The organism is Lacticaseibacillus salsurivasis (genome assembly GCF_036246225.1).
Lineage (GTDB): Bacteria > Bacillota > Bacilli > Lactobacillales > Lactobacillaceae > Lacticaseibacillus > Lacticaseibacillus salsurivasis.
The window spans coordinates 1-57,671 of record NZ_BTTP01000002.1 but is presented as its reverse complement, the minus strand read 5'-3'; the positions used below and the strand labels follow the sequence as shown (position 1 = coordinate 57,671).

Genomic DNA, 57,671 nt, shown 5'->3' with positions numbered 1-57,671 from the left:
TTGGCCCAGGTGTTGCGCCAAGTAATGCAGCAGCTCAAATTCACGGTGCGTCAGCTCGATTTTATCGCCGCGCTTAGTGACCGTGTAAGCATCAGGATGGATGGTCAAGTCGCCGACGGTCAGCTCCTTGTTGTCATCATCTTGCTCCTGCTGCTGCATGCTGGCGCCGCTGCGCCGCAAATTAGCCTTGACCCGGGCTACCAGCTCGCGGTTAGAAAATGGCTTGGTGACGTAATCATCAGCGCCCATTTCCAGCCCTAGGACTTTATCGATTTCGGAGTCCTTAGCCGTCAGCATGATAATCGGTGTGTCATGGTCTTTGCGCACTTGACGGGCGACTTCCAGCCCATCGATTTTCGGTAGCATTAAGTCCAGTAAGATTAGATCGGGATTTTCTTCGTTTACTTTGGCTAGCGCTTCTTCACCGTCGTACGCGGTGACCACATCGTAGCCTTCTTTACTCAAATTAAATTTGACGATATCAGAGATTGGTTTCTCATCGTCAACCACAAGGATTTTTTTTGCCATCATTGGCCTCCAATACTCTCCAGTTGCGTTGTTTCTATTATAACGGTTTCTCACGGGTTGGGCAAAAAGCAGTAAAAGGCTGCGGAGCGCGGCGCATTTAGGATGACGGCTAGCCTAGCTCACCGCATTGAAGCCGGTTTTTGCTTCGAGGCGGTGAGCGTAGCTAGACGCTCATCCGTTGCCCCGCGGAGCGCAACTGTATTGCTCAGCCTGTCCGGGCCCGGACAGGCCAGCCTCCGCAGCAAGGGGCTGGAACGTGGTGGCCAGCGCTTTGAGCCTCTGCGAGTCTCAAAGTCGCGGCTTGTTCTAAACCGGAAGCCACCGGCTAAGAACAATTTCACCACTGAGCCCCTTGCCGCTCCGGCCGGCCCGCCCTACAGTAGTGGTTCTTGTTTCACTATTGGCTTAACCCTAACATACGTGGTGTTCTGACGCATCCGTTGCCGTCGACAATGCTCGCGATGAGATTGGTAACCTGTCCTAGTGAATATTTTTTGCATATTCTTGAATTTTTCTTGCATATTTTCCCAAATGGGTATATATTCATATAAAATTCATCTTGAGGGGTTGGCAGGTTATGCATAAATTTTATCGGTGGGTCCTCAGTCTCATCGCCATCTTATTCATCGGTGGCGGCGTGGCCACGGCCTCGACCCAAACGGTCCAAGCGGCAACAAATGACAGTACGCCGGCGGCCATCAAAAAACGGGGTTACATCATTCTTGGGGTGTCAGCAGATTACGCCCCGATGGAATTTCATGCGACCGTCGATGGCAATGACAAAATCGTCGGCGCCGACATTTCCCTAGCGAAGAAAATCGCCAAGGATATGGGCGTGAAATTACAGATTAAGGAAATGGGCTTTGATGCGCTGATTGGCGCCTTGAAGACCGGCAAAGTCGACATGGTCATTTCTGGGATGTCCGACACCCCAGAACGACGCAAGCAGGTCGATTTTTCCAAGCCTTACACCTATGAAAAGCAAATCATGGTCATCCAGAAAAAGGATGCCAGCAAGTACAAAAACATTGCAGATTTCGAGGGCGTGAAGGTCGGTGCCCAAAAGCAGTCGACGCAGGAACAAATCGCCAAAGCTGAGCTGCCTGATGCCAAGATTGTCAGCCTGGAAAAAGCGAACGACGTGATTGCCCAGGTCCAATATGGCAAAATCAACGCCGGGGTCATGTCCAACGTGGTCGCCGGGGCCTATGTCCAAAAGAACCAAGCGCTGAAAATCATCGATCCTAAGTTCGCCACTGGGAAGGCGCCTACCGTGGTCGCCATCGCCAAAGGCAACAGCGGCTTGACCAGCGCCGTGAACAAGAGTATCAAGGACATGCAAAAGCAAGGCCTCTGGTCCAAGTACATGGACGAAGCCTACACCCTGCAAAACCAAAGCAATAGCTTCTGGCAGAAATACGGCAGCTTCTTTATCAAAGGGGCCGTTAACACCTTGGTCTTCGCGCTGTTAACGGTTATCGCCGGGACGGTGCTAGGCACGCTGCTTGCCTTGATGCGCCGCAGCAAGGTTTGGATTTTGAAAGCCATCGCGGTGATCTACGTGGAATTCATCCGCGGCACGCCTTTGATGGTGCAAGCCTTCATCGTGTTCTTCGGGACGCAGGTGTTGGGGCTGAACCTCTCCGCTTTCGTCGCCGGGGCCATCGCGATGGGCATCAACTCTGGTGCTTATGTTGCTGAAATCATTCGCTCCGGCTTGAACTCCGTGCCGATCGGCCAAACCGAAGCGGCGCGTTCCTTGGGCCTGTCTGGTAGCGAAACCACCCGCTTCGTGGTGCTACCGCAAGCCATCAAGAACATCTGGCCGGCGCTGGGGAATGAATTCGTCACCGACATCAAGGAAAGTTCGGTGCTGTCCGTGATTGGCGCGACGGAATTGATGTTTGAAGGGACCACGGTGCAAGGCGCATCGTTTGAACCGTTCTTCCCAATGATGATTGTGGCTTTGATCTACTTCGCCATGACCTTCATCCTGAGCCGGTTGCTCGGGGTCGTGGAACGGCGGATGAACTAGCATGGTGACAAAAGGCGGGCACGAGCCGGCCTTTTGGTGCGTTACACTGGAAATATAATTAAAATGTTAACTGAACCAATTTAGGAGGAATTATTGATGACAGACAAAATTGTATTGGCATATTCAGGCGGCTTGGATACTTCGGTGGCCATTCCATGGCTCCAAGACCGCGGCTACGACGTTATCGCCGTGTGCCTGAATGTCGGCCAGCCCAACGCGGACATGGCTTTCATTCAAAAAAAGGCCCTGCAGGTCGGTGCGATTGAAAGCTACGCCATCGATGCCCAGGACGAATTTGCCGATACCTACGTGGCGCCTGTGATCAAAGCCAATGCCTTGTATGAAGGCGACTACCCGCTGGTTTCCGCCTTGTCGCGGCCGCTGATCATCGACCACTTGGTGCAAATTGCCCATGAGCACGGCGCCGTGGCCATTGCCCATGGCTCCACCGGGAAAGGCAACGATCAGGTGCGCTTCGAGGCGGCCATTCACGCCTTGGATCCGCAGCTGAAAATCGAAGACCCGATTCGCGATTTTCACTGGTCCCGGGAAGAAGAAATCGACTACGCCAAGGAGCACAACGTTCCCGTGCCGATTGGCAAAAAGTCGCCTTACTCCATCGACGCCAACCTCTGGGGCCGCGCTAACGAAGCCGGCATTCTGGAAAACCCGTGGAACCAAGCGCCAGCTGACGCGTGGGCGATGAGCGTCGCCCCAGAAGAAGCGCCAGATCAGCCAGTCTTCATCGATTTGACCTTCAAGCAAGGCCTGCCGGTGGCGATTGACGGCGAAGCGATGAAACTCGCTGATTTGATCAAGCACCTGAACAAGCTGGCCGGCGAAAACGGCATCGGCCGCATCGATAAAATCGAAAACCGCATGGTCGGCATCAAGTCCCGCGAAGTTTACGAAGCGCCAGCCGCGGCAGTGATCATGGCGGCGCACCACGAGCTGGAAAACCTGACCTTGGAACGCGACGTGGCCCATTACAAACCACTGATTGAACAGCAGCTCGCCACCATGATCTACGAAGCCAAGTGGATCACCCCGCTGTTTGACGCGCTGATGGCCTTTGTTGACCACACGCAAACTGTCGTCAACGGTGTGGTGAAAATGAAGCTGTACAAAGGCAACGCCACCCCAGTCGCCCGCAAGTCCGACACGAACTCGCTTTACGATGAGAACCTGGCCACTTACACCTCGGCTGATACCTTCGATCAGGAAGCCGCCGCTGGCTTTATCAAGCTGTGGACGCTGCCGGGTACGGTGTTTGAAGAAGTTAATCACGTGCACTCACAGAAACCGGAGGAAAAATAATGACCGACAAACTCTGGGGCGGCCGGTTCACCGCCAAAGCCGCCAAATGGGTGGATACCTTTGGCGCCTCCATCAGCTTTGACCAGCAAATGGCCAAAGAGGACCTCACCGCTTCCATCGCCCACGTCAAAATGCTTGGCGCTCAAGCCATCATCCCAAAAGCTGACGCGGCCACGATTGAAGCGGGTTTGAAGACCCTCATGACCAAGCTGGAAAACGGTGAACTGCACTTCACCGTCGAAAACGAAGACATTCATTTGAACATGGAAAGCCTGCTGACGAATTTAATTGGGCCGGTGGCAGGTAAGCTGCACACGGCGCGCTCGCGCAACGACCAGGTCGCCACGGATTTTCACCTCTGGCTGAAAAACCGCCTGCCGGAAATCATGGCCGCCATCAGCGACCTGCAAATGGTGCTGGTGGAAAAAGCTGAGGAAAATGCCGGCACCATTATGCCGGGTTACACCCACATGCAGCACGCCCAGCCCATCACGTATGGTCACTATCTGCTGGCGTATTTTGAAATGCTGCAGCGCGATTATGAACGCTTTGAATTCAACCAAAAGCACACCGACATGTTGCCGCTAGGCGCCGCCGCCCTGGCCGGCACGACCTTTCCAATTGACCGCGAAGCGGTGGCGGCAAGTCTCGATTTTGACGCCGTTTATCACAACAGTTTAGATGCCGTGTCGGACCGTGATTTTGCGCTGGAATTTCTCAGCAACGCCGCAATTTTGATGCAGCATTTGAGCCGGCTGGCCGAAGAGCTCATTCTGTGGTGCACCTATGAATTCAACTACATCGAAATGGCCGATACTTTTGCCACTGGTAGCTCCATCATGCCGCAAAAGAAAAACGCCGACTTTGCCGAGCTCGTGCGCGGTAAAACCGGCCGGGTCTACGGTGCCTTGATGGGACTGTTGACCACCATGAAGAGCCTGCCCTTGGCCTACAACAAGGACATGCAGGAAGACAAAGAGCCGGTGTTTGATGCTTATACCACCATTCTCGGCTCGCTCCATATTTTCACTGGCATGCTGGAGTCGATCACCGTGCACAAAGAGCGGATGCATGACGCCACGACCAATGATTTCTCCAACGCCACCGAATTGGCCGATTACCTCGCCACTAAAGGCGTGCCGTTCCGGCAGGCGCACGGTATCGTCGGCCAGCTCGTGCTCCATGGCATCCAGACCCACCAGAGTTTGCAAGACATGCCGCTGAGCGAACTGCAAGCCGCCGCGCCGCAGATCGAAGCAGATGTTTATGCCGAACTCACCTCGGAAGCCGCTGTGAACCGCCGCACCAGCCTCGGTGGCACCGCGGTGGTCAACGTTGAAAAAGAAGTGGCGCGCGCTAAGGGCATTATCGCCAGCCACTAAAGCCAAAATGACCAACCTCGCGGATTCGCAAGGTTGGTCATTTTATTTTGCTGCGCATCCCTGTGCCGAGGCGTCAGCGTGACCCCAGCGTGATTGGCTCGTTATCGACTGAACTAAAGCCGCTGGTAGCCACTAATTTTGACGTCTGTATGCGCCGCTACGTATGCCTGCCAGGGGTCAACCAGCCATTCACGATCAAGCGCCCGGTCTTCATTCAACGAGCTACGCTGGGCCAGTAGCGAGCTCGGCGTGCCCGGATGGGTAATCAAAGCCAACGTACCAGCTTCCGGTAGCGCCTTGATGGCAGCGGCCACGGTGGTTAAATCATCAGCGTTGTGCCGCAACCCTAGCGTCTGTGTAGGCGCCGGGATTGACCGCGTCTTCAGCATTCCCCAGAGCTTGGGCTGCTCGCCAGCAACCAGGTTGTGCCGCAGCGGCAGACCTGTTTCCTGGGCCAGCTGCGATACCACGTCAAACACCGCCGGACTGAGCAACTCGAAGTTCTTGTGGGTGGTGATGTGATCAATCGTAATCCCGAAACGCTGCGCCAGCTTGATTTGCTGGCGCAGTTCGCTGGCTAGTTCACCGAGGTTGATTTCACCTATCGCCAGCCGAGCCGTGAATTGATCAAATGACAACAAGTAGCCGCGCTCATCCACCAGTGAGGCAATCTGCTCCGGCGAACTCGCCGGCAAATGGCGGTCGATAATCAGATGAATGCCCATCTGCTTGCGGCCAGCCGCCTCGGCTAGTTGCATCGAGTCCTGAAACCCTGGCATGGTGGGCATGCAATTCGTTGCTGTTACCACGCCCTGATCCAGCAAGGCCAAAATGGTTTTGGTAATCGCTGGCGTCAGGCCAAAATCATCCGCTTCGACAATCACTTGTTTCACGCTTACGCCCCCTTTTTGCTTACTGTACCACAAAACCGGCCGCACGAAGCGACCGGTTGCTGGCAAAACTATAGTAGATATTGTTGCCACAGCTGGGTAGCAGTGTTCAGAAAGCGGGCGCGATTTTGGCCTTGCACGTTGCCTAAAATCACCACGCCAGACTGCCCGTCGCGGCTGATCTGCACCGTCGACAAGAAGCCATAGCCGGAGCCGTTGGCATGCAGTGCTTGTGGCTCATTCAGATAGAACCCGCCGCCGTAATGTTGGCCAGCTGGGTACAGCGCAGCCGGCGTGACCCCAAGCAGCTTGCCCGAGACCAAAGCCTGCTCGGCGCGGAAGAGATCTGTGGCGCTCATATACACCTGGCCAGTGCCGAGTTCAGCATGCATCGTGTCCTTCGAGACGAACTGCGGCTCAGCATACAGGTTATTGCCTTTCAGCGAATAGCCGGTCGCAACCGGCTGGGTAGCAGACAAGTCGTAGGCCATCGCGGTGTGTTTCAGCGCCAGCCGGTCGCGGTACAGGCCCATGAACAGTTGCTGGTAATCTTGCTGGGTGACCTGTTCGAGAATGCCCGCCAGCAGCACATAATTCACCGGCATATAGGCATATTGGCCAAGGGTCTTGGGCCGCACGGTCAAATGCGCCGCGTCATAGGCCACCAGCTGCGCATCACTTTGATATTTGGGCACCAAGGTATGCGGCGTGCTCAGCCCAGCGTTCATGTGCAGCAGATGCGCCACGGTCAGCGTCGGCTGGCCTTGCAAGCGCGAGTAAAATTGGCCGACTGGCGTGGTCAGTGCCAGCTTACCGAGCACCATTTGCTGCATCACCAGACCTGCAGTTAGACTTTTTTGCAGCGAGTCGATTTGAAACATGGTATCGGCGGTGTTCAGGCGCTTGCGCGCGGCATTGGCATAGCCAGCACTATATTCAGCCACAATACGGTTATGCTTGACCATCAAAGCAGTGCCGGAAAAATGCTGCTGCGCCAGCGGCCGTTCTAGGGCTTCCTGCATGGTGTTGTCGATGGCGCGTGGCAGCGAGCTGCCGGCTTTTTTGGCTGGCTTGGCTTTGGCCTTCACCACCACTGTCTTCGTTTGCGCTGGTGTTTTAGGGGCCGTCCAGCGGCCCAAGCTAAAGCCTAAGCCCAAACTCAGCGCGGCCACAATGCCCAGCAAAGCCAGCCGGCGGTGAACACGAGTGCGGTTATTTTGTGCGTAACGCATGTGCTCACCCCACTGTCTTCGTCTGCGCCCAGGCCTTGGTGTAGAAATAGTCATCAAGTTGGTAATGCGGGGCCAGTTGCGGCGTCGTCAAAAACGGTTTGACCACGTGATCAACGGCCAGCCAGCCTTGCCAGCCCAAATGAATGGTGTCTTGCATGAAGTAGGGCTGGCTCCCTTTTTGACTCAGATCCAGCACCTTATCGAAGCCTTGTTCGGCGAGCTGATACTTGAGTTTACCCACCGCTTCTTCATATTCCGGCATCGACAGGCCAGTGTAGCGAGCCCATTTTTGGTTGATCGGCGGAATAATGAATTGCACGTTCATGTTGGCCTTGGCAAACTGCTGGAGCAGCAGCTGGAAGTCGCCGTATTCGGGACTGACGCGGTAATCAAAGCCGCGCTGGCTGCCAGCCAGTTGCTTGAGCCGTTTGCCTTTGAGCCGCTTATTGAAAAAGTCATTGTCGATGCCCATGTTGTTCGAGGTGGTGCGCGCCTTACCGATTTGCGTGGCTAGCGTGCTGAGCGCTGCGGGGTCATCCGTAGCTGGCAGTTGCCGCATGCCGCGTTCAATCTCTTGCCAGCGCGGGGAAATCGACAAGGTGCTGAAGAGATTGTCCTCATTCTTCAAGGCTTGCAGTTCGGCTTGCAGCCCCACGCGTTGCGGCTTGGTCAGGCGCTGACCAGCAGCAATACGATATAGCGCATCGCGCATCACGATACTTTTGGCTGGGGCCCCCATGGCGAGCAGGCGGCGAGCGGCATAACGATCCGCTTCGCCGCGGCCGGCCTTAAGGAGCCAAGTGGCAAGTTGCAGCGGGGAGTAATACTGATCAAAGGCGGCCGGAATCTGACCTTGTTTGGTGAACCACTGCATCGAGACGATGAACACCGCCCGCTTACCATGAAGCTGGGGCATCATGGTTTGCTCATCGACAAAGTGCACCAGCGACTGGGTCCCCGGATCACCCAGCAACAGCGGTTGATACGACCGGTGATACTTGGCCGCTAAAACCGAAGGATGGAACGGATCCATCCGCGCCAGCTCTGACGAGCCGTAAAAAGGCACGTAGTTTTTGGTCAGGGCCTGGTGTTTGATGCGCTGGCCGCCGAGAACGGTTGGCGACAGTGAGACGGCGTCGGCGTGCAGCCGCTGAACACTTAATTTCTGATTTGGTAGCGGCGCCAGCAGCAACCCCAGCACAATCAAAGCCGCTAGCACGACCGGCCCGAAAATTTGCCAGAGTCGTTTTTTCATGCCGTTGCGCTCGCTTTGGCAATGATTTTCGCTGGGGTGTCCCACTGGCTGCGATCGAATTCAGAAACAGGGACGTCCACGCCGAGCTGGGATTGCAGTTCCAGCAGAAGTTGCACGGTGTCCATTGAGTCGAGCAGGCCACTGTCGAAGAGGTTTTCATCCAAGTTAGCGGCGAAGTCCTCGCCGGTTAAGTCGTTCAGAATTGCCAAAACAGTTTCTTTTGTATCCATGTTATTTTCTCCTTTGTTTGTGTGATTGCCCGCTGGTTTGGGTGCCGGCGACCTCCGCGGTGGGTCGCTGCTGGCGGTGCGGCCGGTCCGAGCCGAAAAGCGGTCTCGGACCTAACGATTGAGCCGCAGTCGCTTCGCGCCCTTGCGTCTCAATCGTTGCCGCGCATGGCTCTGGCAAGCCTGCAAAAGGCGCAGTCTTGCGGTCGCCCTGCGGTTCACAGCCGCAGTGTCCCACCGCTCCAGCCGCCAGCACCCAAACCAGCTCCTTAACAGAAACAGGTGGCACTTGGATCATAGATTTTACATTGAGCTTAATTTACTTAAACCACAGCGTATCCAAAAACCCTGAGAAGATGAGGAAGCTGAAGCAGACGACGTTGAAGGTGATGAAGATGGCCAGCGCTTCAGTCCAGCGGTTGTGGGGTAGTTGTTTGCGGTGCTTCTTTTTGAAGCGGAGCCAGTAGTCGTTGATGATGATGGCCCCGGCGTGAAACAGGCCGTAGACGATGTAATACCAAGTGACACCGTGCCAGAAGCCCATCACCAGGAAGTTGATCAGGTACGCGACTTGCGAGATGCGAATGCGGTTTTTGATCAGTTTATGTTTCATGATGAAAAAGGTGACGCGCATGAAGATGAAATCGCGGAACCAAAATGACAGGGTCATGTGCCACCGGTTCCAGAAGTCCTTGATGTTGTGCGCCTGAAACGGCCGGTTAAAGTTCATGGGTGTGTTGATGCCCATCACTAAGGACAGCGCGACGGCGAACAGGCTGTAGCCGGCAAAGTCGAAGAACAGATACATGGCGTAATCGTACATGTATAAGCCTAGGGCCGGGCTGAGCCCGAGCCAGCCGCGGTGCACCAAGGCGGCTTGCGCCAGGCGCGGGAGCCATAAGGTGCCAAAGACATAGCCAAGAATGAACTTGTAGAAGAAGCCGAGAAACAGGTACCACACGGCGCGTTCCAGCATGGCCACATAGTCACTTTGAGTCGGCACCTGCTCATACTCTTGGGCGAAGCGCCGGTAGCGGTCGATCGGGCCAGAGGAAATCACCGGCATGAACAACATAAAGCGCAGGAACATTCCCAGCGACAGCTGTTTGATGGTGCCGTCGCGCAGTTCCATCAGCACTTGCACGGCTTTAAAGGTCAGATAGGAAATTCCCAAGAACCCCAGCAGCGATTGATTGGGACCAAGCGCCGGCGTCACTTTGACAATGACCAACGGCAAAATGCTCAAGGCCACCACTGAAACAAACACCGGGGTCGTGTTTTTGGTTTGGCGATACCGCGCGTAGCCAGCGACCAGCAGCAGCTGATACACCACGTAAGCGATCAGGGCCACGCCCTGCTGCCACTTGGCGCCGGTGAACATCAGGGTGATGAACGCCGCCGAGACGATGGTTTCATAAATGCGCAGCCGGTGCCCGTAATACAGGCCAATCATCAGTGGCAACAACGCCACCAGCAACAGGACAAAGTATTTGGGGTCGGCATAAGGTTGTAAATTGATCATTGGCCATTGACCTCAGCAATCAGCGCTTTGACCGCCACCTTACCATTTTGGGTCAGTGGCAGCTCATCGCGGTAAATGAAGCGTTGTGGCACCATGTAAGGCATCATCACGCCTTGCAAGTACACGCGAATGGCTTTGGTCAAGGCCAACCCGGATTCGGCTGGCGCTTCTGGCACGACATAGGCCAGCAGTTGCGCAACCTTATGTTCGGCGTTGTATTTCGGCACTGCCACGGCTTGGTGAATCATTGGCGCCTGGTTGAGGTAGTGGTCCACTTCTTCCAACTCAATGCGGTAGCCATTGAGCTTGATTTGAAAATCGGTACGGCCTTGATAGAAAATCAAGCCGTCTTCGGTAATGTAGCCGAGGTCGCCGGTTTTATAGCCGCGCACAGCGCCGGCGGTAAAGGCCGCAGCAGTTTTTTCTGGGCGGTTGAGATAGCCTTTGGACACGCTTGGCCCAATCAGCTCCAGCTCCCCGCTTTGGTGATTGTCGGCTTCACGCTCGGAACCTGGCACTAAGGTGATGGTGGTATCCGGTTTGGCATAACCGATTGGCAAGCGATCATGGTCGGCCAACACTTGATCCGTGATTTCAATCGCCGTCACCGCCACTGTGGCTTCAGTCGGACCATAGGTGTTAAACACCTGGGCCTTCGGGAACCGTTGGCGCAATTTGGCCGCGGTGGCATGGGTCAGTTCTTCGCCGCAGAAGAACAGTTGCTTCAGCGCCGGATAATGGGCCGCATCAAAGGTCTGATCTAGCAGGCAAATATCGATGAAACTCGGCGTGGACACCCACACATCCACCGGCAGCTGCGGCAGCGTTTCAAACAGCTGCTTCAAATTCTCGGTCGCTTCACGCGGTAAAATCTGCAGGCAACCCCCTGCGGTTAAGGTCGGGTACAACGACATCACGGACAGGTCAAAGGAAAATGGCGCTTGCGCCAACATCCGCGGCTGGCGCGGCAAGTTGAAGCTGGCCATCCAGGCCACAAAGCTGGTGAGGTTGCCATGGGAAATCTGCACGCCTTTGGGCTGGCCGGTGGTGCCGGAAGTGAAGATGATATAAAAATTATCATCGGCCGCTGGCGTCGGCAGGGTCGTCGGCAGCGGCACCGTCATCATTTCCGCCACTTGGCCCGGCGTTTTCACTGGGGTCTTCAGTGCCACTGGCACGGGCTGTGTGGCCAACACCACGGCTGGTTCAGCGATGGCTTCAATCATCAGCAGGCGGTCTTGCGGCGAATGGGTATCCACCGGAATGTAGGCGCGGCCGGCTTTGACGACGCCTAAAAATGCCGCGATGGTGGCAAAGCTTTGGTCGCAGTACACCAGCACTGGGCCGGCAGGTAAGGCACTGGCTAAAAGCGCGGCGGCAATGCCATCAGAGGCGGCTTTCAGTTCACCGTAAGTATAATGATCGGTCAAGACCGTCAGCGCCAGCCAGTCGGGATGTACCAGCGCAATATCATCGATTTGTTGCACGATTGTTTTCATGAGTGCCTCCTAGAATTCGTTGTAAATAAAATGGCCACCAGCGACGCCGCGATAGCTGTATAAGTAGACCAAAATCAGAATGATCACGGTGTAAAACAGCGTTTTGGCGACGAATCTCACGCTCGGTTTTGCGAAGAAAGCTTTCATCTGGGATCCTTCTTTCTGCATTAAAAAAGCAATGACCTTAGTGTAGTGGTCATTGCTTTTGCCTTCAGGAGTACTTTCTAAACCCAAGATTAGAGATTTTCAGAAACCGCCAACGGCAGGTGCACCATGAAGCGACTGCCTTGGGGCACATTATCGACCACGCTCAGTTCACCGCCGCTGAGTGTGGTCAACTGTTTGGCAATCGCGAGGCCCAAGCCGGTGCCCTTAATCGCTTTAGACCGGGATTCGTCCACCCGATAAAAGCGATCAAAGATCTTACCCTTTTCCGCGTCAGGAATCCCAGGGCCCAAATCCGCCACGCTTAACAGCGCACGTTGGCCGCCTTTAGTGATTTGAATCGTGACAACACTGTTAGCTGGCGCATATTTGCGGGCATTGGACAACAAGGCCAGCAGGGTATGTTCGATCGCCTCAGCATTGGCCTGCACCATGAGCTGATCCGGCACGATGACTTTGAGGGTCTGGGAGGTTTGCTGCTGATAGCGGCTGACAACGCGCTTGACCTGGGCCACTAAATCATAAGCGGCCACGCTCATTTGCGCGTTTTCCATGCGCGACAGGGCTAGCAGGCTTTCAATCAGCTGCTGCATCTTTTGCGATTCGTCATCAATGACCGCTAGCGAATCGGCAAACAGTTCCGGGTGGGCCTTGCCATGGCGCTGCAGTAGGGCCACATGACCGCGAATTGCCGTCAGCGGCGTGCGCAGTTCATGACTGGCATCCGAGACAAATTGATTGTCTCGCACCACCTGCTGCTTCAGCGAATGGAGCAAGCGGTTGAACTCCACCGTCAGCTCCCGCACTTCCTCTGGCCCTTGCGGCACCGGTAGCGCCTCTTGCCCATCGGGACTCGGCGCATCGGAAATCACCTTCGCCGCACTGGTTAAGGTCACCAGCGGCTGGTTGAGGCGCCGCGCCAAAACACGGGTGGCCCAGCTACCAACAAACAAGCCCAGCAGGGTGATGCCGGTACTCAGCAGCAGAATCATTTTGAAGATGTCGATCATGCCATTGAGACTCAGCCAGGTATCATACACCACTTCCAGCTGGCCATCCTGTTCCACCGCGCGGGTGTGGTAATACACGCCTTGGTTGCCTTGATATTGGACGTTCGAAATCAGCGGCCAAGTGGACCAAGTGTTGTCCAAAAAGCGCCGGGTGTTGCGGGTGTAATAACGCTGCACCGTTTTCTTCCCTTGTTTGACCTGAATGCGGGCAAAGGTGTGGTGCGTGTTGACCGGTGTGTTTTCATGCCAGTACGCCCAGTCTGGTTCATCTTGGTCAAACGAGGCCTTCAGCGTTTTCATCAGTTCCACGCTGTCGTCGTGCTTGTTCTTGATTAAATGAATCCCCACCACCGTGATGGTCGAAAAGCTCACCAAGAGCATTAAAATCACCAGCAAGCGATTGTAGGCATGCGTGATGCGGGCGGCACTGCTATTGCTCCGCTTACTCATCGGTCGGCCCCTCGGCAAGCATGTAGCCAATGCCACGCACCGTTTTCAGCAAAGTCGGCGTGCCAGGCTGGTCGAGCTTTTGCCGCAGGTAACGGACGTACACGTCGACAATGTTGGCCTGACCATCAAAACTCGTCCCCCACACGGCATCCAGCAATTGATCCCGGGTTAGTGGCTCGCCGCCATGTTGCATGAACACCAGCAGCAAGTCGAACTCCCGCTGGGTCAGCTGGGTCAGCTGACCGCCGCGCCGCACCTGGCGGGCTTTGGTATCCAGTGTCAGATCCGCCACATGGAAATTCGTTTGCACCTGGTGATTGCGGCGAATCAGCACCCGAATCCGCGCCAGCAGCTCCTCAATTTCGAAGGGTTTGGTGATGTAATCATCCGCCCCATTATCAAGGCCCGCGACTTTATCGCCGACATAATCGCGCGCCGTCATCATCATGATGGGCACGACTGAAGTTTTGCGAATGCGGCGCATCACTTCCAGGCCATCAAGCTTGGGAATCATCCAATCCAGTAAAATCATATCGATTTGATCGCCTTGCACCTGAAAAGTAGCAAAGGCCGCTTCCCCATCCTGCGCCGTCAGGACCTTGTAGCCTTCAAAATTTAATTCTCGATCCAGGTATGAAATCAACCCAGCTTCGTCTTCTACTAATAAAATTGTTGCGGTCATGGCTGCCTCCTGCAGGTAAACTCCCCTTATAAGGATAGCACGCAGCAGACACGGCTTAAGATAACAAAAATGTCACCTCATCAAAGCAAAAAAAAACCAATCACCGCCATTGATCGGTGATTGGATTCTGATGGTGCTTACTTCTTCGCCGCGCGCTTGGCGTGAATGTTGCTGATGTAGCCTCGGACAAGTTGCAAGAACGTCTGCGTCTTAACGATATGCTCAGCCGGAATATAGACTCGAATGGCACGCAAGGTGCGCTTGGGATCCTTGCTGGCAAAGGCAAAGTTCCCGCTATGCTTGGTGTGAATCGTGAAGCGCGGGATGTATTTGCCTTTGAACATAATCGTGGCCTCAACAATGGTCACTTCACCCCAGGGAATCTGGATGAACTTGCGCCTGTTGCGATTGGAGAACCACTCGAAGCCTTTGTCGCCGACCATGATTTTACCGTAATCAGCGATCCCTAGATAGGACGTGGCATCGACGGTCAGATCGACTTTCGTGTTGATGGATTGAATGACTTCTTGCATGGTTAATCCTCTCTTGGCTTTTGCAACGATTATACGCCCATTAATGGCGAAAAAGAAAACCTCGAAGCGGCTGCTCCGAGGTTCTGCGGAACACTATTACATCAAGTGCCAAACGTGGAAGAGAATCCCGACCACGAACAGGCCCAAGATGATGACGATTGGTGAAATCTTCTTCTTCAGCAGCCACATGCACAGCAAGGTCAGCAGCAGTGCCGCCAAGCCTGGAATCAGTTGATCCAAGTTGTTTTGCAGCGTTGTGACTTTGATTTTATCCAAAGACAAACCGTTTGCCTGCTGGGTCAAAGCTTCCTTGATGCCCTTCGAACCAGAATCAAGTGAACTCCAGTCGATGTAGGCGCCTTTTTGCTGGGAAATCTTGGAAACAACTGGCGTGAACTTCACGCTGACCCACCGGTTAACCAAAGCCCCCAGGATGAACATCCCAAGAATCGAAGCACCCTTGGTCACGTCTTGCAGCAACGTACCGGACATATCATCGGCAATCCGGGAACCGGCCTTGTAGCCGAATTCCTGGGTGTACCACATGAAGGCAATCCGCATCAGGTTCCAAACCACGAAGAAAATGATTGGGCCCATGATGTTCCCAGACAAAGCCAAGGAAGCAGCCAAGCCGCCGAGAATTGGCCGCGCGGTGAACCAGAATACCGGATCCCCGACCCCAGCCAGCGGACCCATCATGCCGACCTTAACCCCTTGAATGGCGACGTCGTCAATTGGCGCCCCATTCGCGCGTTCTTCTTCCAGCGCCAGGACCACACCCAAAACCGGCGAAGCCAGGTATGGGTGGGTGTTAAAGAATTCCATATGGCGCTTCAAAGCAGCGACGCGGTCCTTCTTGGCCGGATACAACTTCTTGATTGCTGGAATCAGTGAGTAAGTCCAGCCGCCGTTTTGCATCCGTTCGTAGTTCCACGAGCCCTGAAGGAAGGTCGACCGCCAGCAGACCTTCAAACGATCTGACTTAGTTAATTTAATCTGTTCAGCCATGTTTATCCCCTCCTTCGTCAATAATTATCGATGATGTCGCCGACAGGATCGCCGGTGCTTGCGGACCCACTGTTACCGTTAGAGGAGCCGCCCATCTTCGACAAGGTCAAGTAAATCAAGGCCAGCGCGACGCCAATCGCCCCCAATGAAATCAGGGTCAACTGGGAAATGGTCGCCATCACGAAGCCAAGGGCAAAGAATGGCCACACTTCACGGGTGGCCATCATGTTCAGCACCATGGCATACCCAACGGCCACGACCATGCCCCCGCCAATACCAAGGCCATCAGTCAGCCATTTTGGCATCAGGTTCAGCAAGGAGCGCACTGGGCCAGCCCCAACGGCCAAAATCAGGCCGGCTGGAATTGCGATGCGCAGCCCTTGCATGGCAATTGCCACGTAGGACCAGAAATCAATCATCTTGAAGCTGCCTTCTTCGGCCGCTTTGTCCATCAAGTGCACAATCGCCGTGGCAATCGTCCGCACCAAGGTGGTCAAAAGCAAGCCAGCAACGGCCAGCGGTACCGCCAGCGCAATCGCAGAGTTAACCCCGGCGCGGCCCTGGCCGCCCAAAACCAAAATAATAGCAGAAGCAACAGAAGCCAGGGCGGCATCAGGCGCCACCGCGGCCCCAACGTTCGCCCAACCCAAAGCAATCATCTGCAGCGTCCCACCTAGAATCAGGCAAGGGACGAGCTGGCCGGTCACCAGGCCAATCAACGTACATGCAATAACTGGTTGATGGAATTCGAATTCGTCAAGAATCCCTTCAACCCCAGCTAAGAATGCCACGATGAGGACCAAGATGATTTGAATAAAGTTCAAACTCATTAGTGTATCCTCCCTTTAATGTTAGGAATGTCGATTATTTCTGTGCGTTCAGCGCATCTTGCGCCTTTTTGAGGATGGCATCCATGTTGTCTGGCTGGTCACCTGGGACCTTCCGGACATCAAAGGACACACCCTTTTCCTTCAAAGTTTTGAAGGTATCAATATCGGTTTGGTCAAAGGCCAAGACCTTGTTCGGTTGGACTTTACCCACCGAGTGCGCCATTGAGCCGACGTTCAGGGTCTTCAGCGGTACGCCGCCTTCGATGGCCTTCAGTGCGTCTTCTGGCGTTTCAAATAATAGCAATGCCCGTTCGCCGCCGAAATGCTGATCGTCTTTGGCGATTTTGATCATCTGAGCGATAGGGATAACGTGCGCCTTGATCCCAGCTGGCGCCGCATCGGTGATCAACTGCTTACGCAGCTTGTCATGCGCGACACTGTCTGAAACCACGATGATCCGCGTCGGGTTAACCGACTTACTCCAAGCAGTGGCCACCTGACCATGCAAAAGCCGCGAGTCGATGCGCGCCAAGACATAAGTCAAGCTGCCTGGCCGCCCGCCTTTCGCTGCTGGCGCAGCGGCAGCAGGAGCTGCTGTTTCCGTCTTCGGTTCAAGGTCCTCGGGCTTAATTTTGACCCCATCGCGGCCCGCTTCAATGATGTGAGCGGCGATTTCTTGTGCTGAATCCATGGACAAACGGGAACCGTAAGCTTCAATCAGCATTGGCAGGTTCAACCCAGTCACAATTGCCCACTTATCTTTGTGGTCTTCAAACAACCCATTGGCTTGGTTGAAGGGTGAACCGCCCCACAAATCAATAAGGAACAAGACTTGTTCGTCTGAGTCGAGCTTGGCAACGGCCTCCTGAAGATGCGCCTTCAGATCGTCTGGGCCTTCATTGGGCTGGAACGTGACTGCTTGCACGTTTTCCTGCTCACCGAAGATCATCGAACCTGATTGCATAATGCCACTGGCAAAATTACCGTGGCTGGCAAGGATGATTCCGACCATTGTTTGTCGCCTCCTGTATTTATTTTATTCGGGACACAGTATGCGCTCTCATTTGTCTGAAACCGGTTCGACAGTTCAGCGCATAAACTCATCCAGAGGTTAGTATGCCCAAAACTCTGGGTAATTGCAACAAACAACCCCTGAAAAAGCGGAGCGTTTTCATGAAAGTTCCTGAATATCGGTATTCAATTGGGTAAAAGTTTTTCAAAAATTTTTTTATTTTTCACGAGAATAGCTAACTCCTGATGTAAAGCGGCTTGTTCGCGTTGCATCGTGATTTGTCGAGCAATTAACCACCTTTTCTCAGCTTGGGTTTCTGTCTTAACACCATACTTATTTTAACATTAGCTATGAAAATTGACGCTTTGGTAGGCCTATTTTGAGCAATTGGTTTGCTGATTTTAAAAGCGCTTTCAGTGATTTTTACATTGTGCACTAATGGCGAAAAATTGCTTATCATCTAAATTAGAACGCATAGAAATTGCAAATTTAGTCTATACTTTTCATCTATACCACTACCCAACGCGTGAACAGCGCGCTCCTGATCATTGCCTTGATCGCCAAGTTAATCAAAGCCGCGACGCTAAGCCATCGCTGGACGTAGGTAACTGTCTGACGGACGAGGCTACGCTTGGTTTTCCGACCGCAAACCGACCTAAACCGATTGTGTTTCTCAAAACCAGTCAAATCAGTCATCCCCACCGTTCACACGCTTTCCTTTTAGCCACTACTGTTATTTAGCAGGGTGGGTGGGAAGGCAGAGGGGCACGGTGGTCCAGCCGCGAATCAGTTCGCCCACGAGGTGACTGCGCAGCAGGCAGCTCCTGGGTGAACTGGGGGCAAAGGCGAGACAGCGTTGAGCGCGTTAGCGCGATGCTGGCTCACCTTTGAGGCTGGAGACCGTATTTCGGCTCCAGCCGTCCCCCGCAGCTGGAGTGCCGCGCCCCGGCGCCGCACCACCCGCCCTGCGACGGCCATTCGCCCCTTGACAACGGTGGCGCCAGTCAGTACAGTAGAGCTCGACAATTGAATTTACCACTACGAAATAGAGGTCGCGGAGAAGACGAACGCTGAGGAGTGCCTGACCACGTTGAATCAGCCGTAAGCGAATCCGCCGAAATTGACCAGCTCATCAAGGGCGCTGGTCAGTTGGGCCAGAGGGCGAATAGCTCCTGGACTGTCGAAGCATCTTGCTTCGGAGCGCTATGATTCTGGTTTAACCACTGAAATCATCGGTCGACCTTTGTTTGCTACGGGTCGACCTTTTTTGTTGGGCCGAAACGGTACCGACCGCTCAGTCAGCTGAGCGAGCACTCTATTTCCCGATGTCTGGTCTTGGCAACAAGGCCAATTTGAAGGGAGTTTTTCACATGATGAAGGGTTTTAACCGTCGCCTGCTAGCTTTGGGGGCGACCGTGATTGCGGCGTTGGGGCTCGCTTGGCCAGTCCAAACCACGCATGCCGCGGATAACGGCACGTTCAAAGTCGGCATGGAAGCCGGCTACGCGCCATTCAACTGGACGCAAAGCACCAGCGCTAACGGTGCCGTGAAAATCCAGGGTTCGCAAGATTACGCCAACGGTTACGACGTGCAGATGGCGAAAAAAGTCGCCAAAGCCTTGGGCAAAAAGGTGGTCGTGGTCAAAACTGACTGGGATGGTCTGTCCCCGGCTTTGACCTCTGGCAAAATTGACGCCATTATCGCGGGCATGTCCCCGACCGCGGAACGGCGCAAAACCATCGACTTTTCCAGCACCTACTATGCCAGCAGGCTGACCGTGGTCGTACGCCGCGACAGCAAATGGGCTAAAGCCAAGAGCATCAATGATTTCAAAGGCGCCAAAATCACTGCCCAACTGTCCACCTTCCATTATCAAGCGATCAAGCAAATGAAAGGCGTCATCAAGGAAACCGCGATGAACAACTTCCCTGCCATGCGGGTGGCGCTGGAGTCTGGTACCATCGACGGCTATGTCTCCGAAGTCCCAGAAGGCATCACGGCTCAGGATGCCAACCCGAATTTGACCTATCTCAAATTCAGCAAGGCGAATGGCTTCAAGACTGACCCCGCCGACGTGGATTTGGCGATTGGGCTGCGCAAAGGCGATCCTGACAAAGCTACCATCAACGAAACGCTAGCCAAAATTTCCACCACCGAGCGCAATCACTTGATGGACCAGGCCGTAGCGAATCAGCCCACCACTGACAAGCAAGGCAACTGGCTCCTGGCCATTTTGAAGCAATATGGCCCGATGTTGCTGCGCGGGACCGGCATGACCCTGCTGTTGGCCTTGGTCGGTACACTGGTTGGCTTTATCATTGGCCTGCTAGTCGGTGTGATTCGCACCATTCCCCGGCAGAAAAAGGCCGCGCAACGCGGCCTGCTGGCAGTCGGCAACTGGCTGCTGTCAGTTTATATTGAAGTGTTCCGCGGTACCCCAATGATCGTGCAGGCCGCCGTGCTGTATTATGGCGCCGCGCAAGTGATGCACATCAATATGGATAAAACGCTGGCCGCGCTGGTGATTGTGTCCATCAATACTGGCGCCTATATCGCCGAAATCATGCGCGGTGGGATTATTTCCGTCGACGAAGGCCAATTCGAAGCGGCGCACGCGCTGGGCATGACCCATTGGCAAACCATGACCAAGGTGATTTTGCCGCAAGCCATTCGCAACAGTCTGCCTGCCGTCACCAACGAATTTATCGTCAACATCAAGGACACCTCAGTGCTGTCGGTCATCTCCGTTTCCGAACTGTTCTTCACTGGGGAAACCATTTCTGGGCAAAGCTTCCAGTTCTTCCACACTTACCTGATCGTCAGTGCCATTTACCTGATCATGACCTTCACCATCAGTCGCCTGTTCCGCTTGATTGAAAAGCGCCTCGATGGCCCGAAGAACTACAATGTGGAAAATAACCAGATGCAAGTTGTTACCCCAACGATTAAGTAAGGAGGCTCCTCATGACAGAACCCATTATTGAAGTCCGTAATTTGAAGAAAACGTTTGGGACCCATGAAGTCCTCAGTGATATCAACTTTGCCGTGGAAAAAGGCCAGGTGATTTCGATTATTGGCCGTTCCGGCTCTGGGAAATCCACCCTGCTGCGGAACATTAACCTGCTGGAAACCCCGACCTCTGGCGACATTTTGTTCCACGGGGAAAGCATTTTGGCTGACAAATTCGACTTGCCGTTATATCGCGCCCATGTCGGCATGGTGTTCCAGAGTTTTAACCTCTTCAACAACCTGACTGTGCTGCAAAATGTGATGGTCGGCCAGCAGACCGTGCTCAAGCGCGACGCTGACAGCGCCAAAAAGCACGCCTTAGAGCTGCTTGCCCAGGTCGGCATGGATCCCTACATCAACGCCAAGCCCAGCCAGCTCTCTGGCGGCCAGGAGCAACGCGTGGCGATTGCCCGCGCCGAGGCCATGGACCCGGAAGTCCTGCTCTTTGACGAGCCAACTTCCGCCTTGGACCCAGAAATGGTGGATGACGTCCTCAACGCCATGACCGCCTTGGCCCACACTGGCTTGACCATGATCATCGTCACCCATGAAATGGCCTTCGCTCGTGATGTGTCCGACAAGGTCGTGTTTATGAACCAAGGCGTGATTGCTGAAAGCGGGACGCCAGATGAACTGTTCGGGCATCCGCAAAAACCAGAAACCCAAGAATTCCTGAAGCGGTATTTGAACCGCGTTTAGCTAAACGAAGCGCCGCCGAGAACGATCTCGGCGGCGCTTTTGGTTTAATGGAAATGGGTTTGATGTAATCGCAGTTGCGCTCCGCGGGGCAACGCCCGAGCAAATAGCTACGCTTCAGGCCTCACCGGCAAAGAACGCCGGCAATGCCTGAAGCTAGGCTATTCGTCGGGCTAAGTGCGCCCCGCTCCGCAGCCTGTTTAGTTGCGCTCCAGGTGGCCAACGCCTGAGCAGTTAGCTACGCCTGAAGCCTCACCGCCACAAAGCGGCGCTAAGGCTTCAGGCTAGGCTACCTGTCAGGCTAAAAGCGGCCACCCTCCGCAGCCTATACATTCAAGATCCACATAAACCCGACAAAGACAAAGAACAGGCCGTACATAATCGGCGAGACTTCTTTGCCGCGTTTGGCGGCGAGCATGGTGATGGGATACATGATGAAACCCAATGCAATGCCATCGGAGATGCTATAGGTCAGCGGCATGCCGATCAGAATCAAGAAACTCGGAATGGCGATTTCCAATTGCGACCAGTTAATCTGGCGCAGCGATTGGGCCATCAGCACGCCAACAATGATCAAGGCGGGCGCCGTGACTTGATCCGTGACCACCGCGAGCAGCGGTGAGAAGACCAAGCCGACGATGAATAAAATCCCAGTGGTGACGGCGGTTAACCCACTGCGGCCGCCGACTGCGATACCGGCACTGGATTCAACATAGGCCCCTACTGGTGAGGTCCCTAAAATCGAGCCCGCCAGCATGGCCGTGGAATCAGAGGCTAAGGCCTTGCCGACCCGCGGCATTTTGTTGTCCTTCATAAAGCCCGCCTGGTTGGCCAAGCCAACCAACGTCCCGGCCGTATCAAAGAACGTGACCAAGAGGAAGGTCAGCACCACCACCGCGAGTTGTAAGGTGTTGATGTCGCCAACATGGGCAATTGCCACGCCAAAGGTCGGCTTCAGGCTTGGCGCTGGCGCAATCAAGGCGCTGGGCAACTGAATCAACTTGGTCGCTAGGCCTAGCACCGTCGTCAGCACCATGCCGATGAAAATCGCGCCTGGCACTTTTTTAACCATCAGGATGGCCGTTACGACTAAGCCGAAAATCGTCAGCCAGGTCGTGGCCGTCGAAAGCGACCCTAGCCCCACCAAGGTGGATTTGTTGGCCGTAATCAGACCACCATTACTCAAACCCAAGAAGGCAATGAACAAGCCAATCCCACCGGAAATGGCATACTTCAAGTCAGCCGGAATAGCATCAATAATCATTTCCCGCAATTTGAAAATTGTGATCAGAATGAAAATCAGCGATGCCACGAACACGCCAGCCAGCGCCGTCTGCCATGGAATCTTCATGCCAATCACCACCGAGTAGGCGAAAAAGGCATTGATCCCCAAAGCCGGCGCGGTGGCAATCGGGTACTTCGCCAAAATCCCCATCAGCAAACAGCCCAGGGCTGAGGCCAAAGCGGTGGCAGTGAAGACGGCGCCTTTATCCATCCCGGCTGCCCCCAGCACGGAAGGATTAACGAATAAGATGTAAGCCATTGAGATGAAGGTGGTAAAGCCTGCCAACAATTCCCGGCGAACCGTGGTGCCTAACTGCTCGATTTCAAAATACGACAATAATTTCTGTTTCACGTTGGATACCCTCTATTTTCCTGATTTAGCACCTAACAATCGTATAATATTCGTAGTTAAATGTAAATAGGCATAACTGGCACAATCATTGTTCGTGTTTTTAATGAAAACGACACCAAAACACGGCCAGTGGCGCTTGCTGACGATTCAATTTTCGCCACCCTGCCTTATTTGCTGTAAACTAGCTTTTACCCAGGAGGTGCACCATGACCACAGACAAACTCGACGAATTATGGGACGCTTATAACCGCCAAGGTCAAATCATTGGGGTCCAGCGGCGCGGTGATGTGATGCCGCCGGCCACTTATCATCTGACTGTCGCCATTTTGGTCTTCGTCGGTCCAGACCAGCTGTTGCTCCAGCTTCGCAGCCACCAAAAGCTCAACCAACCCGACACTTGGGACGTGGCCGCCGGCGGCTCGGCCTTGCGCGGGGAAACTGCTGTGCAAGCCGCCAGTCGGGAACTGCATGAAGAACTCGGCCTCGAGCATGCCTTCACCACACCGCTGACGACGGTTTGGCATGAGACATGGTTTGAAACGATTTTCGCCATCAATCTCCCCCAGCTGACGCTCGAATCACTCCGGCTGCAAGCCAGTGAAGTCAGTCGCGTCAAAATCCTTAGCACTGAAGCGGCGAGCGCTTTGCTCCAAAACGGCAGTACTGACTGGGGCACCATCATCGCTCAAGCCCAAACAAAAATCGGCTGATGCCAACTCTTACGAGGGGCATCAGCCGATTTTTTTGACTTCATTAGCCTTCAACGCGGGAAATCAGGACGTTGTTAGTGGAGCCGGCTTCGTACAATGGCAAGCCAAGGACGATCACAATCACGTCGCCTGCTTCAACCACGCCTTCGTGAATCAGGCGCTTTTCAGCTTCGGCAATCAGTGATTCGTAAGCATCACCCTTAGGCAGGACCATCGGGGTCACACCCCATGACAGCAGCAGGCTAGAAGCGGTGCGTTCCGTGTAAGTCAACGCAATGATTGGCGCGGTTGGCTTCAAGCGGGAAATCTGGCGAGCCGTGTAGCCGCTAGCGGTCAAGGCGATGATGGCCTTGGCACTTACGCGTTCTGCCGCCGTCACGGCCGCAATCGCGGTGGTGGTGGTGATCGAGCCGGAAGTCTTCAATTCTTCAAGCACTGGTGAGTGTTCTGGCAACATCTTGTCAGCGCGTTCGTCGATCACTGCCATGGTGTGTACGGATTCAACTGGGTAGTCCCCGTTGGCAGATTCGCCAGACAGCATGGTGGCATCGGTGCCTTGCAGCACGGCGAAGGTGACGTCAGTGACTTCAGCGCGGGTTGGCCGTGGGTTTTCCTGCATGGAATCAAGCATCTGGGTCGCGGTGATGACCGGCTTGCCGACCAAGTTGCATTTGCGAATCAGCATCTGTTCAACGGCTGGCACTTCTTCATAAGGAATTTCGATCCCCATGTCGCCACGCGCAACCATAATGCCGTCCGCTTCAGCCAAAATGGCGTCGGTATTGTCGATGCCTTCTTGCGATTCAATCTTTGGAATCACGAGGACATCTTCGCCGCCGACTTCAGCCAGCACGTCACGGATTTCCTTGACGTCACTTGGCTTGCGGACAAAGGACGCCGCGATGAAGTTGATACCTTGCTTAACGCCAAAGCGAATATCGTCTTTATCGCGTTCGGTAATACCCTTCAGCTTCAGGGAAACGCCAGGGGAGTTCACGCCTTTTTTCGCGCCCAAGGTGGCTGGATTTTGGACTTCCAGCACTAAAGCATGGCGCTTCTCGTCTTTTTCGATGATCTTGGTGTCCAAGAGCCCATCGTCAAACAGCACATGATGACCCACGTTCACGTCGTCGTACAAGCCGCCGTATGTAATATCCACAGCGTCTTTGGTCGTGTTCTTACCGGTGTTCATGGTCAAAAGGAACTTATCGCCGGTGTCAAAGTCAATCGTGCCATCGTTGTCGATTTCCGTGGTGCGGATTTCGGCGCCTTTGGTATCAAGCATCAAGCCCACTTTAAACCCAGTATCCTTCATCGCCTGCTTCACCAGGTTCATCCGGCCGAGTTGTTCCTCATGATCCCCATGAGAGAAGTTGAACCGAAAGATGTTCGCCCCGGCGTGAATCAATGCGGTGATCTTTTCCAAATCATTCGATGCCGGCCCTAAAGTCGACACGATCTTAGTCTTGCGCATGTTTTTCCTCCATATAATGCGGCACCCAGGCCGCTGACTGGCGTGATAAGTCTCACACCTTCCATTGTAAAAAATTTCAGTCCAATATACAAACGCTTTCTTGCCCCTTTACTCGGCGCTGCAGCAACGCACTCGCCCCAAAGATGCGCGCCGAATCTTTCAGTAGCAGGCTGGGCCGAAAGCCGGTTCTTAAACACCAGTCACTCGGCTCGTTTTACACGATTAGTTGATAACGTTAACTAACGCTATAATCGCTATCAAATTTTACCATAAACAATTCACTTATATGCTAATAAATGAGTCGTGGTGCTTGATTAACCTAGCTGGTTCTGCTATTTATAGAGTGGCGAATGAAGGGGTCTATTTCTACTTTTTCTAAACGGAATTATTAGTTTATGAAATATTCCCAGGTAAGAATGATGATATCATTAAGGTAGGAAGTTATATGAACCCGACCCATCTAGATTGGTTCAAGCAAAGGAGGAGGTAGCATGAAAAGAATACTGTTCAGTCTCGCAATCTTGATGGCCGGCTGTTTAACGCTACTGATTCCGGCTTACCCGGTCTCAGCAGCCACTGCCAGTGTCACCATTAACAAACGGGTCAGTGTGCCAACCACTGGCACGACCCAGCAAACTGCGCCGCTGGCCGGCGCCCAGTATCGCCTGACCCGCATTGTCGCCGCGACGCCGGGGGTCGCCATTGATCCAGCCCAACCTGCCACCTACCGCGAGCCCGAAGCCCAGCAACTGAGTGTGGTTTTAACCACGGACCAAAGCGGGAAGGCCACTTACGCCGAAGCCGACCTGCGCTTTGGTATTTACCTGCTGGCTGAACTGGCCAGCGCGCAAATCACGACCCCGGCCGCGCCAGTGGTGTTTGCCCTGACGGCTGATGCGCCTGTTTTTACCTATGCCCCTAAGTCCGGCCTGGCCGATCTCAGTAGCAGTGCTCAACCCCAGCAAAATCATGTGGCGACCGAAGCCAAGATTATGCAAACAAGTGGCCAGCTCCCGGCGTTCCCAGGCCGCGTAGCCACAATACTTGCAGCCGGTTTATTAGCCCTGACCGCGCTTTTGGCCTGGTGGCTAAGAAAGAAGGTGAGATTGAATGCGCCAAACTGATTCTCGAACGACGCGTAAGAAGATGTATAAAAAGGGCAAACACTGGATGACGGCCTTGCTGGCGAGCACGTTAATTGCCAGCGGCCCGGTGTCGCTGCTTGGCATCATCCCGGCCGCCCCAGTCGTGGCAGCGACGATTGTTCAGCAAGGCAGCGACGGCACCAGTACTTGGGCGCTTGATGACAGCGGCACGCTGACCATCACCGCCGGCGCACTAGCCAGTCGAGCCAGCGCCACCGCCACTGCCCCAGCGAACCCTTGGCAGAGCTACGCCTCGCAAATTACGCAGATCAACATCACCGGCGCCGTAACCCTGAACCCGATTTCCCGCGGCTTGTTCGGCGGTCTGCCCAATCTCACCAGCATCACCGGCTTAGCTAACGTGGACTTCACTGGCGTCACCGATGCTGGCGGCCTGTTCTATCGAGACAGTGCCTTAACCGACCTGACCTTCAGCGGCGACTTATCCAGCGCCACGAGCCTGAGCAACATATTTGCGCAGATGACAAGCCTGAAAACGCTGGATTTAACCGGCATGAAGACAATTGCCAATCCTTCAGCCAACCTCTGGACCGACGCCTTAACTGGCGATACGGCTTTGACCCAAATCACTTTCGGCGGTCAAACCTATACCGACGCCGCGGGTCTCACGCTCCCTACTGCCGGCACGTGGTTTGACGCCAGTGGCGCCGCCAAAACCGCCCACATCCACACGACCGGGCAAGGCACTGCTGCCCAGATCTACAAACGCTCTACACTGACCGCAACGTACGTCGACGCCAATGGCCAGCCCATCATGAGTGAAGGTATCAGCCCCGATGCGACCACCTATACGCCAAAAACACCATGGAACACTCCTGCCCTGCAAAACTATATTTTTACGCCCACCAGTGCAGATGACTGGAGCTCGGCTTACCAGCAAAATGATATTCCGATTACCGATCAAAATATCACCATTAAGATGACCAAAGTGGTCGCTACGGGTACAGCCGGCACGGTGCCTTGGTTCGTTATTGGCAGTACGTTGCATCTTGGCAGTGGGCAACTGCCAGAAAGTCAAGACGACTACCAAAGTCCATTCATTAACATTGTTCCCGGTGTGAATCTGACTGCGTTATCAATTGACGACCCGATTAAGGCGCCGGTCAATGCAGGCGGTTTATTCGCATCTCTGACCGCCCTCACCACCATCTCCGGGCTGGAAAAACTAGACACCAGTCAGACCACAAGCATGTCCAACATGTTCCGAATGCTTTTCGATTTGAAATCAGGCTTAGAAGGCATTACCAACTGGGATACCAGCAAAGTAACCACCATGAACTCAATGTTCTACGGGATTAACCTCAGTATCCCCGGACAAGTCACCGCCGTCACCACTAACCTTGATTTGAGCGGTTGGGACACGCGGCAGGTGACTGACTTCGGCCTCATGTTTGAAGGCACCCGGCTAAATCAGATTACATTTGGGCCGGATTTTAAAACCGCTCAGGCTGGAAGCACAGGTGTCACCCTGCCAAACTCGGATAAGGGCACCTGGGTGTTAGTGCCAAACCCCACTGGTCAGAAGGAAACCACGGTATACCAAGACACGATGAGCCCCGGCACCTACATCCAAGGCACCGCGGCTTCAGCCGATATGACCTATCAGACCAGCACCGGCACCACCGTCCAAACCGATACCATCTGGGGCGCGCTGGGCAACAGCATCGTCTACCAGCCAATTGACCCTTGGGCAACAGCGAACCTCGACACATTCAAATTTCTCTACGCCACCAGCACTGGCGAGTACACCGATACCATCCCCGCTGCCGTGACCACGACGTTAACCAGCGACACCACCGACAACCAATCCTTCACGGTGCTACCGGTCAAGGCCAAAGGTATCATCGGCAGCGGCGACAACGCTGCCCGCTGGTACCTGAGCGAAGACAACACCTTGACCATCCTCGGCGGCACCCTGAGCAATGTCGATGGCGCGGCCACGAACCCATGGGCGGACATTCAAACCTACGACGGCCAGATTGTGGCTGACGTGGTGCAAAAAATTGAGGTCGTGCAACCAACCGCGCTCGGCGCCAATGCCGCTTACCTCTTCGCCGACATGCCAAAATTGGCCAGCGTTGATTTTACCAATCTCGATACCGCTGGCACCACTGACATGAGCGGCATGTTCAACAACGACGCCGCACTGACGGCAGCCGACCTGTCCATGTTCGATTCTTCAAAGGTCACGTCCATGAAGGACATGTTCGCCGGCACCAGCGCGCTTAGCACCTTAACGCAACCTAGCGGCGGCCTGGTTGGTAGCAGTGTCACCGATCTCTCAGGCATGTTTCACGGCGACTCAGCGCTCACCGCACTCGATGTGGCGAACTGGGACACCAGTAATGTCACCGATATGACCGACACTTTCAACGGCACCAGCGCCTTAACAACGCTCGCCGTGGATAACTGGCAAACCGACAAACTGACGGCCTTCGATGGCGCTTTTGCCAACATGACCAGCCTCACCAGCATCAACTTAGGCGCCGCCGATTCAGCCACCGCCTGGAGTACCGCCAGTTTTGACCCGACGACCCAGAGCCTGACCAACCTTTTTGCCGGCGATACGGCACTGCAAACCGTCACCTTCAGCAAGGCGTTCTCTGCCGCCAGCGGCATCACCGTGCCCCTGCCGCAAGCCACGGCCAAGCTTTGGCTGCGGACCAGCGATGGCGTGGCGCTGCCGGCCAATGAATACACCGGCACTGCCACTAGCAATGGGACGTACACCCTGACACCTGCTACCTATACCGTCACGCTAATTGATGACAAAACCGGCCAAACGCTTGGCACGGTCACCAGCGACCCGCTATCAGCCGCTGGTCTCGGTCAGCCGATTGACACGGATGCCATCCTTGCCGATTGGCCAGGCTTCATACCAATCGAGGACACCGGGCCAACGGTGGGTACTCAGTTCACCATGACTGATGGCGCTTGGACCCAAGCCCTCACGCTCAGGGTCCGGCAAGTCGGTGGTCCCGATCAGTTTCCTAACGCCGGTCGGGACGATCGCCTCATTATTTTGACAGTCGGTACCCTGGCACTGTTCGCCGGCTTGGCGGGCATGCTGCTGTTGACGCATAAAACTAACAAACGGTCCTAAGGAGGATTCTAGCAATGAAAAAAGTTGACTACAAAACACGCCTGTTCCACACCCTCGCCGTCAGCGGCCTGGTGCTTGGCTCCCTCGGTGCCATGACTGTGCCGTTCATCACCAATACCAACATCATCCGCACTCACGCGGCCGCAACGCCAGTGCCAGATGATACTTCTGCCCGCAGCATCACCGTGCACAAGTATGATGGCGGCGCCAGCACCACACCCGCCACCGGTACCGATGCCGATGCGGCGAACCTCGGCTCGCGTAACCCGCTAGCCAACGTGTCCTTTACCGTGCAGAAAGTCACCCCCACCAACGGGGCGAAGAACATGGACCCTACTGATGCCACGACCTACACCACCGTGGGCGATCCGCAAACCATCATCACGGATACGAATGGCGCGGCCACCGCGAATCTTGGCACCGGCAATGCCAATGACGGTTACTACCTGATCACCGAACAGCAGTCGCCTTCCCTGACCGACAAGTCCGCCCCATTCTTCGTCCGGGTACCCCTGACGCAAACCGGTACTAACGGCGCGGATGCGACTTTGGTCTATGACGTCAATGTCTATCCTAAAGGCGAAACCGAAACGGTTGACCTGAGCCCAGTCAAGACCTTCACTGATTCCTCACAACTGGAATCCCTGAAGGTCGGGGCAGACGTAAGCTGGAATTTGACCGTTGCCACCCCTAAGGACATCTACACCCCGGCGGCTGGCTCAGTAGGCGAAGTCTATGCCAACTCCTTGGTGATTTCTGACCCCATTGACACCAACTCCTTGGACTTCAAAGCTGTTGATTCTGTGAAACTCGTGGGTGGCCCGAACGATGGTACGGCGCTCACCGCAACCACCGACTACACTGTGGATAGTACCAAAACCAAAACCAACGGCGATACCACTTACACGGTGGTGCAAATCAGCCTGACGCAAGCCGGGATGAAGAAGGCGGCCGGCTCCACCAACATCGTGGCGCAAATCACCACCACCACCAAGGCCAACGGTGGCGACGCCAAAATCGTCAACACCTTCGATACCTACTATGTACCAGCCACGAACGTCCCTGGTCACCAAACCACGGTACCAACCGACAACCTGACCCCAGGGAGCACCACTGATCCTTCTGATCCTAGCGTGCCAACGGATCCTAATACCGATGATTCAACCAACCCGACCATCAAGTTCGGGAATATCGACGTCTTGAAGACAGACGACACCTCTGATGCGAAGCCGTTGGCCAATGCCAGCTTCCGGCTCGCCGCTTCAGAAGATGACGCCAAAGCTGGCACCTGGATTACGGACAACAACGACCAGGTCATCACCGTGACCACCGATAGCGATGGCCGGGCCCAGTTCAACGGGCTGGCAGTTGATCCAACAACCGGCACTAAAGATTACTATCTGGTTGAAACCGACGCTCCTGCCGGCTATGACATTGATGGGACCATCTACCAAGTGACCGCGACCCAGGACTCGACCATTGATAAGACCATCCAGGATGCGGACAACATGCTGCCGAACCTGCCAATGACCGGTTCCGATGCTCGCCTGCTCCTGCTGGTCACTGCCACTGTCCTGATTGTCGGCTCCGGCTCCGCGCTTTACATCAAGCGGCGCCGCCGTCAGGCAGAAGAAGCTTAACTGATCACCAATCGCATGACCCTCAAAGGCTCCAGGTGCTGCTGTACCTAGGGCCTTTGTGGTATGTTGAAAGAAAGGCTGTGTAGGTCGGCGAACTTAGCACGATGGCTAGCCTAGGCCAAGGTATTGCCACTGTTCTTTGGCGGCGAGACCTTAGCCGTAGCTAGACACTCGTGCGTTGCCGACCGGAGCGCAACTAGAAAGGCTGCGAAGCTCGGCAAACTTAGCTTGACGCCCAACCTCACACAGAAAGGAGCCCCACGATGACCCCACGCAAGGACCGCTGGTTTTATACCCTTTTTGGCAGCCTGTTTGTGCTTGGGCTCATTCTGTTGCTCCTACCATTTGGCTATGACGCTTGGCTCACGCAGCGCAACCAGCAAGCCGTGGTTGCCTACGAGCAGCACCATACCAAGCAAAGCCCCAAAACCGAGCTGATTCAGCAGTATAACCGCATGATTGAAGCCGAGCAGCTCGGCGGTCCGCTGCCTAAGCCGGTTAAAATCAGCCAAATTCAACCGGACCTGCACACGCCGCTGGGTTACATCGACATCCCCGCCGTCAACGTCGACAAGACGCTGATTTACTACGGCGATTCCGACTGGGCGTTGAACCACGGCGCTGGCACCATGCCGCACACCAGTCTGCCCGCCGGCGGTAAGGACACCCTGGCGGTGGTCACCGGCCACTCTGGCCTCGCCAACCGCATTGTGTTTGACAACATTCGTTACCTCAAAAACGGCGACGTTTTTTACCTCAACACTTTCGGCACGCGCAAGGCCTACCGCGTCTATACGCGTAAAGTCGTGGACCCCAACGACAAACAGACGCTCAAGGCCGTCTACGTGCAGCCCGGCAAGGACCGCGTCGCGCTGTTAACCTGTACCCCACTGTTCATCAACACCGACCGCCTGCTGGTTTACGGGGAGCGCATTTCGCTGAAAGCTGCCGCGCACACCCCCACCCACCGCCGCGACCTGTTCCGGCTGGATCACATTTGGGTGGCTGCGGTGCTGCTATTTATGGTGATACTGGTGGTCATTTTCATCTGGCAACAACGCCGCCGGAAAGGAGCTCGCCATGAAAAATAGCCGCCGTTCCCGCCTGTTTGACGCACTCCTGATCGTCATCCTGTTCATCGGCATCGCCCTGTTCATCCTGCCCTTCGCCTTCGACTGGCAGCAAGCCAACCAGCGCGCCCACAGCGAAACCACCTACAAGCAGGCCTATATCCCGCAACCTGACGGCCTACAAACCAAAATCGACGCCTATAACGCCATGATTTTTGCCCAACAGCAAAACCGCGCCAACACTAAGGTGGCCATCACCAGCATTCAAAAGGACCTCAGAGACCCGATTGGCTACCTCGACATCCCCGCCATCAAGCTGCGCGCGATGACCATCTACTACGGTGACTCCGACTGGGTGCTAAACCGCGCCTTGGGCACCCTGCCGTTCACCAGCCTGCCGACTGGCGGCAAAAACACCTTGGGCGGCATCACTGGCCACTCGGGCCTCGCCAACCGTATTTTCTTCGACAACATCCGCTACCTCAAAAATGGTGACATCATCTATGTCAACGTCTTAGGGAAGCGCCACGCCTATGCAGTGGATGCCAAAAAAGTGGTCGACCCAGAAGCGCCAAGCGCCATCAAGGCCTTTTACGTGCAACCCGGCAGGGACCGCATCGCGCTCATGACCTGCACCCCCTTGTTCGTCAACACTAAACGACTTATCGTGTACGGCAAACGGGTCCCGCTGAAGCAGGCAAAGGCGACCAAGACCGAGCATCGCACTTTCTGGAGCGTGGAACACATCTGGTTGGCCGTCATTGGCCTGTTCCTGCTGCTCCTATTGCTGGCGCTTTGGCGGCGAAGGAGGAGGCACCATGCGCAGACTCGTTAAGTGGTTCATTTGGCCAGCACTCGTCATGCTGGCCAGCATCGCGCTAGTGGCGGCCGGTTACCACCACCTGCTGCAAGCCCCGGCCATCGTCATTCCCGCCGGTGAAGCCGCCGCCCAGCAGGCGAACCTAGCAAACAGTCAGGCCGTGTCTGCCCATCACCGCAGTCAAATCGCCGAAGCCGACCTCACGACCTTGCTCACCGCCCGCCCGAAAACTGAGCGCCTCATGGCATCAGCCGGCGTGGGTCGGGTGGCGATTCCTGCGGTGGGCATCAGTCTGCCGATTTTTAACCAGATCAACGACAACACTCTCAGCCTTGGCACGGTGTTGTACTTCCCGGAACGAAAGCTGGGCCAAGGCAACACCGTCCTCGCCTCTCATCACTACCTCGGCGGTGAAGGGCTGCTTAACGCCCTGAACCAGGTGAAAAAAGGCGACGAAATCTTGGTCTCCGACCTGACCTCTGTGTGGGTGTACCAGGTGGCGGCGAATCAGGTGGTGAACCAAGACCAGGTCAGCGTCCTAGCCGATACCGGTGATGCGCGGGTGACGCTCATTCGCTGCGAAGGCCCACGTGGCACCGATTACCGCCGCGTGGTCACCGGCTTGCTCACCCGCCGCACCAGCTTAACCACGAACTCAGCCAAAAGGCTTGGCATCACTGCCGGCAAGCTTCCCGCCAAAGACGACGGACCGCTTGCCTTCGTGGCCGCCGCCCTTGCGCGCACCATCAGCCGCCACCAGCTGGATGGCTGGCTGTGGCTACTGCTGGCAATCAATCTGGCAGTCCTGATCGGTTGCGGTGCTGGCTACGTTCTGGCCGGCGACCGGCCCAAAAAGCCGTCGCGTGCTGAACGCTAGCTGTAACAGCTTCAGTGACATTTTGCTCGTTATCATCGGCGTCTTCGCGCTCCTGCGAAGACGCCGATTTTTCCTGTTCAAGTCACCGCGCATCCTCTACTTCGCCTCACCCCTCAATCGTAAATAACCCCCAGTTATTGTTCATCCCCTTGCTCAGTTCTGTATTTAGACCGAGCATTGCTCACGGATCAACGCCTAGAAAGCATTCAAGCGGCACTCTCAAGTCACATCCTAGCCGCTACTGTTATATAGCCGGTGGCACGGGCGGTGGGCGGAGCTTGGCGGGGGTCTGGCAGTGAAACGATTAGCGACAGGCAGACCGGCGCGGTTTTTGCGCAGGGCTGCCCAGAGCTAATCGCGGCAAAGTTGGAGACAGCAACGAGCGCAGCGAGGCGGGCTCCAACTTTAGGGCCGAGACCGCCTTTTGGCTCGGCCCGGCCGCACAGCCAGCACCCCCGCCAAGCGGAGCCTACCGCCCGCGCCACCCCAGCGGCCGAAAACCAAATCTGTTGACACTAACATTAGGTATCCTTTAAACTAGTAATAACAGATAACTAATTGCAAAAATTCGGTTGGGCGGTGCTCAAGAAGGCTTTCTCGGGGAGGAAAGCGATTCTTGGGTGCGGCCTTTTCTTATTGGAGGAAACCTTATGACCCCCTACAACGAACACAAAGCAGATGTCCTCACTCGCCTGGCCACCAGCCGGCAAAACGGCCTCACCAACGAAGAAGCACAGGCCCGGCTCACCCAGCACGGTCCCAATGCCCTCGCCGCCAGCAAGCCCCTACCCGCCTGGCGCCAGTTTTTGGCGACCTTGAAGGAACCGCTGGTCATCATTTTATTCATCGCCGTGCTGTTGGCCTGGGCCAGCGCCGGCTATGACTTCTTCGTGCGCAATGATCCCAGCCACGGCATGGCCGCCGTGTACGAAAGCATCGCCATTCTACTCTTAATTTTCGTTAATGCTGGGCTGTCCTTTTGGCAGGCCAAAAGCGCGCAGAAATCCCTGGACGCGCTAAAGGTGATGGCCGATCACCATGCCAAAGTCCTGCGCGATGGCGACTGGCTGACGGTACCCGCCACCGAGCTGGTGCCTGGCGATATTGTCAGCGTCAAAACCGGCGACTTTATCGAAGCCGATGTTCGCTGGCTCCATGTCGCTGAGCTGCAAACCAATGAAGCCCACCTCACCGGCGAAGCCGAACCCGTGCAGAAACAAACCCACGCGCTGGGCGCCGACGTGCAAATCGGTGACCGCACCAACATGGGCTTTTCTGGCGCGACCGTGACCCATGGCAATGGCCTCGGGGTGGTGGTGGCCACCGGCATGCAAACTGAGCTCGGCAAAATCGCCACCTTGCTCGATCAAGTTAAAGATAAAAAGACTCCGATTGAACGCACCATTGCGCGTTTGACCACCAAACTGATGATGGTGGCGATGGTGATTGTGGCGTTCACGTTGCTGGTGGAGCTCTTTAAAGCCTACCAACAAACCGGTAGCCTCTCTTTTGCCGCGCTGGCGGAATCCCTTTCCACGGCGATTGCGTTGGCGGTGGCCGCGATTCCCGACGCCCTGCCGGCGGTGCTGTCGATTGTGCTCACGATTGGGGCCACGATGCTGGCCAAAAACAACGGCCTGATCAACTCCCTGAACAGCGTGGAAACCTTGGGTGCCACCAGCTACATTGCCTCAGACAAAACCGGCACCTTGACCAAAAACGAAATGACCGTCACCCGCTTTTATGCCAATGGCGCTAGCTATGTGGTGGAAGGCGACGGCTATGAACCAGTGGGCGAAATCATCCCCGACGATGAAGCTGACACCCCCGGTTTTTCGCGGTTCATGATGGCCAGTGTGCTGAATAACGAAGCCGCCATCCAAACCGACGACGAAGGCCGCAGCCGCCCTTATGGCAACCCCACCGATGTCGCGCTGGTGGTGATGGGCCACAAGTTCGGCATCGACCGCGACACGATTTTGAACAAAGACCAGGCGCTGGACATCGACATCATTCGCGAGCTGCCTTTTGACAGCGACCGCAAAATGATGAGCGTGGTCATTAAAGATGGCGACCAGTATCAGGTACTGACCAAAGGCGCGCCGGATGTGATTTTGGCCAAAACCGATGCCATTTTGGACCACGACCAGCCCATCACGCTGGCGGCAGGCCAGACGGCGGTGGAGGCGCAGGTCAATCGGTTTGCCGAACAGGCGCTGCGAACCTTGGCGGTGACGCTGCGTGACATCGACGAGGACCTGGCGCTGCATGGCAGCACCGCCGAGCTTGAGCAACACCTGACCTTGCTGGGAATTGCCGGCATCATCGACCCACCGCGGCCGGAAGTGCGCCAAAGTGTGGCCACTTTGCATCAAGCCGGTATTCAGGTGGTGATGATTACCGGCGACCACGCGGTGACCGCCCGGGCGATTGCCTTGAAGCTGGGCATTGTCACCGATCCCAGCGCCCGGGTGGTGGAAGGCAAGCAGCTGGAAGCCATGACCGATGACGATTTGTTCCGCCTGGCGCCAAGCATCCGCGTCTACGCCCGGGTGTCGCCGGAACACAAGCAGCGCATTGTGCACGCCTTGCAGCGGCATGGCGAAACCGTGGCCATGACTGGCGATGGCATCAATGACGCGCCAGCTTTGCGCGCGGCGGACATCGGTATTGCCATGGGCATCAACGGCACCGAAGTCACCAAAGACGCCGCAGATCTGATTTTGCTGGATGACAAATTTACCACCATCGAGCGCAGCGTCCGCGCCGGCCGCACCATTTTTGGTAACATCAAAAACTTTATGCGCCACGAGCTCACCACCAATGTCGCCGAAGTGTTGGCACTGCTGTTCGGGGTGCTGCTGATGACGCAACCTGTCGGCCAAGTCGCCGCCACCACCCCGACATTAACGGCGCTGATGGTGCTGTGGGTAAACATGATTTCCGATGCCTTGCCGAGCTTTGCCCTTGGCTATGATGTGCCGGAAGCCGACCTCATGAGCCAGCCACCGCGCAATGTGAAACAATCCATTTTACATGGCATGCTGGGCCGTATTTTCCTGCGCGGCATTGTGATGGGCGGCCTGGTCTATGTCGCCTTTATCTGGGCCGCCAGTCAAGGCATGAGCGGCGCCGAAGCGCAAACCCTCGCCTTTTTGACCCTGGTGTTTGGCCAGCTATGGCATGTGTTTGACGCCCGCAGCACCCGCACCTTGTTCGCTCGCAATCCCTTTGAAAATCATCAGCTGCTCCTGGCAGTGGCGTTCGCGGCGGCCGCTTCACTGCTCGTCACGATCATGCCGTTCTTCAACGAAGTGATGGGTACCGCGCCGCTTTCCAGCACATTGTACGCCGCAGTGGTATTCATTCCGGCCCTGCCGACCTTCATTTTGTCCGGGATTAAAGAACTGTGGCTGCGCTGGCATCGCCCACCGGTGGCCCCAGAGCGTCAGACCGCGCCGGAGCATGATTAAAGATTGTTTTTTCAGGCCAGATTGCCTACAATCGGGGTAACAATATCGAGGTGAGCCAGTTGAATGTTTATCATGCGCTGAAAATGATTCAGATCGAGCACCAGTCCCTCAATCATCGCCAGGTCGTGATCACCGATGAAAACGGCAAGCCGCTTTCGCAGCTGACCGATCTGCTCAGTGATTGTCTCAGTAAAATCGACCTATTCGTTGATTTGCCCAGCACCGACACCGCCAGCGATGTCATTGATGACCTGCATTTGCTGACGCCCTTGCCGAATGACGTGCTGGACGAATACCAAAAAGTCCTCGATCAGCCGATTCAAGCGATTAACGTCGCCTTGCACAAGGCCTTAGTCGAGCTGGTATATTTGCCATTAATGTAGACTTTGGCAAACGAAAGACCCGTTCACGGCAGGTGAGCGGGTCTTTTTGCCAGGGCGGCGATAGACTTAGCCCGCCTGGCAAGTGATGCTACTCGAATGAAGCAGCCTTCATTCGTGGCTGGAGCCTACACCACGCCGATAAAAGCGTCAAATTAGTAATCGTATTATCAATTCTTCGATACCACGACCGCGCTCGCGCTGAGGGGCGGTCAGTTTGGAGGGGTCTCGCTTGGCGAAACAATCACCACCCACGATCACGTTAATTCTGCTGTTGACCGCTGGTTTTTTGCTGCCGCAGCTTGGGCTGTCCGCCTTGGCCATGGGCTGGTTCGCGCTACTACTGCCGCTGCTCGGCTTTTTGTGTCTGCGCCTGGCCGCCCGTCAGCCACTTGCGCCGCAGTACCAACGGCTCGTGGTCTGGGGCCAACCGTTAGCCGCGGTCATGGCCCTGTTAATCTTGAGCAAACTCATTCAAGGCTAGAAAGAAGCATTCTTGTGAAAATTAAACCCTTACCCCCGGCGGATTTTGCCGCTAGTTTAACCCTGATTACCACTGCCTTTGCCACCGCGCCGCATACTGATGGCAATGAGGCCAACCTGGTTGCGGCCCTGCGCCAAAGCCCCGATTACCATGCCGACTATGACGTTGGCGCCTTCACTGACGATGGCGCCTTGATTGGCCACGCCTTGCTCTCCAAGGCCACCATCCAAAACGCCACGCAGGCTTGGCCAATCTTTGTGCTCGCCCCGTTGGCCGTCTTGCCCGCGTACCAAAATCAAGGCGTCGGCGGGGCGCTGATCACCTACCTGGAGATGCAAGCAGGGGAGGATGCCCGGCGCGCCATCTCAATTCTCGGTGACCCCGCTTATTATGGCCGCTTCGGCTACCAACCAGCGGCCAATTTCAACGTGGAGGCGCCGTTTGAAGTGGAATCCAAGTACTTTCTCCTGCGGCCGATTGTTGAAGGCGGGTTAGCTAGCGTCAGTGGCACCTTGCATTACGATCCGGCGTTTGGCTTGGCTTAATTTACAGAAAACTGGCGCCAATGCCGGCGCAAAACTTTCATCAGACCCGCGAACGTGGTAACTTAAACCTTATAGTTTCATTTGGAGGTTATCATGAAAGACCAAGAACCAAAGCCAGCCACTGCGCCGGTTAATTTACCCCACCACATGACCATTCACTGGCACCGTTTTGCCAAAGGGGAGGCCCTGCCTGTCACCCAGGTGCGCTTGACCGAGCGGGCCACCATTGTGGGCCGCGTGGGTTTGATGATGCTGGCCTGCGGCACTGGGGCGTGGCGGGTGCGCGAGGCCATGAACACCATTGCCCGCGCCTTGGGGCTAACTTGCAGCGCCGATGTCGGGCTGATCACGCTGGAATACACCTGTTTTGAAAATGGCCGCCATTATTCCCAGACACTAGCCTTGCCCAGCAGCGGTGTGAACACCGACCGCCTGCATGCCATGGAAGTCTTCGTCAACCATTTCGAGGAGGACTGCACCGGCTTAACCGTGCATGAAGTGCATGAGCGTCTGGATGCCATTCAACGCCGCTCCGGCAACTTCTCACCGCTGCAGGTGGGCTTGGCGTCGGCTCTGGCCTGCGCGGCCTTCGTCTTTCTGCTGGGCGGCGGCCCCATCGAAATGCTTTGTGCCTTTTTCGGCGCCGGAGTCGGCAACTACACCCGGCGGAAAATGATCGACCGCCACATCACGCTGGTGGCGCATGTTGCCGTCAGCGTGGCAGCGGCGTGTCTCACCTATTTTGCCGTTTTCAAGCTTCTAGAAATGAGTTTTCACATTGCGGCAGCGCATGAAGCAGGCTACATCGGAGCGATGTTGTTCGTCATCCCTGGGTTCCCCTTCATCACCTCTGGCTTAGATATGGCCAAGCTCGACATGCGTTCGGGTTTAGAACGCGGTACCTTCGCCATTTTGACCATTGTGGTCGCCACCCTCACCGGCTGGGTGGTGGCGATGCTGGTGCAATTCCATCCGGAAAACTTTCTGCCGCTGGGCCTGTCGTTTTGGCCGCTGCTGGGGCTGCGGATTGTGGCCAGCTTCTGCGGGGTGTTCGGCTTCTCGATTATGTTCAACAGCCCCGTGCCCATGGCCACGATGGCTGGGCTAATTGGGGCGCTTGCCAATACGCTGCGCCTAACGCTTTCCAGTAGCGCTGGCCTGCCGCCAGCGGCAGCGGCATTTCTCGGCGCGCTGCTTGCCGGTCTTCTCGCTTCGCTGGCCAACCGGCGCGACGGTTACCCCCGGATTTCGCTAACCGTCCCTGCCATTGTCATCATGGTGCCAGGGCTTTACATGTACCGCGCCATGTTCAACCTCGGCTTGAGCAATGTTGACGTCGGCGGTAGCTGGCTGATTCAAGCGGCCATGATGGTTGTCGCCTTACCGCTGGGGCTCGCCATGGCGCGGATCATCACTGACCCCACCTGGCGGCATGCGGATTAACTTGGAATCAAAAACTCGCTCTGACCGCGGTCAGAACGAGTTTTTTTAAGTTAGGCTTCTGCCCGCAAAATCTGTAGCGTATGCGCTAGCCCGGTTGCCATATCGAACTGGGCATGCCAGCCCAGCGCTTGCAACTTGCTTGGATCCAGTAATGCTTTCGTGGCTTTACTGAAGCCAGCCTGCTCCACCGCGTCTGGCAGTTCAAACACCACCTGATTGCCGGATTCTTTGGCAATCATCGCAGCCACGTCTTTCAGCATCACATTCGAGGCCTGATCAGCAATGTTATACGCCTCACCATTGACTCCGGCCAGCAGCACCATCAACAAACCGGACACGGCATCGGCGACGTACGTATAGGAATAATGCTGAGTGCCAGCACTTTTCAGCACGATATCCTCACGCGCCACGCCATTGCGGATGAACTGCGTCATCGCCTTGGTGTCGCTGCGCGCCAGCGTCGGGCCATAGCTACGGGTCAGCCGCGGAATCACAACATCCAGCCCTTTTTGCCGCTTATAAGCCTGGCACAAGGCCTCGCCGGCGCGTTTGCTTTCCGGGTAGCCGGCACGCAAGGTGTTGGAGTCAATGTAGCCGCAGTAATCTTCCTTGAACAGCTCCACATCCCCGCGGTTTTCGCCGTAAATCTCATTCGAAGAGGCGAACGCGAACCGCTGGGCGTGATGCGCCACGGCGAATTCAAGCAGGTTTTGCGTGCCGATGATATTGGCGGTAATCGTGCCAATCGGGTCATTGGCATACGCCACCGGATGCGTGTTGCTGGCCAGATGGAGCACAAAATCCACGTCGGCAATAGCGACGTCGGTCAGCGGCAAGTTGACATCGTGGCTGACAAAGGTGAAGTGGTCATCATCCCAATATTCATTGAACCGCGCCTTGGCATGCGCCTCGCTGCGCCCTAGGGCGATAATGTGGCAGTCGCGCTGCTGGGTGTGATTTTGCTGCATCAACACGTCAATCAGAAAACTCCCAATTAACCCGCTGGCGCCAGTAATCAAAATCGTCTTACCTTGGAGCTTGTCCCAAGGCAAAGCCAAGGCCGCAGTCGCGGCGACGTCTTGTTGGTATAATGCTGATTTCATGCTGCACCTCCGAGTTTTATCATACCTTGAAAAACCAGCAAACGCTAGATAATGAGCGATGAGAATAGCCGGGCCGAGACCGGTCTGTGGCTCGGCCCGGCCGCACAGCCGGGCCGGCGCCCAAGTGGAGCCCACCGGCAGCGCCACGGCCCGCCTTTACATCCCTGGCGCTTCGTGCTTGAATGGAGGCGTATTCATTTTGAAGCGCGTCTTGAAGGCGCAGGAGGCAGAACCATGACAGTTTTTCCAAAAGGATTTCTTTGGGGCGGCGCAATTGCTGCTAATCAGGCAGAAGGGGCCTGGCAAGCGGATGGCAAAGGGCCATCGCTGGTGGATGTGACTGAGCATGGCATTGGTAAAAGCGAGCACGATGACACCGTATTGCCTGGGAAATACTATCCTAATCACGAAGCCATCGATTTTTACCACAAGTATCATGAAGACTTACAGGCGATGAGTGAAATGGGTTTCAAATGTTTCCGTACGTCCATCGCCTGGAGCCGGCTGTACCCCACTGGTGAAGAAACCACGCCTAACGAAGCCGGCTTGCGGTACTATGACGACCTGTTCGCGACCATGAAAAAACTCGGCATGGAGCCGGTGGTCACCATTTCCCACTATGAAACGCCGCTGGCCCTGCATGACAAGTATGGCGGCTGGACCAACCGCCACCTGATTGACCTGTATGAGCGGTTCTGCCGCACCATTTTCACTCGCTACGGAGACGTTGTGCATTACTGGATGACGTTCAACGAAATGAACAACACCCACACCATCCCCTACGCCGCTGCGGCGATTGACCTGACCGGCGACACCGACCATCGCACCCAGCAGATTTACCAAGCTGAGCACAATATGTATGTGGCCAACGCCAAAGCCGTTAAGCTGGCGCGCGAACTGATGCCTGGCGCCCACATGGGGATCATGCTTTCCCTCAGCCAGGCCGCCGTTTATCCTGCAACTTGCGCGCCAGAGGATGTCTTCGGCGCGATGCAGATGCAGCGGCGCACTTTCATCTCGGCCGATGTTCAGCTGCGCGGTGCCTATCCGGCCTACGCCAAGCGCATTTTTGCCGAGCATCATTTTGAACTGGAGATGGGCCCGGACGACCTGCAGCTGATTCAAGACTACCCGTCCGAATTCTTAGGCTTCTCTTACTACCGCTCTTCCACCTACGCCGCCGGCACCCCGCTGTATGGCGACACTGGGGGCGCGGTGGGTAAGCCCAACCCTTATCTAAAAGCCACCGATTGGGGTTGGCAGATTGATCCGCTAGGCCTGCGCTGGATGTGCAACCTGGTGCAGGATCGGTACAACTGCCCGATGTTCATTGTTGAAAATGGGCTCGGCATGAAGGATACCGTCAGCGCTGACGGCAGCATTCACGACCCGGCCCGCAGCGAATATCTCAAGGCCCATGTTCAGGCCATCGGCGAGGCCATCAAGGACGGCTGCAACGTCATGGGCTACACCTGGTGGGGCCCAATTGACATTGTGTCCGCTGGCACTGGCCAGATGAGCAAACGCTATGGCTTCGTTTACGTGGACAAAGACGACGCAGGCCATGGCACCTTGGCCCGCAGCAAGAAAGACAGCTTCGAAACTTATCGCCAGATTATTTCTACCAATGGCGACAGTGTCTTCACTGACTAATCGTAGGAATGGGGTATGACGTAACCCCTTCAAAAAAGGACCGAGACTCGGAAATCACGAAGATTTCTTGTCCCGGTCCTTTTTGGTTTGATTGAGAGCCAAGGAAGCGAACAGCCGCTTCGTCACCTTCCCAAGTTCATTGGCGTCGAGCGTTTCGCCGACTTGCAGGCGCAGCAGCAACTCGGCGATGCGGTAGTTACTGTTCATGCTGATGGCTCCAACTTGACTACTCGATCTTGGCCCCATTCTCTTCCATTTTGACCCGAATCGCTTGAAGCATGATCATGTCATCCTCATTCGAATTGCCGGTGAACATCCTTTTCTCCAAGCTGCTCATCGTCTCGGTAAACGGTTCACTATGCCGATATTTTTTGTCGGGATTCTTCGAATTATCAATCTGGTACGTCACGGCGTCAGCCGTCACCCCTTTCAGGTAAGTCGGCATGACATAAATCTGATCCGTCGGCTTGGAGCCTGGACTATAGATCTTGCTGCCATGATCACCCAGAACGAAATTCCAGCTTGGCTCTTCCACAATTGATTCGTAAGCGTAACGAAGGGAAAAACCGGACTGTTTGAGAAACGCCAACACGAAGAAATCATCGTCGGTGGGAATCACTTGCGCCACACCACTGGCGTCATTGCCTTCATCATCCAGAAAGCGTGACTTATCGCGGTAGAAAATGGCGTGGTTCATCGGATCCAGCAGCACCGTGTGCAACTTCTTACCGATTTTCCGTTGGGCCAACGTGTAAAACGTCCCTGCGTCAGCTATGTACCAGTTGTTCCAGAGGTTCAGCCCGGCTTGGCCATTCATGGTGATTTGTTTGGCGGCCACCCAGTTGGCTTGGCGATATTTGTCGCCAGCGGTGAGCGTCGGCCCTCCGACACTGCCCCCATTGCTGGCGGACCGGGCTTCTTGATCTTCTTTGGTGCGCACATCGGGATCGTAAGTCAACTTGGTTTTCCCGTCGTTGTCCATTCCAGTCAGCGTCACCGCGTTTTGCGCAAAGTCCATGATGGTGAGATTGTTGGCATTCGCCGCGTAACCATACCATTTGCCTTGCATCTTCTTGGGAATCGTCACCGCCTTAAAGTCCTTGGCATACTTGGGCTTAGATTCCTTCACTTTGACGATGCTTGACGATTTGGCCACGCTACTACTGCTGGCACTCGCCTTGCTGGCACTCGCCTTGCTGCCGGTCTCCGTGCTACTTTGCCCGCAGCCCACGAGCACCAAAGCTAGCGGAACAGCCGCCAGCCATAACCTCATTTTTTTCATACCCTACTCCTTTGACCCAGTGAATGTTTGACGTCGCCACCTAGCGTATCATCTCAGTCGGTCATAATGTGTCGCGGGCAGCAAAAAAGCCCGCACGCAGCGGGCAGAATCACAGCATTTAGTTGATGGTAACTTCGCGGTCGCCTTCAAGCAAAGCCTTGCCGGTGAAGGGATCATAGATGATGCTGCCGCGAGCGTCGGCGCCGTCATCGAAGTGCCCGCCGCGATATTCAACCACCAACACGCGCACGATGCGAATCGGGTCTTTCACGATGGCTTGATACTGCTTATCCGTGATCATCCGGCGATTGAATTCGGGCACCTGAATGCGGTCCATGATGTACTGGCGGTTGTAGTAGATCTTCGGCGATTGGTTGATGTTGGCGTTCTTGTCGGCGTCGTGCAGCTGATAGGCTTGCGTCACCTTGCTAGCAAGGGTTTGCTTCAGATACGCCGCCGTGGCTTTCGAGCCGACTGTGGCAATATCGTTCAACTCCTCTTCAAACAGCTTCGTCTTCACCTGTTCATTCACCAAGGTCTCCAGCGCCGCGGCGGTAACATCCAAGTTCAACGTCTTGGTCGGCTTGACGACAGCCTGCTTGTCCGAATAGGTGGTCCAGAGGTGCTTGGACTTGTATTTGAACTGACCCAGCCGGAACTGACCGTTGTGCTTGGTGTACTTAATCGAGCCGTCGGTGTCGGCGGCTGGCGCGATGCGCAAGGTGGTGCCCTCGTTGTAGTGGACGGCCACGATGTTGAACTGGCGCTTGATCGTCGCAGCGGTCATCGCCTTTTTCTTGGGCACGATGACGCCTTTGCGCGCCGTCAGGGTGAATTGACCGCTGCTGCCGCCGGCGGTGATGGTGCCGCTTACGGCCTGCTTGCTGTGTTGGCTCACCGTACCGGTGGCACCCGCCACGACAAATTGATTTTTACCTTGGTAGGTCACCGCCTGACCGGAATCCAATTGCACGATGTTGTGCTTAATGGGATAAACCCGGCCATCCGCGAAGTATACCGCCTCATTTTTGGCGGTAAAATCGCTGCCGGTGGCAGTGGCGGTCACCGTCCAGGCCTGCCCTTCCAGCTTCGGCTTGGCTGAGCGCGGCCACAGCATGTATCCCGCCGCTGCGATGATTGCGACCACAACCACGGTCACCCACAGCCACTTAGATTGCATCCATTTCATGATAAGTCCTCCTGAGTTGTCTATTCTTGACGCCTCCTTGAGGATATCAAACCGGTCGGACACCATATGACGCATAATAAAAAAGTCCGCAAATTGCGGCAAAAAATGTCTTTGCGTATGGTCGCTTAAAGCTTAGCACCAGGGAGACCAGGTGCTTTTATGTTATTTAAAAAGGGGCTAGACGATCAACACCAAAAATTCTAGACCCACAAAAAGTCCCAGCCGACATTGAACCGTCAGCTGGGACTTTTGATTCGGATCCGCTAAGCTTGCAGCACCTTCTGTAAAAAGCTCTGGAGCCGTGGACTTTGTGGATGGTCGAAGACTTGCTCTGGCGTCCCGGTTTCGTTGATTTCGCCGCCTTCAAAGAAGACAACGCGGTCAGCCACTTCCTTGGCGAAGCCCATTTCGTGGGTCACAATCACCATGGTCATCCCCTGCGCCGCCAGCTTACGCATGACCTCCAGCACATCGCCCACCATTTCTGGATCCAGCGCCGAAGTTGGCTCGTCAAACAGCATAATGTCAGGCTGCATCGCCAGCGCTCGGGCAATGGCCACACGCTGCTTTTGGCCGCCGGAGAGAGTTTTCGGCATCGCTTCTGCCTTATCGGCTAGGCCCACGGTATCCAGCATTCGCAGCGCCGCCGCATCGGCGTCGGCTTGGTTCATGAGGCCCAACTCCACTGGCGCCAAAGTGACGTTTTTTTGCACCGACATGTTCGGAAACAGGTTGAAATGCTGGAACACCATGCCGATGTTCTCACGCACCTTGTCGATATCCACATGCGGCCGCGCAATGTCGACGCCGTCAATCAGAATTTCGCCTGAAGTGGTGGTTTCCAAGCCGTTCATCATGCGTAGCACCGTGCTTTTGCCAGCGCCGCTGGGACCAATCAGCACCACAACCTCGTTATCCTCAACCTTCAGATTGACGCCGCGGATGACCTCGTTATCCCCGTAGCGCTTGTGCACATCTTTCATTTCAATGCGTGTGGTCATGCTTGCACCTTCCTTTGCACCCAGTTCGATAGCCAAGTCAGTAGCGTAATGATGATCAGATAAATCAGCGCCACCATGGTCCAAATCTTGAAGCCCTGCATGTTGCGGGCGATGATGATTTTCCCGGTTTGAGTCAGCTCAAGCAGGCCCAAAATCGACAGAATCGACGTATCTTTCAGCGTAATAATGAATTGATTGATGAAACTCGGAATCATAATTTTGATGCCTTGCGGTAAAATGACCCGCCGCATCGCTCTGCCCCATGGCAAGCCCAACGACCGTGCGGCTTCCATCTGGCCTTTATCCACCGCGCCAATGCCACCTTTGACAAACGCCGCGGTATACGCGCCTTCATTCAGGGTTAAGGTGATAATCCCAGCGACGAACGCTGGAATCTTAGTGCCAATCACCATCGGCACCCCGGTGTAAATGAACAGGGCTAGCACCATCAGCGGCAAACCGCGGAACAGGTAAATGAAGGTCGTGGCAGTGCCCTGGGCCCAGCGGCTCGGCACCACCCCTAGCAGACCCATCAGCACCCCGACGATCGTGGCACAGATGATACCGACCAACGTCAGCGCCAAGGTTTCCTGCAAGCCGCTCATCAACGTGCCCCAGTTCTGCTTCAGCAAAGTGCCAAAACTGTGGTCCGTACTGCCGGCGGCTTTGGCTTTCTCGGTTTGCTCTTTTTGTGAGCCGTTCCCCAGGTAACGGGTAATGATACGGTCATATTCGCCGGTTTGGCGCAATTTCTTCAGACCGCGATTAAGCGTGGCCAGGAACTCAGGATCGGATTTTTGCACCGCAATGCCGTAGTTATTCGGATCCGCCAGCTTCATCTTGGTGATGCGCAGCGCCAGGCCGGTAGCAATCGCATACTGAATCACCGGTTTATCCTCGAAGCAGGCCGCGGAGTTACCGGCGATGACGTCTTGGTAGACGTTATTGGAATCATCGAAAGTAACCGTCGTAAAGCCGTACTTCTTTTTGATGGAGTTGGCATAAGCGCCGGCCGCGGTGCCGGTTTTGATTGCCACCCGCTTACCGCGCAAATCGGCAAAGCCTTTGATTTTGCTGTTTTTGGCCACCGCCATCACCACGCCAGATTTGAAGTACGGGTCGGAGAAGTTGAACATCTCCTTGCGTTCCTTGGTGATGCTCATGCCAGCCATCACGCCGTCGATTTGGCCGGCTTGCAGCTCCTGCACCGCGCCATTGAAGCTGGTGGCTTTGATGTTCAGCTTGAAGCCTTCTGCTTTGGCAATCGCCTTCAAAATGTCAATATCGATGCCGACTTGCTGGTTGTTCTGGTTGGTAAATTCAAACGGCGCAAACGTGACGTCGGTGCCGACAGTGTAAGTTTTTTCCGCCGCTTGCACCGGTTCTCCTGGCTTGCCCACCACCAGTATGGCCACGATGGCCAATAGCAAACCCATAATCCCCCAACGTTTCACGTTCATCACCACTTTCTATGTCATGTTCAAAGCATAACGGGCGGTGCTGACCCTGTCGAGTGATTATGTCAGATAATCTGACATGTCTCATTTTTAAGGCAAAAGAAAAAGGCGTTGCCGCCTTAGTTTAATCTTTATTCACAATATTACCGACTGACGACTTGGAGATTTTCAGCAGGCTCGCAATTTTCCGGTAGGACATGCCTTGCTGCCACAAGGTGATGACCTGCTTTTGCACCGCAATCGGCACACCGCGATGCGGCTGCGGCGCGGCCGCCTGTTCCAGCGGGATGGCTTTGAGCTCGCAAGCGACGCCTTCCGCTTGATGGGCCACGCGCTGCGCTTCAACTTGGCTGTAGGTAATCCACGTCTTCTTAAGATCCTTGGTCCAACCCGGCAAAAGTAGTAAGTCATCGTCTTCGAGATATTCGCCGTATTCATTGACGACGGTGTATCGTTTCAACTCAACCATTGCCATCCGCTCGCCTCCTTTGCTGATACCTCTATTGTAGCGCATTGCGTCCGGTTTCACACCGGGAATTCAGGCGATCGCCAGGCTCGTTTCACGTGAAACAGAAATTGCCTTTGGCGGTGATTCAGCGCCGCGTCCAGGTCGCATATGGCACTTGATAATGGTGAGCCGGCCAAGCCACCGCCAAGTGGTGCTTAGCGGCCAGATACCGGGGCAATAGCGCCACCCCGCGTCCTGATTCCACCAGCTGCAAAATGCTGGCCCAAGAATCGATTTCTTGCACGCGGCTAAGATCTTGTTTCACGAACTTCAGACTCCGCCGCCGAAAGGGACATAACCGGTCGGCGTTGACCAACACCGGAACGCGTTCAGGAGTGACGCCTTGCGCCTGCAAAAACGCCGCGTCCAGCCGGCCCCGGTCGGTCAGTGCATAATCGACGACATGAAAGGGTGCATAAGTGACGACTGTCGCGGCGGTGCAAGTTGTTAATCCCGCCATCGCGGTGGAACTCATCAAGGTGTAGTGCGCGGCGGCCAGATCGTAACGATTTTGCTGCACCACTAACGCATCAAATAGCAAACTCGACATCAAAATCTCGGGTTTGGCCGCCGCAGGGCGGAGCGCCGTTCGCACTGCCGTCGTCGCCGCCAAGACTTGCTGCGCATACGCCGCAAACTTGTCTCCCGCCGCGGTAGGCACAACGCCCTGCGACGTGCGCGTGAACAGTGGTGCGTCAAACTCAGCCTCGATGGCCTTCAGTCGGGCCGAGATGTTCGACTGTGCAAAGCCCAGACTGAGCGCCGTTTGATTGATGGACCGTAGCTTATAGAGCTGCGCATAGATTTCCAAGTCTTGCAGTTGCATGGCGCACCTCCCTTATCACTGTTTGCGATAAGCATAGCACAATCTCGTCATTCCCAACATCGCGAAGGGCATCTATTCTGAAGCCATAAAGGAGGCAATCATATGCCATATTTACGTGTTCGTATCGCTACCCATGCGACTACTGTCACTGCCGCACAGGTCGCCAGCACTTTGACCGACCTCGCCGTCACCAAACTCGGTAAAAACGCCGCAGCTGCCGCGGTGGATGTGCACTTTAGCGCCCCATCAGACTGGTTCATCGGCGGCCAGGCACTTGCGCCAGACCAGTCGAGTTTCTTTATTGAGATCAAACTCACCGCTGGCACCAACACCCGCGATGAAAAAGCAGCCTTTCTCAAGGCCGCCTACCAAGCCATGACCGAGCTGTTGCCGCATGTGGCCACGACCAGCTATATCGTGTTGCAGGACGTCGGCGCCGATTCTTGGGGGTACGGTGGTGAAACACAGGAATTTCGGTATATTCATGGGTGAAACAAAAAGAGCACTGCCGGCAACTGTCGACGGTGCTCATTTAGTGTCCGGACAACTATCGTTTAATCTCCCAGCGACTGTCAGTATAACTGACCAAGCCCGCCTGATTGCGTTTCGGATAGAAGCGCATCCGCTGCTGCCGCAGCTTGTTCTTACCTACCCGCACCTGCCAGCGCGCTGGCGTCAGCTCCTTAAGCACATAGACGCCGCCTGGTAAATGATCAATAAGCGCTCGTCCATCCTCATCAGTGGTAACCGTCAACTTTTCACCGTGCCGGTAGAGCGGCTTGCCGTTCTTTTTACATAGTTGATAAGTCGCGCCCATCACCGGCCGGCCTTCACCATCAACTCGGTAAAACAGCAAGCGGAAGACATGCCGTCTGAGCAGAAGCAGGTGGATGTGGCGCCCGACCAGGCCGATAATCGCCAGCAAGCCTAAAATCGCCGCGGTCAAAATGCCAATTTCACGCCAATCTTCATTGCGTTCTGAGGTTTTTACCGCCTTGGCAATGGCTGGGGTGTAGGGCACCCGTTTGCCGGTGATCAGCAAGCGATGGGAATTGATCATGTACGGTGTGCATGTCAAAAGCGTAGCCAAATCGCGACCAGGTTCAATCCTCAGCGTTCCGGTGTCTTCGGGCTTAACCACCTGAATGCGGAACACTTTATAGGCCAAGTGCTTCTTAAACACTTTCAGCACGAAAATGTTTCCTTTTTTCACCTTGTTCAAATCGGTGAATAAGCGGCGATCGACCAAGCCACGGTGGCCGGCAATCACGGTATGCGTGTCGGCCCCGCCCAACGGCATCGACGTTCCTGGCACCACAGCCGCGCCCACTGCCAGTGTTTCCTCAACCAACGTTTTGAACAGTGGAACGGTCAGCTTAATGCTCGGTACAGTGACTGTGCCTAACATGTCGCGCTTCATATTCACCTTAGCTGACTTACTGAGGCCGGAAAACGGATCCGCATTCGCGTTAATGCCTTGCTGCCGTAGCTTCTCATTTTCCTTTGCCATCGCCGCTTCTTGCTTGGCGCCATTTTTCGCGTTAATTTTCTCGACTTTGGCCACCCGTGCACGGTCCATCAAATCATTCAGTGGTCCGACATAAAACGGATAAAGGGCCACGCCCGCACCCACGAGCAGCAGCAAAAACGCGATGATTTGCGTGACTAAATAGCGCCTAGGATGTGGCTTTTTCTTCGCCATGTCGAGCCTCCTCCCCAGATGAAAAAACGCCGCGTGGGCGTTTTCTCACTTCATTGATGATTAATCGCAGTAGTGCTTAGACCTCTTCGTGGTGGCTGCCCTTCTTCAAGAACAGGAAACCAGCAATCATCACGGCCATACCGGCAGCGATGATGAGGTAGATCCCCATCCCGCCAGTATGAGGGAGAACACCTTTAGGGGCGTTCTCAATAAGAAGCGGATCAGCCTTGCCATCCGTCATCTTATCTGCATCTTTGTAATATGAAGTAGCCGAAACTTGGAATTCCTTAGCATCTGTTGCTAGCGCATAACCCTTCGGTGCTGCAACTTCAACTGCATGATAGGTTCCGTATTGTAAACCGGTAAATTCAAATGCACCGTCGCCGTCTGAGACGCTCAGGACTGGGGTTGGGTTTTGGGGGATATCGACCTTACTTGAACTAGCAGACACACTTGACTCAGAAGAACTGGAAGCCTGGCTTTCAGACTTTGGATACATCACTGAAACCAGTCCTTCAAGAACTGTTTTCTTCTTATCAGTGACAGTCTCCCCACCAGCATCGGCGTTGATCTTCTGAAGGTCAAGAGCAGCTGCTTTAACTTCTGACGCCACGTACATGTCGCCGTCTTGAACAATGATGTTACCATCTTTATCGGTCAGGACAAAGACGGCATCTTGCAGTTTAGTAGCCGCATCCCCTGTTTTAACCTTAACGAACCGCTTACCACCGACATAAATTGGGGTTTTACCCGTTTCAGTATGCGGCTTGTTGCCATAATCAGTCGTGACTGTGTTATCCAAGCGCTGGACATCAGCTTTCGTGACCACAGCATTATAGGTAATCGTCAAAGTTTTGCCGGCGTACCCGGTGGACTTATCATTCACGACTTCGCCAATCAGAGCTTTCATATTACCGGTTAATGAGAACCCATTAGGCGTAGCTGAGGTCTCATCCGTTGGATAGCCGGCTTTGGTAAACAGCTTATCAGTGACATCAGTACCATTCTCATCGGTGACTTTGACCGTATTCAACTGATCTTCCAGTCCTGCCGATGGTTGATCAAAGACATTAAACTTGGTTCGCTCTGCGATATCGAATGGGATGACTTCTTTAATCGTGTATGAGACCGTGTCACCAAGGCCAGCAGAAGCTTGGCCAGTTTTTGCGTCAAAATAATCTTTTTTGCTTGTTTCACTCAGATCCTTGGTGGTCATGTCATCCTCATAGTTTTTCGGATAGAGATAGACGGCATCACCAGTTTTATCAGTGTCCAAAGGCATCGTCACAATCAATGGAGTAGCTCGATTGACGATTGTCTGCCCTTCGTCCACCGCAGTCTTTTCACCTTCAGCATCAGTCGTGGCCTCAGTCTCAGCGTCGGTGTATTTCGTTTCAACAATCATGTAGGTTTGATATTTACCGTCTTTAAGGTTATCCAGTTTGAAGTTTACCTGGCCTTTATCGTCTGTCACACCCTCTGCAAAGGCGTCACCGTACTTGGAATAATCCCCAGTATCTTTGACTGCGGTCTGAATGGTTGCATCATCACCAGCCGTGTATTGATCGGTAATGTTATAGACCTTAAACGTGACGCCAGGCAGGACTTTCCCGCCCTGTAAATCAGTCACAGACTTGCCTTGGTTATCAAAAACGGAGTCGTTATCTTTGGCCGTCGGGTCAAGTTTGTTCGCGGCTGTTGTATCAAACAACACCTTAGTTACGGTTACGTTCGTCGTGGTCTCTGCTTCCGCTGCCGTCACCACTTGGGCAGTACTCATAATTGCAGAAACGGTCATGGGTAAGACTAGCAGTACGGTCGCAAGTAAATGTTTGAGTTTCTTTCCTGTCATCATTATCCTAATCCCCTTTAGATTTCAATTCTTCTTGATTAATTGTGCGATGCCATAGGAATCCGGCAATAATCATTGTGATCAGTCCGGCTAACAATAAGTTCAAAGTGTCCTCACCAGTTTTCGGTAGCCACAAATGTGACTGTGGCGGCGTAGTGCCACCATCTGGATGGTACGGAATAGTCGTGGTAGGGTTATACACCCGCAAAGCTGAGCGCTTAGCTTCGCTACTGGAGGCATGCCCAGCAAGCAGCGGCTTCAACGGCGCCCCGCGCACGCTAACCATCCCACTTTCAACGACCTGCACGCGGATGGCTTTGGCCGCCTCCGTGATAGTGTAGCCATTCGGCGCCGCCAGTTCAGTGAACTGGTACTCCCCCGGGGCCAGCGCCACATCTGCAAGAACCAGGCCCGTATGATCAGAGGTAAAGCGGCCCACTGCCGCAGTCAAAAGGGGCTGCCTCGTGGCCAGCCAAGTACTCTGTTGCGTCAGGTATTGCCAGCCACCCGCTCGCCAGCGCCGTAGCGCGAAAACTGCCCCGGCCAGTGGTGCTGTTCGACCCGTCACTGAATTCTGACCATATTTGTAGAGATAGGGCGCAGCGCGCGCTGACACGGCTTTTTCCTCTAGCGTCATTGACGCTGAACCAGCAGTGAAGACGATCGGGGCGACCCAGTCACCGCCGCGACGCATGATGGGCAACTGCTGAATCAGCAGGTAAGTTCGCCCTGGTGTTGCGGTAAAAATGGCTTGCTTATCAAGCATCGTGAAGCGGGTAACTGCTTTGAGGTGATGCTGGATCACGTAGGTTTTCGCTTGCTGCTCCGACAAGCCTTGTAAAGTGGCTTGCAAAGTAGCAAGATCGGTGGTGTTTTGCACAACTGGCGTTAAATCATACACCGTCGTTGGCTGACCGCGGGCCGGCGTCTCTACCGCCCCTTGGGTGACGGTGATGGTCACTTGATTGGCCGCCTGTACCGGCTTGATCTCCGCCAGCATTACAGCCGTAAATAAGCCAAGACTGACGATGAGGACCCTAACTAAGGCTTTTTTCATCGGTCCTCACCCTCTCTCTTGTGTTGCAGCCATGCGATCCCCAATAACATCATCGCGACTGCCGCTAGTAATGCACTGAGCAGGAAGGGCTTCAACGGACCGGTGCCACCAGTTCTGGGCAGAATGCCTTTTTTCGGATCTCTGATCTTCAACAACACCGTCCCGGCCTTCTCACTAGGATAATAGCTAACCGTGACATATGTGTTAAAATCACCGTTCAACGTCACAGTAGGTTCTTTATCTGATTTAGAAATATCGATCACTGCATTGCCAGTCAAGCAAGCATAACCAGAAGGTGCCGAAGTCTCATTGACGGTTAGCCTAGTACCTGGTTTGAATCCGACGCTTGAAGTAGCCATCTGATCGGGTTTTAGTACAGTGCTACCTGATGAAGTGGTTAACGTAAAGACCGCCCCAGCCAGTGGTTTGTCAGTATCCGAATCAAGTTTTTGTACGGCAATTTGCCACGGTTTCGCCGCAGATTCATCTTTGAACCGCAGCTCTAAGGCATCTTCTTTTTCTGTGAGCACCACTGGCAATGCCTCAAGGTCGGTATTATTCAGCGGCTGACCATTATCATCAGTCATTCGACCATTGGTGAGACAGATTTGCGTTCCATTTTGCTTATAGCCAACCGGTGCCGCCGTTTCTCGGACCTGATAGACATTATCGGGTTTCATGCCCAATTCTGGCAGCAGACCATCGGCATCAGTGGTATACGTCTTGGACGCATTCAATAATCCCATGAGAAATGTAGCACCAGACAAGGTCTTATTATCATCGTCGGCATCGACCTTAATCACCCGTAGTGGTTTCAGCACGTCTTCTTGGGTGAAATACACCTGATTCGTCGTGCCAGCCGGCTTGGAAAAGCCAACTGGATTAGCCCCATCACTGTTAGCCGCCGCTAAGTCGTACCACCCGCTGTCGGCCGCCGCTGCCGCCTGTGCTTGGGTCAAATCGACCTTACTGAAGGTTTGCGTCTGCCAGGCAAAATGCGGTGTGCCATCTGCGGTCGGGGTTTGCCAACTCGTCGCAATGGTCTCGTGGTTCGTCATGCTGAGTTTGAGTCCATAGATAGTCGGATCCCGCAGGTAACCAGCCGGCGCTTTTGTTTCCTGAATCAGGTAGATACCTTGATGCATCCCCACCAGCGGATTAAGATTATCCGCCGTTGTAGTCGTCGTGGTCTCCGTCCACTGGCTAATTCCCGCCGGCAACGACCAGACCTTGTATTCCGCGCCGGCCAGTTGGTGGGTCGTCCCTTGCGCTAGCTTTGTGATGGTGAAGCCATCTTGCACATTGGTGACAGTCGTGGTCATGTCACCATTGGCCGCATAGCTGATATCGTATATCGGCGTGTAATCAGCTGGCTCATCGACTTCTTTGACCAAATACGCTTGGTTGTCACCATTGGCATCGTTTGTTGGCAGGCCAGAAAACTGATGCTGCCAATCGTTCTGTGCGGATAACGTGACGGGATCTTCGATCGGTTCGAAATTAGTTGCACCGTTACTAGGATTGATTGTGCGACGGTACAGCTGCATTTTGACGGTCGTCGGCCTAGCCGTCTCGGTCGCTTCCAAATCTTGCCATTGCTTTTTAACCGTCACGTTTGTGGTTGCGGCAGGTTTGTTCGGTAAGGTTTTGTTGTTGTTTTTAGACCAGATCTGATAGTCGAAATCCCAGCGGTGGATGGTTCCGCTGCCCACTGTAATTGTTTTAGCAATAATCGAACCAAAAACGTGTCCACCATCTGCTGAAATCGAAGCACTTGGTGCCAAAATTGTGCCTGGGAGATTATCATTCGCAACATTGATCGTGCGATTACCAGTATTGATAAAATTCCAAAGAATTTTATTCGTATTCTTGTTCATGAACTCGTTGTCGACAAAATTAATCGTTTTGTCGAGCGCAACGGCCTTGCCATTCCCACCAGAATTCTCTGGGGCAATCATGTGTACGTTTGGCGCATTAGCTTTGATATCATCTGGTGCGCCAGTAAAATCCACATTGATAATGATTGGTACTGAATTCTTGGCAAAGCTGACATTCAGCAGATATAAAGCGCTGATGGACTTATTGCTGTCAGAAGTGGGTTGGGTGTACATCGCGGTCCACGGAATCGTCAGCACCTTGGCTTCCGGTGACACCGCCGTGGTCAACGTATCGACTTGAGTGGTCGTGCTACTATCACGTCTGTATCCGTTTGGGGCCTGTAATTCATAAAAGCGATACCGCCCAGGAATATTCAAGGAAACATTGATTGATCCGCCGTTGATATCGGCATCACCACCTACAGACCCCGCGAGCGTTGTCATCGCCACAATGTAAGCTGCTTGATCAGTGATGAGATTATGATTGCGGTCAAACAAGTTAAGTACCTTATCGTTCAGCACCAGCTTGCCATTTTGATACTGGGGATTCCCCGTTTTTTCTTTTTCTGCAATGCTCACTTGCGATGCCGTGCGTTGATTGGTCGGATCCGAATCGTCGTCATCCAACTGGTTCACGTCATCTTTACTAGTCGTTTCATTCCAACCGTATAGTTGCGGAAGTCGTCCACCTTTTTGAATCAAATCCCAGACACTGGCCCACCCAGTGGGAATAGCAAAACCTTTTCTGTCATAGCGCACATCCGCTTCATCTTCAGGAAAAGTCGGATATTGAAGCTCGAAAATCGCGCCAGCCAGCGGCTTACCCTCTGAATCGGTTTTCTGAATTTTCATTGCATATGTATCTTCGTAGGTCTGACTGGTGTCACTGGCGTTCATGTTATTCATGTCGTACAGCGTCATGCCGGCGCTGGCTGGTGGCGAGATGCCAAGGTTCGTCAATTGCGAGCCCGTCAGCTGGTTAAACTGATAGCCCCGCTGTGCATATTGTTTGGACAAGCTCCGTAATTTACTCAAGGTACCATCGATATCGATGTAGTCCGGGTTTTGAGAGAGTGTTGTTTTAGCATCGTACGATCTGTCATTAAGGAGCTGGCCGGAGACAGTATTATCTGCTCCGACGACAATTTTAGTTTTTGGTAAGCTGCCGCCGTTGAAATTAGGCGGATCATTTTTATCAGCAAAATGATTGATATAAAACAAATCAATCGCGTTATTCTGGGCATCATGTGGATACAATGGATTAATCCGCGTGCCAACGCTGGTACTGCCGCTCAAAGTATTGGCCGCAAAGTTACCCTCTAACGTGACATGACCAAGGTTTACCGTGTCCCCAAACAACGCAAACCGGCCGGCTTCGAACAGAACATCCTGTTCGGTGCCGGCATTAATTGGGTCTGTGGCGTAGGTTTCGGTACTGACGCTGTCTGCCTTAGCTGGGCTTGGACGCGTTGGTACTAGCTGCAGCGCGGTCAAAAAGACCAACAGTCCCGCGGCAATTCGCGCGAAATGCTTGGTATGAGCGAGATGGCGAATATTACTATTCCAGCTGGCCATACGTAAGCACCCCCCTTTAAACGCAGGACGTTATGCCCACGTTTATTCCTCCGCATACTAAAAGGCCCCCAAAGTTGAAGTGCCCTACAATTGTTAGACAAGAAGTCTAACGATTGTGGGGCATTTCTTGTGACCAAATATAGTAACGAATTAAAGGCAAAAGTGGTTTCTGAATACTTGAAAGGCGGTATTGGTTACAGAGAGCTCAGCGTTCGATATGGTATTCCTTCGCGCGCTAATATTCGAACCTGGGTCAATCAAGCTAAGGCTCATGGTCTCGAATCTCTGAAAGTTAAGCATACAAAAGTTGAATACTCTCAAGCATTCAAGATTGCCGTGGTAGAGTATGTGCATACACATCAAGTAAGTCGTGCGCAAACTGCGGCTCATTTCGGTATCTCTCCCAGCCAGGTTAATTCTTGGTATCGCATCGTCAGAGATCAAGGCGTGGCTGGTTTGCGCTCTACTCACAAAGGGAGACCAGC

General features: G+C 54.5%; 48 protein-coding genes and 1 riboswitch (1 of these 49 running past the window's edge). Of the genes, 20 read left to right on the top strand and 28 right to left on the bottom strand.

The window, feature by feature from the left end:
* On the bottom strand, positions 1-528 hold the 5' portion of the coding sequence (yycF, locus tag AAA927_RS02540) for a response regulator YycF (protein WP_125579336.1). Its footprint begins 183 nt before the window's first position; only the first 528 of its 711 coding nucleotides appear in the window; it begins with the start codon at positions 526-528; the stop codon falls past the left edge of the window.
* Positions 529-1,105: 577 nt separating this feature from the next.
* Between yycF and AAA927_RS02535 the strand changes: the two genes are divergently transcribed.
* The 3 genes from AAA927_RS02535 (at position 1,106) to argH (ending at position 5,262) form a co-directional block, all read left to right on the top strand.
* Positions 1,106-2,563: an ABC transporter substrate-binding protein/permease gene (locus tag AAA927_RS02535; protein ID WP_338215421.1), complete on the top strand. Its 1,458-nt coding sequence runs from the start codon at positions 1,106-1,108 to the stop codon at positions 2,561-2,563.
* Positions 2,564-2,659: 96 nt separating this feature from the next.
* Entirely contained in the window at positions 2,660-3,880 is a 1,221-nt protein-coding gene (locus AAA927_RS02530; protein WP_338215419.1) for an argininosuccinate synthase, read from the top strand.
* A complete protein-coding gene (argH, locus tag AAA927_RS02525; protein ID WP_338215417.1) occupies positions 3,880-5,262 on the top strand; it encodes an argininosuccinate lyase in 1,383 nt (460 codons plus the stop codon). Before AAA927_RS02530 ends, argH begins: the two co-directional genes overlap by 1 nt.
* A gap of 113 nt (positions 5,263-5,375) precedes the next feature.
* Here argH and AAA927_RS02520 read toward each other — a convergent pair whose 3' ends face one another.
* The 13 genes from AAA927_RS02520 to AAA927_RS02460 all read right to left on the bottom strand — a co-directional run bounded on the left by AAA927_RS02520 (position 5,376) and on the right by AAA927_RS02460 (position 17,577).
* On the bottom strand, positions 5,376-6,155 hold the full coding sequence (locus AAA927_RS02520; protein ID WP_338215415.1) for a carbohydrate deacetylase: 780 nt from the start codon (positions 6,153-6,155) through the stop codon (positions 5,376-5,378).
* 68 nt (positions 6,156-6,223) lie between these two features.
* The gene (locus AAA927_RS02515; RefSeq protein WP_338215413.1) at positions 6,224-7,384 is read right to left on the bottom strand and encodes a serine hydrolase domain-containing protein; all 1,161 of its coding nucleotides are present in this window, start codon (positions 7,382-7,384) and stop codon (positions 6,224-6,226) included.
* A gap of 4 nt (positions 7,385-7,388) precedes the next feature.
* A complete protein-coding gene (gene dltD / locus AAA927_RS02510) occupies positions 7,389-8,639 on the bottom strand; it encodes a D-alanyl-lipoteichoic acid biosynthesis protein DltD (RefSeq protein WP_338215411.1) in 1,251 nt (416 codons plus the stop codon).
* The gene (gene dltC / locus AAA927_RS02505) at positions 8,636-8,869 is read right to left on the bottom strand and encodes a D-alanine--poly(phosphoribitol) ligase subunit DltC (RefSeq protein WP_338215409.1); all 234 of its coding nucleotides are present in this window, start codon (positions 8,867-8,869) and stop codon (positions 8,636-8,638) included. Before dltC ends, dltD begins: the two co-directional genes overlap by 4 nt.
* A gap of 316 nt (positions 8,870-9,185) precedes the next feature.
* Positions 9,186-10,388 (bottom strand): D-alanyl-lipoteichoic acid biosynthesis protein DltB, encoded by a 1,203-nt coding sequence (dltB, locus tag AAA927_RS02500; RefSeq protein WP_338215407.1) that lies wholly within the window; start codon positions 10,386-10,388, stop codon positions 9,186-9,188.
* Positions 10,385-11,887 (bottom strand): D-alanine--poly(phosphoribitol) ligase subunit DltA, encoded by a 1,503-nt coding sequence (gene dltA / locus AAA927_RS02495; protein WP_338215405.1) that lies wholly within the window; start codon positions 11,885-11,887, stop codon positions 10,385-10,387. The genes dltB and dltA overlap by 4 nt, the downstream gene beginning before the upstream one ends.
* Before the next feature lie 9 nt (positions 11,888-11,896).
* Positions 11,897-12,034, bottom strand: a complete 138-nt coding sequence (locus tag AAA927_RS02490; RefSeq protein WP_204118464.1) for a teichoic acid D-Ala incorporation-associated protein DltX — start codon at positions 12,032-12,034, stop codon at positions 11,897-11,899.
* An 89-nt stretch (positions 12,035-12,123) separates the two neighbouring features.
* Positions 12,124-13,512, bottom strand: coding sequence for a sensor histidine kinase (locus AAA927_RS02485; RefSeq protein ID WP_338215401.1), 1,389 nt, complete (start codon positions 13,510-13,512; stop codon positions 12,124-12,126).
* Complete coding sequence (locus AAA927_RS02480; RefSeq protein ID WP_338215399.1) at positions 13,505-14,194, bottom strand: response regulator transcription factor; 690 nt, start codon at positions 14,192-14,194, stop codon at positions 13,505-13,507. Before AAA927_RS02480 ends, AAA927_RS02485 begins: the two co-directional genes overlap by 8 nt.
* 137 nt (positions 14,195-14,331) lie before the next feature.
* Positions 14,332-14,727: a DUF956 family protein gene (locus tag AAA927_RS02475; RefSeq protein ID WP_338215397.1), complete on the bottom strand. Its 396-nt coding sequence runs from the start codon at positions 14,725-14,727 to the stop codon at positions 14,332-14,334.
* 96 nt (positions 14,728-14,823) lie between these two features.
* Positions 14,824-15,735 (bottom strand): PTS system mannose/fructose/sorbose family transporter subunit IID, encoded by a 912-nt coding sequence (locus AAA927_RS02470; protein WP_338215396.1) that lies wholly within the window; start codon positions 15,733-15,735, stop codon positions 14,824-14,826.
* Positions 15,736-15,752: 17 nt separating this feature from the next.
* On the bottom strand, positions 15,753-16,565 hold the full coding sequence (locus AAA927_RS02465; RefSeq protein ID WP_338215394.1) for a PTS mannose/fructose/sorbose transporter subunit IIC: 813 nt from the start codon (positions 16,563-16,565) through the stop codon (positions 15,753-15,755).
* Positions 16,566-16,599: 34 nt separating this feature from the next.
* Positions 16,600-17,577, bottom strand: coding sequence for a mannose/fructose/sorbose PTS transporter subunit IIA (locus AAA927_RS02460; protein ID WP_338215392.1), 978 nt, complete (start codon positions 17,575-17,577; stop codon positions 16,600-16,602).
* 1,038 nt (positions 17,578-18,615) lie between these two features.
* Positions 18,616-18,791, top strand: a riboswitch (Lysine riboswitch).
* Positions 18,792-18,950: 159 nt separating this feature from the next.
* Between AAA927_RS02460 and AAA927_RS02455 the strand changes: the two genes are divergently transcribed.
* Entirely contained in the window at positions 18,951-20,531 is a 1,581-nt protein-coding gene (locus AAA927_RS02455) for an ABC transporter permease subunit (RefSeq protein ID WP_338215764.1), read from the top strand.
* Between the two features lie 11 nt (positions 20,532-20,542).
* Positions 20,543-21,286, top strand: coding sequence for an amino acid ABC transporter ATP-binding protein (locus AAA927_RS02450; RefSeq protein WP_204118459.1), 744 nt, complete (start codon positions 20,543-20,545; stop codon positions 21,284-21,286).
* A 322-nt stretch (positions 21,287-21,608) separates the two neighbouring features.
* Here AAA927_RS02450 and AAA927_RS02445 read toward each other — a convergent pair whose 3' ends face one another.
* Positions 21,609-22,919 (bottom strand): NCS2 family permease, encoded by a 1,311-nt coding sequence (locus AAA927_RS02445; protein ID WP_338215390.1) that lies wholly within the window; start codon positions 22,917-22,919, stop codon positions 21,609-21,611.
* Between the two features lie 206 nt (positions 22,920-23,125).
* On the opposite strand from AAA927_RS02445, the gene AAA927_RS02440 reads away from it, so the two are divergent.
* Positions 23,126-23,629: an NUDIX domain-containing protein gene (locus AAA927_RS02440; protein ID WP_338215389.1), complete on the top strand. Its 504-nt coding sequence runs from the start codon at positions 23,126-23,128 to the stop codon at positions 23,627-23,629.
* A gap of 43 nt (positions 23,630-23,672) precedes the next feature.
* On the opposite strand, the gene pyk is transcribed toward AAA927_RS02440, so the two are convergent.
* Positions 23,673-25,103 carry a pyruvate kinase gene (pyk, locus tag AAA927_RS02435; RefSeq protein WP_338215387.1) on the bottom strand — a complete coding sequence of 477 codons (1,431 nt, stop codon included), beginning with the start codon at positions 25,101-25,103 and terminating at the stop codon, positions 23,673-23,675.
* A 491-nt stretch (positions 25,104-25,594) separates the two neighbouring features.
* Between pyk and AAA927_RS02430 the strand changes: the two genes are divergently transcribed.
* The 11 genes from AAA927_RS02430 to AAA927_RS02380 all read left to right on the top strand — a co-directional run bounded on the left by AAA927_RS02430 (position 25,595) and on the right by AAA927_RS02380 (position 40,104).
* Entirely contained in the window at positions 25,595-26,227 is a 633-nt protein-coding gene (locus tag AAA927_RS02430) for a hypothetical protein (protein WP_338215386.1), read from the top strand.
* The gene (locus AAA927_RS02425; protein WP_338215385.1) at positions 26,214-29,372 is read left to right on the top strand and encodes a BspA family leucine-rich repeat surface protein; all 3,159 of its coding nucleotides are present in this window, start codon (positions 26,214-26,216) and stop codon (positions 29,370-29,372) included. The genes AAA927_RS02430 and AAA927_RS02425 overlap by 14 nt, the downstream gene beginning before the upstream one ends.
* Before the next feature lie 14 nt (positions 29,373-29,386).
* Positions 29,387-31,012 carry a SpaH/EbpB family LPXTG-anchored major pilin gene (locus tag AAA927_RS02420; protein WP_338215384.1) on the top strand — a complete coding sequence of 542 codons (1,626 nt, stop codon included), beginning with the start codon at positions 29,387-29,389 and terminating at the stop codon, positions 31,010-31,012.
* Between the two features lie 263 nt (positions 31,013-31,275).
* Positions 31,276-32,103: a class C sortase gene (locus AAA927_RS02415; RefSeq protein WP_338215383.1), complete on the top strand. Its 828-nt coding sequence runs from the start codon at positions 31,276-31,278 to the stop codon at positions 32,101-32,103.
* The gene (locus AAA927_RS02410; protein ID WP_338215382.1) at positions 32,093-32,917 is read left to right on the top strand and encodes a class C sortase; all 825 of its coding nucleotides are present in this window, start codon (positions 32,093-32,095) and stop codon (positions 32,915-32,917) included. Before AAA927_RS02415 ends, AAA927_RS02410 begins: the two co-directional genes overlap by 11 nt.
* Entirely contained in the window at positions 32,901-33,779 is an 879-nt protein-coding gene (locus AAA927_RS02405; RefSeq protein ID WP_338215381.1) for a class A sortase, read from the top strand. Before AAA927_RS02410 ends, AAA927_RS02405 begins: the two co-directional genes overlap by 17 nt.
* A gap of 650 nt (positions 33,780-34,429) precedes the next feature.
* Entirely contained in the window at positions 34,430-37,252 is a 2,823-nt protein-coding gene (locus AAA927_RS02400; protein ID WP_338215379.1) for a cation-translocating P-type ATPase, read from the top strand.
* 59 nt (positions 37,253-37,311) lie between these two features.
* On the top strand, positions 37,312-37,635 hold the full coding sequence (locus AAA927_RS02395; protein ID WP_338215377.1) for a hypothetical protein: 324 nt from the start codon (positions 37,312-37,314) through the stop codon (positions 37,633-37,635).
* 229 nt (positions 37,636-37,864) lie between these two features.
* On the top strand, positions 37,865-38,116 hold the full coding sequence (locus AAA927_RS02390) for a hypothetical protein (protein ID WP_204118447.1): 252 nt from the start codon (positions 37,865-37,867) through the stop codon (positions 38,114-38,116).
* A gap of 14 nt (positions 38,117-38,130) precedes the next feature.
* Positions 38,131-38,661: a GNAT family N-acetyltransferase gene (locus AAA927_RS02385; protein ID WP_338215373.1), complete on the top strand. Its 531-nt coding sequence runs from the start codon at positions 38,131-38,133 to the stop codon at positions 38,659-38,661.
* Between the two features lie 93 nt (positions 38,662-38,754).
* Complete coding sequence (locus tag AAA927_RS02380) at positions 38,755-40,104, top strand: threonine/serine exporter family protein (protein ID WP_338215371.1); 1,350 nt, start codon at positions 38,755-38,757, stop codon at positions 40,102-40,104.
* 50 nt (positions 40,105-40,154) lie between these two features.
* Here the strand turns inward: AAA927_RS02380 and AAA927_RS02375 are convergent, their stop codons facing one another.
* A complete protein-coding gene (locus AAA927_RS02375; RefSeq protein WP_338215369.1) occupies positions 40,155-41,207 on the bottom strand; it encodes an NAD-dependent epimerase/dehydratase family protein in 1,053 nt (350 codons plus the stop codon).
* A 234-nt stretch (positions 41,208-41,441) separates the two neighbouring features.
* On the opposite strand from AAA927_RS02375, the gene AAA927_RS02370 reads away from it, so the two are divergent.
* The gene (locus AAA927_RS02370) at positions 41,442-42,860 is read left to right on the top strand and encodes a glycoside hydrolase family 1 protein (RefSeq protein ID WP_338215367.1); all 1,419 of its coding nucleotides are present in this window, start codon (positions 41,442-41,444) and stop codon (positions 42,858-42,860) included.
* Positions 42,861-42,914: 54 nt separating this feature from the next.
* Here AAA927_RS02370 and AAA927_RS02365 read toward each other — a convergent pair whose 3' ends face one another.
* From AAA927_RS02365 to AAA927_RS02335, 7 genes are all read right to left on the bottom strand, one after another.
* On the bottom strand, positions 42,915-43,067 hold the full coding sequence (locus AAA927_RS02365) for a hypothetical protein (protein WP_338215365.1): 153 nt from the start codon (positions 43,065-43,067) through the stop codon (positions 42,915-42,917).
* A gap of 19 nt (positions 43,068-43,086) precedes the next feature.
* The gene (locus AAA927_RS02360) at positions 43,087-44,142 is read right to left on the bottom strand and encodes an LptM family lipoprotein (protein WP_338215362.1); all 1,056 of its coding nucleotides are present in this window, start codon (positions 44,140-44,142) and stop codon (positions 43,087-43,089) included.
* 118 nt (positions 44,143-44,260) lie between these two features.
* Positions 44,261-45,331 carry a hypothetical protein gene (locus tag AAA927_RS02355; RefSeq protein WP_338215360.1) on the bottom strand — a complete coding sequence of 357 codons (1,071 nt, stop codon included), beginning with the start codon at positions 45,329-45,331 and terminating at the stop codon, positions 44,261-44,263.
* Positions 45,332-45,594: 263 nt separating this feature from the next.
* Positions 45,595-46,332 (bottom strand): amino acid ABC transporter ATP-binding protein, encoded by a 738-nt coding sequence (locus AAA927_RS02350; protein ID WP_338215358.1) that lies wholly within the window; start codon positions 46,330-46,332, stop codon positions 45,595-45,597.
* Positions 46,329-47,768: an ABC transporter substrate-binding protein/permease gene (locus AAA927_RS02345; RefSeq protein WP_338215763.1), complete on the bottom strand. Its 1,440-nt coding sequence runs from the start codon at positions 47,766-47,768 to the stop codon at positions 46,329-46,331. Before AAA927_RS02345 ends, AAA927_RS02350 begins: the two co-directional genes overlap by 4 nt.
* A gap of 145 nt (positions 47,769-47,913) precedes the next feature.
* Entirely contained in the window at positions 47,914-48,264 is a 351-nt protein-coding gene (locus AAA927_RS02340; RefSeq protein WP_125583020.1) for a helix-turn-helix domain-containing protein, read from the bottom strand.
* Between the two features lie 118 nt (positions 48,265-48,382).
* Complete coding sequence (locus tag AAA927_RS02335; protein WP_338215354.1) at positions 48,383-49,123, bottom strand: LysR family transcriptional regulator; 741 nt, start codon at positions 49,121-49,123, stop codon at positions 48,383-48,385.
* 102 nt (positions 49,124-49,225) lie between these two features.
* Between AAA927_RS02335 and AAA927_RS02330 the strand changes: the two genes are divergently transcribed.
* The gene (locus AAA927_RS02330) at positions 49,226-49,615 is read left to right on the top strand and encodes a tautomerase family protein (RefSeq protein ID WP_338215352.1); all 390 of its coding nucleotides are present in this window, start codon (positions 49,226-49,228) and stop codon (positions 49,613-49,615) included.
* 55 nt (positions 49,616-49,670) lie between these two features.
* On the opposite strand, the gene AAA927_RS02325 is transcribed toward AAA927_RS02330, so the two are convergent.
* From AAA927_RS02325 to AAA927_RS02310, 4 genes are all read right to left on the bottom strand, one after another.
* The gene (locus AAA927_RS02325; RefSeq protein ID WP_338215350.1) at positions 49,671-50,825 is read right to left on the bottom strand and encodes a class C sortase; all 1,155 of its coding nucleotides are present in this window, start codon (positions 50,823-50,825) and stop codon (positions 49,671-49,673) included.
* 76 nt (positions 50,826-50,901) lie between these two features.
* The gene (locus AAA927_RS02320) at positions 50,902-52,680 is read right to left on the bottom strand and encodes a SpaH/EbpB family LPXTG-anchored major pilin (protein WP_338215348.1); all 1,779 of its coding nucleotides are present in this window, start codon (positions 52,678-52,680) and stop codon (positions 50,902-50,904) included.
* Positions 52,681-52,684: 4 nt separating this feature from the next.
* On the bottom strand, positions 52,685-53,734 hold the full coding sequence (locus AAA927_RS02315; RefSeq protein ID WP_338215346.1) for a SpaA isopeptide-forming pilin-related protein: 1,050 nt from the start codon (positions 53,732-53,734) through the stop codon (positions 52,685-52,687).
* Positions 53,731-57,186 (bottom strand): SpaA isopeptide-forming pilin-related protein, encoded by a 3,456-nt coding sequence (locus AAA927_RS02310; RefSeq protein WP_338215344.1) that lies wholly within the window; start codon positions 57,184-57,186, stop codon positions 53,731-53,733. The genes AAA927_RS02315 and AAA927_RS02310 overlap by 4 nt, the downstream gene beginning before the upstream one ends.
* Before the next feature lie 129 nt (positions 57,187-57,315).
* On the opposite strand from AAA927_RS02310, the gene AAA927_RS02305 reads away from it, so the two are divergent.
* Positions 57,316-57,671 (top strand): helix-turn-helix domain-containing protein (locus AAA927_RS02305; RefSeq protein WP_338215342.1); only part of this gene is annotated, 356 nt, incomplete at its 3' end.

Excerpts from the sequence above, each read along its gene's own strand:
- AAA927_RS02535 (WP_338215421.1), top strand. The coding sequence starts at position 1,106 with ATGCATAAATTTTATCGGTGGGTCCTCAGTCTCATCGCCATCTTATTC.
- AAA927_RS02530 (WP_338215419.1), top strand. The coding sequence starts at position 2,660 with ATGACAGACAAAATTGTATTGGCATATTCAGGCGGCTTGGATACTTCG.
- argH (WP_338215417.1), top strand. The coding sequence starts at position 3,880 with ATGACCGACAAACTCTGGGGCGGCCGGTTCACCGCCAAAGCCGCCAAA.
- AAA927_RS02515 (WP_338215413.1), bottom strand. The coding sequence starts at position 7,384 with ATGCGTTACGCACAAAATAACCGCACTCGTGTTCACCGCCGGCTGGCT.
- dltD (WP_338215411.1), bottom strand. The coding sequence starts at position 8,639 with ATGAAAAAACGACTCTGGCAAATTTTCGGGCCGGTCGTGCTAGCGGCT.
- dltC (WP_338215409.1), bottom strand. The coding sequence starts at position 8,869 with ATGGATACAAAAGAAACTGTTTTGGCAATTCTGAACGACTTAACCGGC.
- dltB (WP_338215407.1), bottom strand. The coding sequence starts at position 10,388 with ATGATCAATTTACAACCTTATGCCGACCCCAAATACTTTGTCCTGTTG.
- dltA (WP_338215405.1), bottom strand. The coding sequence starts at position 11,887 with ATGAAAACAATCGTGCAACAAATCGATGATATTGCGCTGGTACATCCC.
- AAA927_RS02490 (WP_204118464.1), bottom strand. The coding sequence starts at position 12,034 with ATGAAAGCTTTCTTCGCAAAACCGAGCGTGAGATTCGTCGCCAAAACG.
- AAA927_RS02485 (WP_338215401.1), bottom strand. The coding sequence starts at position 13,512 with ATGAGTAAGCGGAGCAATAGCAGTGCCGCCCGCATCACGCATGCCTAC.
- AAA927_RS02480 (WP_338215399.1), bottom strand. The coding sequence starts at position 14,194 with ATGACCGCAACAATTTTATTAGTAGAAGACGAAGCTGGGTTGATTTCA.
- AAA927_RS02475 (WP_338215397.1), bottom strand. The coding sequence starts at position 14,727 with ATGCAAGAAGTCATTCAATCCATCAACACGAAAGTCGATCTGACCGTC.
- AAA927_RS02470 (WP_338215396.1), bottom strand. The coding sequence starts at position 15,735 with ATGGCTGAACAGATTAAATTAACTAAGTCAGATCGTTTGAAGGTCTGC.
- AAA927_RS02465 (WP_338215394.1), bottom strand. The coding sequence starts at position 16,565 with ATGAGTTTGAACTTTATTCAAATCATCTTGGTCCTCATCGTGGCATTC.
- AAA927_RS02460 (WP_338215392.1), bottom strand. The coding sequence starts at position 17,577 with ATGGTCGGAATCATCCTTGCCAGCCACGGTAATTTTGCCAGTGGCATT.
- AAA927_RS02455 (WP_338215764.1), top strand. The coding sequence starts at position 18,951 with ATGAAGGGTTTTAACCGTCGCCTGCTAGCTTTGGGGGCGACCGTGATT.
- AAA927_RS02450 (WP_204118459.1), top strand. The coding sequence starts at position 20,543 with ATGACAGAACCCATTATTGAAGTCCGTAATTTGAAGAAAACGTTTGGG.
- AAA927_RS02440 (WP_338215389.1), top strand. The coding sequence starts at position 23,126 with ATGACCACAGACAAACTCGACGAATTATGGGACGCTTATAACCGCCAA.
- pyk (WP_338215387.1), bottom strand. The coding sequence starts at position 25,103 with ATGCGCAAGACTAAGATCGTGTCGACTTTAGGGCCGGCATCGAATGAT.
- AAA927_RS02430 (WP_338215386.1), top strand. The coding sequence starts at position 25,595 with ATGAAAAGAATACTGTTCAGTCTCGCAATCTTGATGGCCGGCTGTTTA.
- AAA927_RS02425 (WP_338215385.1), top strand. The coding sequence starts at position 26,214 with ATGCGCCAAACTGATTCTCGAACGACGCGTAAGAAGATGTATAAAAAG.
- AAA927_RS02420 (WP_338215384.1), top strand. The coding sequence starts at position 29,387 with ATGAAAAAAGTTGACTACAAAACACGCCTGTTCCACACCCTCGCCGTC.
- AAA927_RS02415 (WP_338215383.1), top strand. The coding sequence starts at position 31,276 with ATGACCCCACGCAAGGACCGCTGGTTTTATACCCTTTTTGGCAGCCTG.
- AAA927_RS02410 (WP_338215382.1), top strand. The coding sequence starts at position 32,093 with ATGAAAAATAGCCGCCGTTCCCGCCTGTTTGACGCACTCCTGATCGTC.
- AAA927_RS02405 (WP_338215381.1), top strand. The coding sequence starts at position 32,901 with ATGCGCAGACTCGTTAAGTGGTTCATTTGGCCAGCACTCGTCATGCTG.
- AAA927_RS02400 (WP_338215379.1), top strand. The coding sequence starts at position 34,430 with ATGACCCCCTACAACGAACACAAAGCAGATGTCCTCACTCGCCTGGCC.
- AAA927_RS02380 (WP_338215371.1), top strand. The coding sequence starts at position 38,755 with ATGAAAGACCAAGAACCAAAGCCAGCCACTGCGCCGGTTAATTTACCC.
- AAA927_RS02375 (WP_338215369.1), bottom strand. The coding sequence starts at position 41,207 with ATGAAATCAGCATTATACCAACAAGACGTCGCCGCGACTGCGGCCTTG.
- AAA927_RS02370 (WP_338215367.1), top strand. The coding sequence starts at position 41,442 with ATGACAGTTTTTCCAAAAGGATTTCTTTGGGGCGGCGCAATTGCTGCT.
- AAA927_RS02365 (WP_338215365.1), bottom strand. The coding sequence starts at position 43,067 with ATGAACAGTAACTACCGCATCGCCGAGTTGCTGCTGCGCCTGCAAGTC.
- AAA927_RS02360 (WP_338215362.1), bottom strand. The coding sequence starts at position 44,142 with ATGAAAAAAATGAGGTTATGGCTGGCGGCTGTTCCGCTAGCTTTGGTG.
- AAA927_RS02355 (WP_338215360.1), bottom strand. The coding sequence starts at position 45,331 with ATGAAATGGATGCAATCTAAGTGGCTGTGGGTGACCGTGGTTGTGGTC.
- AAA927_RS02350 (WP_338215358.1), bottom strand. The coding sequence starts at position 46,332 with ATGACCACACGCATTGAAATGAAAGATGTGCACAAGCGCTACGGGGAT.
- AAA927_RS02345 (WP_338215763.1), bottom strand. The coding sequence starts at position 47,768 with ATGGGTTTGCTATTGGCCATCGTGGCCATACTGGTGGTGGGCAAGCCA.
- AAA927_RS02340 (WP_125583020.1), bottom strand. The coding sequence starts at position 48,264 with ATGGCAATGGTTGAGTTGAAACGATACACCGTCGTCAATGAATACGGC.
- AAA927_RS02335 (WP_338215354.1), bottom strand. The coding sequence starts at position 49,123 with ATGCAACTGCAAGACTTGGAAATCTATGCGCAGCTCTATAAGCTACGG.
- AAA927_RS02330 (WP_338215352.1), top strand. The coding sequence starts at position 49,226 with ATGCCATATTTACGTGTTCGTATCGCTACCCATGCGACTACTGTCACT.
- AAA927_RS02325 (WP_338215350.1), bottom strand. The coding sequence starts at position 50,825 with ATGGCGAAGAAAAAGCCACATCCTAGGCGCTATTTAGTCACGCAAATC.
- AAA927_RS02320 (WP_338215348.1), bottom strand. The coding sequence starts at position 52,680 with ATGATGACAGGAAAGAAACTCAAACATTTACTTGCGACCGTACTGCTA.
- AAA927_RS02315 (WP_338215346.1), bottom strand. The coding sequence starts at position 53,734 with ATGAAAAAAGCCTTAGTTAGGGTCCTCATCGTCAGTCTTGGCTTATTT.
- AAA927_RS02310 (WP_338215344.1), bottom strand. The coding sequence starts at position 57,186 with ATGGCCAGCTGGAATAGTAATATTCGCCATCTCGCTCATACCAAGCAT.